Raw genomic sequence first — 57,671 nt, 5'->3', positions numbered from 1 at the left:
TAGTCTCTCAGCCCCAGGAGTCCGTCAATTATTAAAAACCCTCTTAGGCGGCTATTGGGGATTTAGCCTCAAAGATAAACAAGAAATCAAACCCCCCGAAACCCTAAGTCATAGCTGGGTAAACAATGGTGGAATTTTTGGTAATGTACATGGTGGTGTTCTCATACCCAGTAGTGGTGCTAGTCAAACTGTAGCTGTGTGGAATTCCAGAGAGAATCCCGCCGCCGTAGTCTCCACTGAACGTGCTACCTTTTTGGGCTGGCGCTGGGGAACAGATGCAGCTTCCACAGCAGAATTAGATAGTTCTTGGCTCAAAGCTGCTGTGACTCGTTATGTGTCAGGAAATAACACCAAAAAAATAACCGGAGGTGCGGCCAATTGTGCCACATCGGTAGCAACTGTTTCAGAGGAACAGAAGAGAACTAATAATATCGCCCCCCAAACCATCACTCCACCTAAACCAGTCTTACCAGTAACCAAACCACCGGCAACTGAAGAAGCGATTGATCAACTGGAACAACAGGTACATTGGGATGTTGCGCCTCATTCTAATGCACCAATAGGTAGTAGTGAAGCGATCGCTCTCCAACAAGAACTAGAAAACCTCATTGGACGAGTAGAAAGCGCCCATTTAGCCGCAATGGTAAATGATGGCAATAGCAATAACTCTCTGTCTGTGAAAGCTGAAACCCCACGAATTACCAGCACCTCTTTAACTCCCATTGCTAACAAAGAGCAAGTTTTGGCACAAGCCAGAGTAGTAGCCAAAAACTTACCTCAGTTAATCGCCAATAAAAATTATGCTCTGGCTCGTCAACAATGGCTCGTAACCAGAACAAACTTGTGGAAGCAGTTTCCCACAGACCGCAGATTAGCACCAGCCGAAATTCGCTCAGTATGGTTAGACAGAGGGACAATTGTCCGTGCAGGTAGCGAACAAGAATTAGCCAAAATTTTTGATCGTTTGGCGCAAGCAGGAATCAACACTATCTTTTTTGAAACAGTCAACGCTGGCTACACCATTTATCCCAGTAAAGTTGCACCCCAGCAAAACCCATTAATTCGCGGTTGGGACCCCTTAGCTTCTGGGGTGAAATTAGCACATGAGCGAGGGATGGAATTACACGCTTGGGTTTGGACATTCGCGGCTGGAAACCAGCGTCATAATGAATTACTGAATATTCCCACCAATTATCCAGGGCCAGTCCTAGCGGCTAACCCTGATTGGGCAAACTATGACCACCAAGGGCAAATGATTCCCCTTGGTCAAACCAAGCCCTTTTTCGATCCAGCCAATCCCGAATTACGCCAGTATTTGCTGAAACTTTACGAAGAGATTATTACTAAATATAAAGTCGATGGTCTACAGCTAGACTATATTCGCTACCCTTTCCAAGACCCAGCAGCCGGACGAAGTTACGGTTACGGTAAAGCAGCCAGAACCCAGTTTCAACAATTGACAGGTGTAGATCCGATGAAGATTTCCCCTAGTCAAACACAACTATGGCAGCAGTGGACAACATTCCGTACCCAGCAAGTTGATAGCTTCGTTGCCCAAGTCTCTCAAATGTTACGTCAGCAGCACCGCAACCTGATTTTGTCAGTTGCAGTCTTCCCCTTACCAGAATATGAACGTGTCCAAAAAATTCAACAGCATTGGGAAATTTGGGCGAGACAGGGAAATGTAGATTTAATTATTCCCATGACTTATGCCCAAGATACCGTGCGTTTCCAGACCTTAGCAAAACCTTGGATTACTTCGACACAATTAGGTTCTACTTTATTAATCCCTGGAATCAGATTACTTTCTCTACCAACATTAGGTGCATTTGATCAACTACAACTGGTGAGGGATTTACCAGTGAGTGGTTATGCACTGTTCGCCGCCGAAAATTTAAATAACGAGCTGCACAAGTTATTTAGTAATACTCAAGGAAAGCAACAATCGGCAATTAGTGAACCTTTACCTCATCGTGAACCATTCCAAAGTGCTGTGACCCGATATCTGAGTCTGAAACGCGAATGGCAATTAGTTCTACAGGACGAAAAACAACAGATAACAAATAAAAGCATTTCTGATTTTTATAGCCAGGCAGAATTACTGCAAAATGCTTTAAATCAACTAGCAACCGCACCTTCTGCTAGTAAATTAGTCACAGCCAAAGCTAATTTAACTCGCTTTCAATCACTATTTCGAGTCTGGATGCGTCAACAACAGATGGAAAATAGCTATCAAGTCAGAGCATGGGAAAACCGTCTGGCAATTATAGGCAGACTGTTACATTATGGCGAACGCCAATTAGATTCACATCCTAACCGTAGAGCGAATATGGTTTCTAGGTAGTGAAAAAATATCCAAAATGCAGGGGTTTAGGGGTGTAGGGATGTAGTGAGTCCTATGTAGGGTGGGCAATGCCCACCATATAAGGCAATACGGTTCAGTTAAGAAAATAAAACAGATCTATTTTTTGGAGGGGGCTTGGGGGACGCAACCGTCCCCCAATCGGGGGTTTGGGGGATTCTCCCCCAAGTCTTGGTTCTTCTGAAATCGATAAGCTGACAACGTTAACTGAACCGTATTGCCACATAAGGTTTTTGGTGGGCAATGCCCACCCTACAAATACTCTTCATTTTGAATTTTGAATTTTGAATTTTGAATTGGTATTCCCTAACCTCTAAAGCCAGGGATTAGACGCTTGAGAGCGCGACCAGCAACGCTGCTGTAAGACATTTCACCACAGAGGATTTTACCCATAACTTTGGGTGCAGTGGGACGCTTGACACCAACTTGATAACCAACGCTAGGAAAGCGATAGAATGCTCCGGCTAATTTTTGCGCCCAAGCCATTTCCGCACCCCAACTTTCCTGAATGATTTCGGTGTATTGTTCCAAAGCGTTGATATCACCAGAAAGTGCTTGGTCAACGGCTCCGGCGGCCATGACACCGCTATAAATTGAGGGACGAATCCCTTCGGCGGTCATGGGGTCAACTACACAAGCTGCTTCCCCTGCCAAAATAGCGTTTTGAGTGTGTAATTTTTGATTACCATCCCATAGAGCAATTGGATGACCATATTGCTTACTAGTTTTGACATCTATATTAAATAATTGGGAGTATTCAACCAAAATTTTCTTAAAATCTTGGGGTTGACCACCAATAAAGGTTCCTACTCCAATGGAATAACCTTCTTCTTTGGGGAAGTTCCAGATATAACCGTTTTTCACTAAACCAAACTCGAAGTGAATTGTCGATTTATCTTCTACTTGGGCGGGAACTTCTGCTTCTAATGCACCAGCTAAACGGCGTTTACGTTCTTTGAAGCCTAACCATTTTGCCATTGGGCCTTTCGCACCGTCAGCCGCTATTAAGTAGCGACCTGTAACGGGGCCGTTGGCGGTGTTAACTTGCCAGTAGTCGCTTTTAAACTCAATTCCTGTAACTTCTGTATTATCTCGCAGTTCAGCTCCTTGTTTCTGGGCTTGCTGCACTAGGAAATGATCAAAAATTTCCCGGCGTACCATCCACACTGGTTCTTTAGTCTCAATCTTCGCTTCTACAGGATCGCCTAAGTTCCAGGTAAAGCGAAATGAGTCTACTTTCAGGGAAATTGCTGGGCTAAAGTCAAAGTCAAACCATTCGGCAACTATTGGTGATACTCCCCCGCCACATGGTTTATATCTAGGTAAGGATTCTTTTTCTAAAACTAATACTGAACGCCCTTTTTTGGCTAGATGATATGCTGCTGCGCCACCCGCAGGCCCAGCACCAACGATGATGGTGTCGTACATAAAAAATTCAAAATTCAAAATTCAAAATTCAAAATTTCTGAAAGTTGTCAACAGTTAGGAATTACTGATAAAAAAGGCTGAGGAATATGAGATTCTTCAGCCTAAAAACTATTTAGACAGTGGTGATATCTTTTTCTTTTTCTGTCAACAGTTCATCGATTCTGGCAGTGTATTTGTTGGTTAGTTTTTGCAGTTTGTCTTGTTGGTCTTTGGCTTCATCTTCGGAAACCTCAGCGTTTTTCTCTTGTTTGCGAATTGAGTCTATGGCATCACGGCGGATGTTACGAATAGCAACACGCCCTTCTTCCGCGTACTTAGCAGCCAGTTTGACTAATTCTTTGCGGCGATCGCTTGTTAAGGGTGGTATATTCAAGCGAATGGCAGAACCATCATTACTGGGGGTTAGACCAACATCCGAGAGAGAAATTGCCTTTTCGATAATATTTAAACTGGTCTTATCGTAAGGCTGAATTTGTATTGTCGTTGCGTCTGGCGTGCTGATGTTTGCTAGGGATTTTAAGGGTGTAGGTGAACCGTAGTAGTCTACTAACACCTTATCTAACAAGCTGGCATTGGCGCGGCCAGTACGAATTGTATTAAATGCCCGTTGAGTCGCCTCAACAGTATGTTGCATTTTACTTTCAGCTTCAGCTAATTTCACAAGAACCTCCCACAAGGGTACCGATAGATTCTCCTAAAACGGCGCGGCGAATATTACCCCGCGTTGTTAGGTCAAATACAAGAATAGGGATATTATTTTCTTTACAAAGGGCGATAGCCGTACTGTCCATCACCCGCAAGTCCTGAGCGAGGACATGGGCGTAGGTGAGACTGTTATAACGTTTGGCATTAGGATAGACTTCGGGGTCTGCATCATAAACCCCATCTACCTTGGTGGCTTTAAAAATTACTTCTGCGTCGATTTCTGCGGCTCTTAATGCTGCTGTTGTATCTGTTGTAAAAAAGGGATTACCGGAACCAGCACCAAAAATAACCACCCGTCCCTTTTCTAGATGACGGATGGCTCGACGGCGAATATATGGTTCGGCTAATTCCTGCATAGCGATCGCAGTTTGTACCCGCGTTTGTACTCCTATGCGTTCCAGTGAATCTTGCAGCGTCATGGCATTCATTACCGTGGCAATCATCCCAATGTAGTCGGCGGTTGCCCTGTCCATCCCCGCCGACGCTGCCTTCACGCCACGAAAAATGTTACCACCGCCAACGACAATGGCAATCTGAACGCCAGTGGCTATCACCTCTGCTATTTCTTGGGCTATTTCCTTGACCACTTCTGGATCAATCCCATAGCCCATGTTGCCCATTAAGGCTTCACCGCTCAGTTTGAGTAAAACCCGTCGGTAATTCGTTCCCATGAAGTTCCGCTTTATCAAAAAAGTTGCAAGTGCCTCCAATTTAAGATAGCAGTACAATGACTATCTATGTCTATATATGCCAGATCAATGAAGTGCCTACTGGTTCCGTCTCAGGTACTGGGATTTCTTCGCCTTTAAACAGAGCAGCGATCGCATTTCGCAGGTAGTCTTCACCTACAGATGATGGCTCTTGAGGATGATTGTCAATCTGACCTCTATATCGCAATATACCATGACTGTCGATCAAGAAGGCGATCGGTGTTTTAGTAGCGCCAAAGCTCCTGCTAACTTCTTGGGTAGAATCCCACAGGTAAGGAAAGTTTAACTTGTGATTTTGGGCAAAGGCTTTCATTTTCTCTAAGCTTGACCAACTTGGCTCGGTAATATCACTAGCATTTATGCCAATTAAGATAAAGCCTTCCGCTCCAAATTCCCCTTGAATGCCTTTTAACCTGTCTAGATACAAATTTACATAAGGGCAGTGATTGCCCAAAGAAACTACGCCAACTGCGCGAAAATTATCTAAATAACGACTCAGATGATGGACGTGATTATCAATCCCTGGTAACTCAAAATCTGGCGCGTAACCACCAACAGGAGTGTTACTTGTTTCTAGTATGGTCATTTTCTTTAGCCAGCCTGCACTAGGAACAAAAATCTAGGTGAAATTTAACCTTACTGTTTAGGTTTAACTCACCTATTAATAGATGCCTTGTATCCAGTACATCTTATGGGCTAACTTCAAGTCCGTAAATTGTAAAACTACTGAATTTATCCGGATACTTATTTCAGTATCTTGTATTAACTTCCTAATCTTGTGTAAAGATATTTAAATAGTGTTATTAATGAGCCATGATAAAAATATGAAGTACAAAATTAAGTTCATCAAAAAAGAGTATTACATAATATCTATAAAGTAATGATATCAAGTTAATAATATCTCAATTTTTTTGAATCTTATTAGTCGAGCCTGCACTCGCCTATAAATAGGACAATCAATAATTCCCACGTTAAACGTACAAAGGTAGACTATTTCTACTGCCTTCTCCGTGATAATTTTTATTAATCTCTTGATTGCATCCATGCTCTGAGTTGAAAATAAGGTGTGGGTGATCAAGAATAAGAAATTGAGGAATAACAAATTTCACACTCTTGTTGTGGAATTTCTGTTTATTGATTTCTAACCTGACAAAAATCTCAGTGCTGTAGACATTGCTGCTCCCATTCTTTTGTACACAATACTAATACGTAGCTGAGTTTCTCTCAGGGTTATGAGTTGTTCCATAAGGAAGGAGTATCTCAGGGTTTGTTCAGTAAAATAACTAACCTCTAACTCTACAGGTAAAATCTTTTACTTTAATATCTTCAGCTATTTTTAAATTCTCATGAATACTTCTACTTCTACAAAAACCTGGATTTGGCGAGGCTTCTCCATCTGTTATCAAACTCAAGGAACTACCGGGCCATCCGTTGTACTAGTACATGGTTTTGGTGCTTCCTGGAGCCACTGGCGAAAAAATATACCCATCCTGGCGAAAAATTGCCGTGTTTATGCAATTGATTTAATTGGTTTTGGTGGTTCAGCCAAACCTCAACCAGATACGGAAATGGCTTATACATTAGAAACTTGGGGAGAACAAGTCGCTGATTTTTGCCGTGAGGTTGTCGGTGAACCAGCTTTTTTAGTGGGTAACTCTATTGGCTGTATTGTAGTCATGCAAGCAGCAGTCAGCAATCCAGAGATTAGTTTAAGTGTTGCCCTACTCAACTGTTCTCTACGATTACTGCACGATCGCAAACGAGAAACTCTACCTTGGTCACGTCGTTTTGGCGCGCCTATACTGCAACGTGTACTATCTATTAAAGCAATTGGTCAGTTCTTTTTCCGTCAAATCGCTCAACCAAAAACAGTGAGAAAGATTCTGCTACAAGCCTATGTTAATAGTGAGGCAGTGACAGAGGAACTGGTAGATATTTTGACAGTGCCAGCAAGTGATCCTGGTGCTGCGGCTGTATTCCTTGCCTTTACTTCTTATTCATCTGGCCCTCTACCAGAAGACCTTTTACCTTTGTTGCCTTGTCCAGCATTGATTGTGTGGGGAACAGATGACCCTTGGGAACCGATAGATTTAGGTCGAGAATTAGCCAACTATCCTCAAGTACTCAAGTTTATTCCCTTGGAAGGTGTAGGGCATTGTCCTCAAGATGAAGCTCCTGAATTAGTTAATCCGATTTTACAAGATTGGATATGGGAAAAAACTAGACTTTTAGAAGCCCAAGAAATTGAGCATAATTCCCAGACAATTGGGTAGTGATTTTTAATATAGATAGCAAAAAGACAAGTCTGATTTAAGATAAATCAAGACTTGTCATCATAATCAATAAGCTTCTATCGATGGGCTTCAGGCAATTATCTCCAGTAACCACCCCAGCCACCCCGGAAACCACCTGGTCTGAACCAAGAACGACCTCCCCAGAACCTGCCTGCTCTAAACCAAGAGCCACCCCGGAAACCACCGAAACCACCGAAACTACCCCAGCGACCTCCAGCTAGATTTTGCTGGTCTTCTGTAGATAGTTCGACGAGTAAATCAGATTGCGAAACTTGATTAGACATGATTCTTTTCCTCTGTTCTATCTATTATTTGTACACGCCTACAAGGCTTACACAAATATGGGCGAAAATCATAAATGTGTAATACCTTTGATTTTATTTATAGGAATAATTATGACAAATTAAACTCCCCTATAGGGGGAAATAAAAATACTAAGAATCTTGCTTAAGAAGTATGATATTTTTAATGGTATTCCTATATCTATTGCAGATATATATACAAATAATATTTCATCTATAACCTTATATTTTTATGTGGGAAACAGTATTTTTGTCCCTTATTATAAATAGGATATGGCTTAAAGTTTTCCTTATCTCCAAAATGTAATTTTTAAACTCAAAAAAGCCAGTTTCTCCGAGGAACTGGCTGTTGAGCAAACATCTTATATAGTTAGTGTTCTGATTGCACTAGTCAGCACAAGAAAGAAACAGAGCTTATAAATCAATACGGTTCAGTTAAGAGAATAGTAGGTTGGGTGGAGCGATAGCGGAACCCAACAAAGTCTTGAGAATGTTGGGTTCCGTTCCTCCACCCAACCTACACCAGTCTAAGTTGTTGCCTTAACTGAACTGTATTAGCTTATAAATACTGACTACAAGGTTTGAGAACATTTACCTTGAGAACAATAGTGTAAGTTTAATGGCAAATCAGATCCTACTTTTGAAATTTGCCAATTTATCTGAGATAGATGTAACCGGAAAGTTTTACTCGCAAGGGGCGACGGCGACCACTGAAACCACCTCCAGAGCCTCCTCCCTCCTGATCATAGCTATTTTGATCCCAGCTATCTTGATCAGTACCACTAGAACCCACACCACCGGAACAACCACCTTGACCTTGTGGTGGTTGAGTTGTTTGCTGACCACCTACTAGAAACTGCTGTTGTTCTGTGGATAAATCTGCTAGCAAATTAGATGCGATGATTTGATTAGACATAATTATTTACCTCACTTCATTACATAGGCGCTTAACACCTCATAATTTAATTGTTCAATATTCATACATATTTTAAATTACTCCTTAGTTAGATAATATATGATTAAATATCTAGCTTTTGGTTCATAGTAAATCATCTTTTAATTGAGGTTATTTTTTAAATAAGTATATTAATTATTTGGTTTTAATTAATGGGGATAATAAGTAAAAAATATGTGCATTTTCTCATGAAAAAAATACCCGTAGAAAAAGCTAGGTAATAAAAGTACCTAGCTTCATAAAATTTAGCAGAAAATAGGAGATGGTGCAGAAATGCTCAAATACAATTAGGCTTTGAGCCGATTATTTCAGTTCACTCCACTCACCACTAACTATGACAATTTACGGACACTAACGATGCTGACACTTCTAATTCTATAGCGGCGAGTTTCACCACTGCCAAGTCGTGTACTTCCGCCTTCGTCATCTCCATCATCAAAGGTTTGACCACCAGCCAAAGATTGCTGTTGATCTAAGGATAAATCTTCAAGTAAATTAGAAGCTAGCATTTGGTTTGACATGAACTTTTACCTCACTTACGTACAACATAGGTTTGTTATTACCTATGTTTTTATTATTCAATATTTCTTGTTAATTTAAATTATGCCGTAGTGGTATTTGTAAAAACAAATTTTACTACTTTTGATTCATGATATTCTGACGATAAAATATAATTTATATGTAAATTCAGGCTAAAAAAATATAGGGATGTAATTAATTATATCCCTATAATAAGTTTATTAAATTATTAGTTTTTAGCTATCAATACAATTTATTAAATGTCAAAATTTCTACCTTGTAAACTCTAGTGCGTGCTTAATAAATTTATTTAATTACTACTTTATAAATAAAATTTTAGTTTTGCTGTGTCTTTCTTGATAAATTAAGATTTGCTATCTTTTTTATAACGTAAAATAATATTTACAGTGATAAAAACTTTAGATGCTCTCCTTGTTGAGACAGGAAATCTTCTAAAGTACCTTGGAGTTGTATTTTTCCTTGATCGAGTAATACAATCCAATCAGCACGGTGGACTACGCTGGGACGATGGGTAATGAGGATTGTGGTTTTACCCTGGCGTGATTCTAGCAACCGATCAAGAACTTGAGTTTCACTAACTGGGTCTAGTCCGGCTGTTGCTTCATCTAAAATTAAGACTGGTGGATTATTAAGAATACCTCTGGCGATCGCTAGTCTTTGTTTTTGTCCTCCAGAAAGATTTGCCCCAAATTCACCTAACACCGTTTGATACTTATTTGGTAGTTGGCTAATAAAACTGTCAGCATCGGCAATTTGGCAAGCTGTGACGACTTCTTCAAAGGAAATATGGGGACTTCCTAAACGAAAGTTTTCTAAAATTGAACGACTCCAGAAATGAGGTTCTTGAGGTACATAAACTACTTGTTGCCGCAAACAATCAAGGGCAATATCTTGAATATTATAAAAGCCGATGCGGATATTACCAGAATTGGGCTGATATAATCCTGCCATGAGTTTGGCTAAGGAACTTTTACCACAGCCTGACTTGCCAATTAAAGCAATAATTTGTCCTCCTGGTAGCTTGAGAGAAAAATCTTCTAATAGGTCAACTCTACCAGGGTGGTGAAAGTTGATATGGGAAAAACGAATATCTGCATTACTAGAGATTTGGGCAAATGGTTTTTGAGAAGTGTTATCTACTTCGGGAGTAGCATCAATCACTTCCAAAAGCCGAGATATAGCAGTTTGGGAACGAAAATATTCATCTACTAAACCTACTAGTGAGCTAATTAATGTCAGCACATTAACTTGTAGTACATTAATCGCTAGCATTTGACCAATACTTAACTTTCCTTGGATGACTAAAATACTTCCTAGTCCTAATAAAACTACACCGCCGATAGCAGAAAGGAATTTTGCAATAGTATTGTTGATAATGCCAATTTGAATAGTACCAAATGTTAAATTTGCCAGACGACCAAAACGATTTTGTAATTCATCCCAAAATTGTGGTGCAGCGTTTGTGGTTTTAAGGACTTGTGCGCCTTTAAAAGTTTCTACTAATACACCTTGATTTTCTGAACCTAAAACTAAAAGACTACGAGTTTTTTGTTGCAGGACTGGTAAAAGCGGCAATGTAGCTAAACTCATCAATGCACCGATGAGGATGACCGCTAATGCTAACTGCCAACTATAAAAAAGCATTAAGCCGAAGGAAATTACAGCGATGAAAAATTGGCTAGGTAAAAGCACTACAACCTGTGAGACTAATTGATTAATTTCATTAATATCTCTAAGTCGGCTGGTAATCTCTCCACTGCGACGGGCTTCGTAATAAGTCAATGGTAATTGCAGAATTCTCCGTCCAAATTCCAAGACTAAACCTAATTGCAGGCGTTGGCTAAAATGAGCAATCATTGTAGATTCTAATACCTGCATACCACTACTAAATAAATTCATGATGATAACAGCGATCGCTATCACAGTTAGTAGTTGAGTATCGCCACGAACTAAGACATCATCTGTGAGGATTTGAATCAGGACTGGTGAGCCTAAAGCCAATACACCCAGGACGATATTGATCATGAAAACCTGGGACAATAGCCCATGATAGGGCAATATGCGCTGAAGAAAACGGGTAAAGCCTGGCTGTGGTTTGTCGTGGGGTTGTTGAGAAAAGCGTTGGTGATCTGGCTCCATTAAGAGCATGACCCCATTCCAAGCGGCTGTTAACTCTTCCCGGTGAATATAACGAATGCCTACGGCTGGATCAGCTATGACATATTTGCTTCCCTTTTTGCCATATAAAACTACCCAGTGATAACCCCGCCAATGAATAATTGCTGGTAGTTGAATTTCTTTAATTCTGTCTAAGATGGCGGGGGATGCTTTCACGGCTCTGGCATTAAAACCGAGATTTTCTGAGCCACGTTTTAGACCTAATAAGGTTGTACCTAGTTGTCCAGTTCCTACGGCTTCACGGCTTTTATTCATGCTTAAAAAGCGTCCGTGTTGCCGACAAATTGAAACTATACAAGCGGCTCCACAATCTTCTTCACTCAGTTGTAAAACACAGGGGTAATTTTTTCGGAGTTTGAAGAGATCAAGCATATTGATTTGTAATTTTGGTTGTTTTAAACGCAGAGGAATATGGAGGTTAGCGCAGAGGTACGCGGAGTTTTTTAAGAGTATTTATTAGGTGGGGAGTAGAGGAAAAATAATGACTAATGACCAATGACTAATTACAAATCTGCAATTAATCTGGCTTTGCGGAGGATGAACCTTAATACTGTTTCTCTGCGGGAAATGATATCTGCTTTACCCTGCATCCCGGTTTTAAGTTGACATTGCCGATCGCCTCTGCCAACGTATGGGGTTTGTGGTTCTACAATGACTTCATAGGCTGTGGTTTTAGCTGTGGTGGTCTGGGGGTTATTGTTAGCTACGGGTAGGGCATCTGGGGCAATTGTTTTGACTGTTCCTTTGAGAGTGCCGTAGTCTGGGTAGGGACAAGCAGAGACCTGCATTTGGACTTGTTGACCGGGTTTGACTTTGTTGATATCTTGTGCCTGGACGTTAGCTTTGATTTGTATTGGTGCATTTAAAGGTGCAATTTGAGCGATCGCCTCACTCGCTTGTACTACCTGTCCGGGGTTACGCAAATTCAATTGCAGGACTGTCCCGGCGATGGGTGCGCGGACTACACTCTGGTTTAGGTCATTTTCGGCTTGTTGTAGTTCTTTGCGGTTTCTGTCCAGTTGTTTTTGAAATTCTAAACGTTGTTGTAGCAAAGTCTCTCTTTCTTTTTTCAAGGCGGCTAAGGTTACTTCACCTCTGGCTTGTTCTTGTTTAATTCGTTCTGATGCTACAGTCACACTTGCATCATTGGGATTTATCCCAGTTCTGGCCTTGGCGAGATTGGTTTGCGCCACTGTTAAAGCTTGGTCTTTTTCTTCTTGGAGATTTTTGGCGTTAGCTTTGGCTTGTTCCAGCTTCGCCTCCGCCGCAATCACCGCTTGTTCTTTCTCCTCTAAAAGATTTTTGGCGTTGGCTTTGGCTTGTTCCAGTTTCGCCTCCGCCGTAATTACACCTTGGTCTTTTTCTTCCAAGAGATTTTTAGCGTTAGCTTTGGCTTGTTCCAGCTTCGCCTCCGCCGCAATCACCGCTTGTTCTTTCTCCTCTAAAAGATTTTTGGCGTTGGCTTTGGCTTGTTCCAGTTTCGCCTCCGCCGTAATTACACCTTGGTCTTTTTCTTCCAAGAGATTTTTAGCGTTAGCTTTGGCTTGTTCCAACCTCGCCTCAGCTGAAATCACGGCTTGGTCTTTTTCCTCGAAGAAACTACGGGCGATCGCTCCTGATGCTACTATCGGCTGTAATCTTTCTCGCTGTACTCTGGCTAAACTCAAGGCGGCTTCTGCTTCTTGGACAGTTGCAGTTAAAACTTTATCTTGTTGCAAGCGATCGCGTTGTACCCTGGCTAAGTTTAAAGCCGTTTCTGCTTCTTGCACAGTTTTGGCTAAGAGTTGTTCCCTCTGTAATCTTTCTTGTTGCGCCTTCGCCAAATTCAAGGCGGTTTCTGTTTCTTGGACAGTCGTCCTGAGAAGCCTATCCCGCCGTAAACGATCGCGTTGTTCCCTCGCCAATTTTAAGCCTGTTTCCGCTTCATCTACGGTAGTTTTTAGGAGCCTTTCCCGTTGTAGGCGATCGCTTTGCACCCTGGCTAAATTTAAAGCGGCTTCTGTTTCTCGCACCGTCGCCGTTAAGAGCTTTTCCCGTTGCAGGCGGTCTTTTTGTATCCTGGCTAAAGTTAAGGCTGATTGTGCTTGTGTCATATCCGCCGTAGCTTTCACTTGCTGATCTGCATAGTTGCGTTGTGTACCACTCAGTTCAGCTTGTGCGGCGATAGTGGTGCGATCGTTTAAATTTGTCTGTGCTGTAATTTGAGCATCGATTTCTCCCAACTGTGCATCAATTTTATTGAGTTGTAGTTGACTTTGCTGAATCAGGTTTTGTAATTGGCTCTTTTGGGTTTGCAGACGCGAATCATCAATGTAGGCGATCGCTTGTCCTTCATTCACCATCTGATTTTCTGCAACATCAATTTTGAGAATTTTGCCGCTAACCAATGACTGTACAAGCTTTAATTCTCCCACAGGGCGAATAGTCGCCGGCACTTTTACCGTCACGTTGTACTTGAGAACAGATGTTAGCGCCACTCCTACAACAAAGATACTAAAGACAACCACCCCACCGATACTTGTCCATTTCCCAATATGGGGTAGAAACTCGTTAGCTTCTAACGTAGGAAGTTCTTCGGGAATTGGCTGATGCGATCGATGCCAAAAATCATTTTCTTGGCGGCGTAAGGTGTTCACGATACTGCACCTTGGTAGATGAATATGATAGAAATTAGGCTATTAAATGATGTGTTTGTTTATTTTGCAGATTGATACAACCATTTTTATTTTGTAGCTTTAGCTTCCCGTAGAGTATTTTGAATTGATTCATCCTCTCCCCAATTTATGTTTCAGATTGGCTATAATAAAACATGGGGAATAAGAAAAGAATGTGCTTTGAGATGTGCTTGCTTTTCTTTAATCTCTAACGCGGATGACGTGTAGAGAAATATAGAGGAGAACGCTCAAACTCTCTCAAAAACCTCACTTACGTTGAGCGAGTTATTATCACCTCCTCTACCCCTTTTTCCACAATACAAACATCGGCAATTTTGTTTGCATTGCACGCAAGAATAATTTGCAGCATGAGCAAAGCTATATCCTTATTCAACAAAGGAAGCTGTAGAAAAACCAGACAGAAAAGTGGTCATCTGTTATATAGTCTGCTCAAAAAACTCTGTGTCAACGTGAGTTCAAAAAAGAATTTTTGAACTCTCCTCCAACCCCGACGCGGAGAGGGGAGTAAAGAGCATGATAGATATATCGAAAATAAATAATTTAAAAGCCTATTAGCTTAAAATCCCCAAATTTACGGTGCTATCTAGGGAATCTTAAAAAGCCAACTCTGGCATAAAGATTTATTCAGTGTGATAATTGCAATTGAACCAATCATTGATTGAGAAACAATGCAACTGTAAATATTTGAGTAACATGATTTTTCGCCTCACTTGCGTGACTAGGTTTAGCCTCACCTAAGAACTTAACTATAAGCACTGTCCGCTAATAATTCATAAATCTGGAGACAGAAATCAAACTTATATATTTACTACGCAGGATAGATGCAAAATCATCTGATATGACTATAGTTAATTTAGCAACACCAGAGAATAAATTATCGGAAATTAATGGTTTGGTAGAGTGCGTCAGGATGAATAATTTCTGAGTATAGTTAGGCTCTATCGAACTGATGTACCCTACATTTTGGATATGTTTTTATCTGTAATACCAATTTTATATGAGGTTGCACATAATATAAAATCCGTTGATTTATCCACGTTTTTCTGTCTTGAAAAGTTTCCTAGGTCGGGCTAACCCTCCTACAGAACTTTTCGCTGCGTGCATCTGCATTCAATTATTCTATACAGCTTCATCTTAATTTGGTATAACGCACTTTAGGATGAGATAGCTTTAACAGAATTACGCTGAAATCCCTGACCAACGCCGTAACGGATAGTTTTAAATTCTACGAAGTTTGTAGTGGGAGTATAGAGAGTGTATGTTGCTACACCTGGTGTTCTGCCTACATTACCCACTCCAATTATCTGGCGTGGAGAAATAGTCATAGTTTCAGGGGACTTTGGACTATCAAGAGTTGTGATACCTGTAGTGACTGAACCAGCTTGCAAGTGATATTGAAAAGCTAAACCAGAACGACCACAAAATAAATTATTTGCCTGTATTCTTGTCAGACGGTCAAGCATTTGAATTGGCGAAGTATCGGGGGTTAATGCTTCATCAATTGATACAGTCGTACCGTGAATTAATAAACAATCTAGTTCAAAAAAACCAAAATCTAAATTTCGTAACCATTGCACTGTCTGACGAGAAACAGAATCCCAAAGTAACTTAACTGTTTCTCCGCCGTACTGGGCTAACAAATCATCAGCCTCGCCAGTAGGGCCAAGACCATGCAAAATGCAGCACTGTTCTTCCCACCAACCTTTACAAACCAGAGGTTCTAACTCGCCATTTCGTGGGTTACGGACTCGTTCTACTACTTTTTCTACTTCCGGTCTTGGCCCCACCAAATCACCCAAAATATATAAAGCTTCTATTTCATCACCTTGGCGCTTAATATCGGCCATTACAGCCTCATAAGCTGCCAAATTACCCTCAATCCCGCTTAAAATTGCCCATTTATTCATAAAAATTCTTCGATTTCATAATTTATTTTTTGCAAAAAGCACTAGGGATGCAAGGAAACAAAAAACCATTGACTATTGACTATTGACTATTGACTATTGACCAATCCCCAATCCCCTTCATCGAGTACAAACATGAGTGGGGTCATCAGCCCTTTCTGCATATTCCAAACCTTGGGCTAAACGCCAAGCAAAGATGGGAGGTAAGCCTTGTTCGATGATGGCGGCGCAGGTTTTTTGATAGTCGTAAGGTACTTCTCTGAGATTTACTTCTTGAGTATCGGTATCATAAATAGCATAAGTGGCATTTGGTCGCCCGTGTCTCGGTTCTCCTACCGAACCTACATTGACAATTCGTTTTACTGAAGCAGAAAAGTTAATTGCTTTCTGTTCTATTCCCACACCCTTGACGGATACTTGTAAATTGCCTGCATCTAGAGTACGGACATAAGGTACATGAGTATGTCCACAAAATAGCACATCTGCATCTGTGGAAAACACTCTTTCTAAGGCGGCAAAAGCATCAAGTTCTGGTAACAAATACTCATGGTTACTCTGGGGACTACCATGAACGAAAACCAAGTTGTCTTGACGTAAGGTGTGGGGTAATTGGGCGAGAAATTCTTGGTTTTCTTGATGGAGTTCTTTATGTGTCCACTCATGGGCGAGTTTACCGCGTTTTTCCGCTAACAGTGAAGGATAACTACACTCACAGGAGTTTAAACCTTCCACAATATCTTCATCCCAACAGCCGACACAGGTGGGAATATCTAATGAGCGAATTTGTGCGACGACAGCATTAGGATATGGGCCATATCCTACTAAGTCGCCTAAACAATAGATTTGGTCGGCTTTTTGTTGGTCAATATCTAACAAAACTGCATCTAAGGCTTCATAGTTGCTATGAATGCAGGACATAACTGCTATTTTCACTCGCTACCTTCCTCTAGTAAAATTTGTGTTACCTGTTCTTGGTATTGTGCGATCGCTGCATCTGTTAAATAGCAATCTGCCAAAGTCTGTCTCATTGCCGACTCATCTAAGTTTTTTCCCAATACTTCTATACCACTAAACCTTTGCGGTCTGCCTGCTAAGTGGCGGGGTAAGTCTAATTCCAGAAAATCAGTCGTAGGTATACCTGCGACAAAATCTGCATAAAGTGACCTACCATCAGCAACATCAAAAATACCCTTGGCACGGTTAACTACACCATAAGCACCATAAGTAATTTCGTACCAAAACTCTTTTAAACTATCTTCGTCAATTACTTGACCGTTGCTGGGTACGCGCCACATTTGGGTGGGTATGATGGTGGCATTAATCTCTGCACCAATAATAATTTTTCTAGCCCAGGTATGGTATTCAGAGTCTGGGAGGTTTGCTGGTAAAACAGCTACGGCTTGATAAGGTAAATTATCTAATATTGTTTGGATAGCGCTTAATTCTAAATAAAACCCTATTTCTATATAAGCATTTCCGGCTGTTGCCAGTTCGGACAAAAACTCGATTTCTTGCCCATCACTAAAAACTTTGACTTTTGGGAATTCTGCTGCTATTCGTGTCTGGTCGATGGGAACTTTACCAGTCCCAGGACTAAAGTAAATGATGTTTTCATGGGAGGTGGTGTTTCGTATTTGTTGGCAAATCCAGGTAGTTTTGCCACTGCCAGTAGGGCCGGCAACGACAGTAATGATTGGTAAATTCATTTTTAAATGATAATCATTTTCATGCACTTTGCAAAGTGATATCTGAAATATACTTTAGTCAGATACCCGACTTTTTCAAAAAGTCGGGTATCTATGACCTATCATTTCCAAAATGTAGGGTGCGTCAGTATGAATAATTTCCTGGTACAGGTAGGTTTTATGGCACTGACGCACCCTACTAACCGTCAATTTGGAATAATTTATTGGTGTTCCCTAAGATGCCTTAGATTGCTGCCAGAGAATAAGTTGCAACGGAGAACAGTAGTAAGTCCCATCACTGGTGTCTGATTCTTGTTCAGCTATCCAATCATAAATTTTTGCAGCTTTTGCTAAGGCTAGTTTTTCTGAACGATAAAGCTGAGGAGTAGGGCAGTAAGCTTGACCATTGATGTGTATAGCGGCAATTTGCCAATAGTCGCTGCTTTCACCTTCTGGTAAGACTTCCAAAAATCCGTCACTGTAAGGCTCAATTATTCCTATATTCATCTACAACCATCAAACTTTTAACTAAGGCCACAACATTAGACACCAGTCGTTCAAGGGGAAAAAGCTGGAATCTTCAGGGAATACAGTAACAACCCCTGCTAATGATTTTGTGTTCGTAGTCAATGGAAATCTGAGTGATTGGTCACTTTTTCACTATAAATTCTTAATTGGTAATACCGTTTCTTGATGTAGCTTGCCTGGCGTAGCCATAGATGCACTTGATTCTGTACTGTAGAGACGTTGCATGCAACGTCTCTACATCCTTTATTTGGCACAGCTTCATATTAATTTGGTATAAGTTTTCTACGTTGAAATTATTTGTTGGGATACTCTCGTAGTGCATATCCTACACCACGGACTGTATGAATCAAACGCTTTTCGTTGTTTTCTTCTAACTTCAGCCGCAAATAACGGATGTAAACTTCGATGATGTTGGAATCACCCATAAAATCATAACCCCAAACTTTTTCGAGAATTTGATCTCTGGTAAAAACCTGACGGGGATGGGAAAGAAGATACTCTAATAAATCAAACTCCTTTGCTGTTAATTCAATTGCTCTGTTACCCCGAAACACTTCACGAGTGCGGCGATTTAAACTTAGGTCTTCAAACTGCAATAAATCTTCATCTGTTTCTTGGGTGCGGCGCAGATGAGCGCGAATTCTTGCCAATAATTCCTCAATGCTAAAAGGTTTGACTACATAATCATCAGCTCCTGCATCTAATCCTGCCACGCGATCGCTCACTTCATCTCTGGCAGTTAATAAAATTACAGGTATTGAATTACCCGTTGCTCGCAGACGGCGACAAATTTCTAAACCCGATAGTCCTGGTAACATCCAATCAAGAACTGCTAAATCGGGTGTTGACTCTCGCGCCAAGGTGAGTCCAGTAATTCCATCATGGGCGACACTGACTTTGTAACCTTCACTACTCAGTTCCAATTCGACAAATCGCGCTAATTTAACTTCATCTTCAACCAAAAGAATGTGTGCTGTCATATTTTTATGCCTATCATTGGTCATTGTCCAAGAAAATTGCGATTTTAAACTAACTCTGGGTTTATTAAGAAATAACTCGACACTCAAGTTTATCGGTCATCAGTGCTATACCTGCAACCGAGTCATTCAATATTATTGATTCATATCCTAAAGGCATTAAATATTTTTTTCAAATCTGGTTTATAAAATTAATTTCCGCCTCTGCATCAGCTTTTCAAAACATTAATGATAAAAGTGAGTTTTTCTTGAATGAATTTTAAGTTTTTGCTGAGAAAATCCTTAATTTTTCAATGTCATGCTGATTTTTATAAGATTATTGATCATCAAATTTCATACTGCTTTAATTTATATATCAGCTTGAACTCATCTTCATGAAGCAACCTGTTAATTACACTGCTTGATTAACACCAAGCAAGTAATTCACCTAAAAACGAAAATTGCATCATGAAAAGTCTAATTTACGGTAGCTTATCTGCTCTTATTCTTTCTACATCTGCTGTAGCTATAGCTACACCTGTAAGACATGAACAACCTGGTTCAAATATCAACAAACTATCTCAGGTGGCGCTAAATGTTAACGTTCCCCATATTACAAACTCTGGTGTCCGGAATGGTAATCACTTTATTCGACTGGCAGTAGTAGGTATGTCTTTGCAAGACCTCATGATTTCATTACCAAGTCAAATGGAACGTTTTAATGGAGTGAGAATTAGGGATGAATCAGGTAAAGCAATTTCCGCTAAAACAGAGATTAGTAAAGAAAATTTGTCAATCACTTTTGATGAACCTGTAACATCTGGTGCTTCTGTAGAAGTAGAACTAACAGGTGTACGAAGAAATGGCATAGGTCAAGACGTACTGCTTTACGGCGTGACGGCTAGAAGGGTTGGATTGACAGGAGATATTCCTGTTGGTACAGCCAGGATCGATATTTATGATAAGAATTAGTATATACGTGAGCAATTAGGAGTCAGGAATCAGAAGTCAAATTTATCTGATATCTGACTCTTGAATTAAAGAAATATACTTCATTAACTAATTATAGGAATCATATTTAAACATTGAACAAACGTAAGTATCTGTAGGGTGGGCAATGCCCACCATATCAGGGTTTTAGTGTGCATTGCCCACCTTACATATAATTGACAAATCAAATAGTAATCCTATAGTTAATAAATTCAATAATTAAATATAAAATTTTATATTTAATTTCTTTCTCAGAAAAAATTAAATTGAAAAACTCACTACTTGTGGGCGGCTATTTTGAATTTTGTAGCTTTAGCTTCCTGTAGGGTATTTTGAATTGATTCATACTTTGTCTATCTAGGCAGAACTATTGTAAATATACTCCCTTCTCCTAACTTTGATTGCACGCTGACACTACCTCCCATACCCTCTACCAGCGTTTTGACAATCGATAAGCCCAAACCACAGCCGCCAGTCGCCTGGGAGCGAGATTCATCTATACGATAAAATCGCTCAAAAATCCGGGCTTGGTGTTGTAAAGGAATACCATAACCTTGATCACAAACTTGAATAATTGCTGTGTCTTGAAGTTGATCTAACTTAAAGGTTATGGGTGTATCAGCTTCAGAATACTTAACAGCATTATCAATCAAATTCAGTAATACTTGTTTAAAGCGACTGTAATCTACTTTCACTTCAATAGGGGAAATTGTTGACTCGATAGTAATTAGGCGATCGCTATACTTTTCAGCCATGACTACAATTTCTGCAACTATGTCATTCAGCACATAAGTTTTCATCTGAAAGTATAAATAACCGCTATCTGCTCTTGCTAAATCTAGTAAATCTTGCAGCAGACGGATAGTTCTTTCCGCTTCTGATGCAGCAATTTCTAAAGCTTCTTGTTGAAGAGGGGTTAAATTATTTTGCCGCCGCAATACGCTTTGTAAATAACCATATACAATCGTTAAGGGTGTACGTAATTCGTGAGAAACATTACTGACAAATTCCCGCTCTTGTTCCCAGGATTGGGCGAGACGGGATAAAAGCATAGTTAAGGTTTGTGCTAGTTCCTTGACTTCGCTAGGAGCATTATCAAGATATAATTGGGCTTGCCCTAAATCTTCGGCAGAAATCACAGCAGTCATTTGACTGAGTTGGCGCAAAGGTTGTAGAGAGCGCCTGATATAAAATGCGATCGCTACAGTCAGAATAATAATTGCCAGAATACTAGTAATACCTAAATTACGCACCATTGCTACAAACATGGTTTGTTCGCGGGTAATATCCTTGACTACAAATAACTCACCCAACAACTTACCTTGGACTTTGATAGAAGTTCCACATACAACAAAATAGCTGGGATTAATTTGATAAACTTGCGCTTTAATCGGCATCTGAGTCAATTTCATTAACTTAGCTACCAAAGAGTCAGGTAATAAATCTAAATTTTCAGTTTTTGATAATATTTCATTGTTAGAATTTTTAAACCATATCAATGTGTTAGTATTCGCAAAATTATTAATAGCCTTTTGTAAACTCATCTCAGGTTGCATCATTCTGCTATAAATTTGCAGGTCTTGTGGTAAACGCTTGGCTATTTGTTCTACCTCATGTTTACGGCTATCAATTAAAATTTGCTGCATCTTCCAACTTGTCCAGGTAGCCAGGCTACCTAATACCAAAGCTGAAAAGGAAGCCATACCAACTGTTAGGCGTAACTGTAGGGAAAATGGGTCGATATTTATCCAATTTTTTTTAATGTTATTCACTGTTTTTGAGTAGCAAATAAGGCTTTGATAATAAAATCAAGCTGTTAAATTTAGCTTGACTGTTAACCCCTACATCTTTAGTTATAGCTGATTTACAATTACCGCTCTTGCAGACTAAAGTAAATAGGGTAGTTATTACCAATAAAATACCAAATATTTTCCTTGTGCTGCGCGTGTCAGTTGCCACTTGCTAGTGGTTTTATATCTGGAATACCATCCTTGTGGGCTTTTGTTCCTAAATTAAAATATGCAGGTTAAGTATCCGATATTTTATCTCTTTAATATTAATTAAAATATATTACTTAGTGATTAAATTAATTTAAGCTGAGAATTTCCTAAAAACTTCCATGATTCCGAAAGCCCTTATAGTAATACCTGCATTCTATCTCTACTGATAAACTTCACAAAAGATTAATAATCCCTTGGGCTTTATATTATCAGTAGTGTATTGTTAAAACCCAGCATTTAACAGTTTCAGTTTTAATTTAGTCTTGACACTGGGTTACTTCTTGTTTAATTAGTTAAAAAAATATAAATATCTCAGTACTTATATCTATAAAACTGATATCTTCTTGGGGAGATAATCAGAAGTTTCTCACCGTAATTTAACATAGATATTTCCAAAATAATTTCCCGAAGTTTGTTATAGGTATTTATGGTTAAAGCCATTGATGATGGAATTTTTTTGCAAAATCAAATGTGGCAACGTGAGCGTCTGGCGATCGCTCTTTTATCATCTTTAAACTATCGGACTGGAGAACTAAGCGGCTATCTGTTTAACATTGCTTGTGGAGTCAGCAAGTTACTCAATGTAGATTGGTCGGTAGTCACATTGTGTCAACAAGGATTTGAGAAAGTCCTAGCCAGTAATATTAATATGGGTGTAGGCGAACACGTTTATTCACTACATGGTTCCCTAACTAACACCGTTATAGAAACTGGTAACTCCTTAGTAGTAGAAGATACAAGTAAACATCCAGAATATGGTCAGCCTCCAGAAGGTTATCGAGCTTATTTAGGGATACCGTTACGGACTGCTGAAGGCGAAGTAATTGGTACTATTTGCTCATTTCATCACGAATCACGAGAGTTTAGTCCAGAAGAAATCCAGTTTACAGAATTATTTGCCGAACGTGCTGCTACAGCCATTGATAATTATCGCTTATATAAGGAGCAGTGCCAATTTAATCATATTTTGGAAGCGGAAGTAGAAAAACGTACAGCAGAATTAAAAGCAACACAAAGCAAGCTTGTAGAAAAGGAAAGACTAGCAGCTATTGGTGAATTTGCAGCCATGATTGTGCATGAAATTCGCAATCCTTTAACTACCATGATCATGGGATTAAAATATTCTCAAAAAACAATTTTGTCATCAGCTGCTCAAGAGAGATTATCCTTAGCAATTAGTGAAGCTTGTCGCTTAGATAATCTACTAAGTGAAATTTTGCTTTATGCAAAACCTCAAGTTTTACAAATATGTGAATTAGAGGTTAATAAATTTATTAGTGAGTTACTTGTATTAGTGCGTCAAATGCCAGAAGCACTCTCACGTAAAATTGAATTTATTCCCTCATCAACTTCAGTTAAAATATTAGCAGATAAAGATAAACTTAAACAGTTATTTATTAATACTATCCGCAATGCCTGTGAGGCAATTTCAGCCGGAGAGGTTGTTCAATGGGAAGTAAATATTTCATCGCCAGATGAAGTCTGTATAAATATTTGTAATCGTGGTGAACCAATTCCCCCAGAAATTTTATCAAAATTAACTCAGCCATTCTTTTCTACAAAACCTCACGGCACTGGCTTAGGACTTGCCATTGTCCAACGCATCGTCCATGCTCATTATGGGAAATTATCTATTGAATCTGATACGGCAAAAGGTACTATGGTGAGTGTGCGATTACCTATAGCTACTTTTAAGAGCCTGGGACATTTTGAAGTTTGCCAAGATTATATTTATAAGGTAACTTCATGAAAATTTAATAGAAAAACATATGAGGAAATAATTAAAGGGAAAAAGGATGATGCTTATTTCCATTTTTCCCTAATTCAGCAATAAGACTGTTGATTATTTTTTATGTACAGCCTATGATTACTTCACTTCATTAGGTTCAAATTTAGCTACCTTGCCTTTTTTAACTGCAACAACTACATCATAAGTTGAACAATAAGAGAATGTCACATTGTTGGCTTTGTTATAAAGGTTAACTACATGGCCTGCGCCACCTGGTTGAATTCCAATCGGTTCCAAATCTCCGAAAAAGAAACGACGCAACTGATCACCACCACCAATCTGACCCTTATTTTTAGTAACTAATGATATTTTCTGACTTACTGATAATTCTTGAGCTGATGCTTGAACTAATGCAGGATTGATTACTTTTAATGGTGCGTCCCAAACCGTTAAAAAACCAGTCAATGCAAAAGTTGTAATTAATGGCGCGAGTTTCATTGGTAACTCCTGGATGTTTGATTTATCTCGAACATCTAAACTATCCCACTGAGGACTGAGAGCTTATTGAAACCAATTCATGATTTTCCTGAGTTTATCTATTAATTCTATTAAGTTAATTCTCAGCGTTTTTTCAGAAACTCACATCATCCTCAAAGTCTCATCCTTTAGGACTTACGCATGAAAACAAAAGATGATTTGGAGAAGGGTATAGGGGAGCTATTTGCGTGGGGGGTTTCCCGACTTGTACCGCTAAAGCGGAACCCGCAGGGTACAAACTGGCGTGTATAAATGTTTGAAAACCTTACACCCGATATCAACAGAAAATCTGGGTGCGTCAGTCCTAATTCCTATTTAAGGTTATTCTCAGCAAAACCTAATTTTTAAATAGATTGAAGTAAATTACCATAGCGAATGATGCTTTTATTGCTGTGATGTGATTGTGATTAAATTTAGAGGACGAAGTCGCCTAATCCGCAGAGTTTCTGGACAAGTATATCTTTGGCTAGCCATCTTCATTTTTGGTGCATCTAGTGCAGTTACCCGGAAGCTCACGGAAATTGGCGCTCGTCACTTTATTGATGGACGCAATCCCATTTCTTTATGTAATGTTTTGTTTGTGGGGAACTTATGCGCCTTGATGGTGATGCTCCTCATCTATAACAGACAGTGGAACAAAGCTACTTTAGCCCAACTATCCAAGAAGGATTGGGCTGGTTTAACAGCAGTAGCCATCTTATCAGGAGCGCTAGCGCCTGGCTTAATTTTCCAAGCATTGTCACTCACAGGGGTGAATAATGTGATTTTGGTGGGACGCTTAGAACCAACTCTTGCTTTGGCTTTATCGGTTTGGTTGTTAAAAGAGCGGATCGGTTTTGGGGAATTTATCGGAGCGATCGCCGCATTTACTGGTGTTATCTTAACTATTATCCTTCAACCTCCGGGGTCAGACATGATGAATATGGGAGGTTGGCAATTGGGTTTAGGAGAATTTCTAGTAGCCTTAGGGTCTATCACTTTAGCTATTTCTACAATTATCGGTAAAAAATATTTAACTCATATCCCTTTAGGAATTTACAGCATCTTTCGGACTGCACTGGGAACCGTCATCTTTTTCTTTATTGCTCTATTACTCTATGGTAGAGATCATTTTGCTGATGTCCTATCACCATTTTTGTGGCAATGGATGTTTCTTTATGGTGGTGTAATTGTGGTTATAGGTCAGTCATTCTGGATTATAGGGTTGAAAAGTTCTACTGTCTCTACAGCATCCTTAGTCGCTTCATTTACACCAATTGCAGGTATTATGGCAGCTTATTTCATATTAGGTGAAGTCCCGACTATGGCTCAATATCTTGGTGGTAGCTTGATTATGTTAGGTATCTTTCTCAGCCAAGTTAGCAAAAGCCGTCAAACTTCTTATAAATCTCCAATTGCTTCAACTCCCACAGAACAAAAGGTAGAAATGGATATAGGATTTAAGGGTCTATAAAACCTGCGGTGTACACGCAAGTCTTAAAATTACCCTAGTACTTGGTTTCGTCATCTAGCTTGAGGTTGTGGGATAGTGTACCTGTCCGCCAGAGGCGATCGCTCTGGAAGCCTTGCTCAGATGGACGTACTAATTTCTCATAAAAAAACCCCTGGCAATTACAAGGGGTTACGCATATAAAATCTTAGAGCATATAAATGTAGATGAAAATTTATAGAGAGATAGAAGTATCTACACTGCCAATTTCAAACTCACACGCTCTGGAAACCAATTCTGATGGTAGTTTATCAAAGCTAATTAATGATAAATGAGAAGGATTTGCCATCAATTCCGCCGCCAATAAAAAGCCAGCTATTGTCCAGGTTTGATATTTTCTGGCTTGTTTACCGATGAGTCGTCCTTTTTTGCCATCGTAATACTCTGGCCACTCATCTTCTAAAAGGCGTGCTTGAGCAATTTCAATGGCTTTACCTGCTATATAAGGTTTCCCAGCTTTTACAGATGCTGCTGCTAGCATCCACATCAAAACTGGCCAACTTCCTGCATTATGATACGACCAAGGTATATTTTTCGGGTCGCACCCTGTGACAATTCTATATTCCTCATCTTCTAAAGCTGGGTAGCAGATTTTCATTGGCATATCTCCTACCAAATCTTCCCATCTATCTTCGATGAGAGTCATAATAGCTTGTGACTGTTCCTCTGTGGCTAAGTCAGAAATAATCGCCATCAAATTACCCAGGGCAAAAAAGCGAGTATCCAACTGGGAAGGGCCAACATTACCAGCTAAATAACCACCTTTTTTGGGCAACCATTTATCTAATTCGTAATAGGGAATAGAGTCTACATAAATGTTAAATAAATTGACTGCTGCTTTACCGTATTCTTCACTCTTGAAGCGATAAATTGCATTTAAGCGATTAATATCTATCCAATAATGTTGGCGGATGTGGGCGCATAAAAGCGGTAGGCGGTTATCAATTGCTTCCACAACATCTTGATTTCCTTGACAAATTAACATTTCACGGGCTGCACGTAACGCCGCATAAAATAAAACTTGTAGTTCCAAAGGATGACCATAAATACCTAATCGGCGGTCAATCATGCAGGCACCATCAGGAACCAATAATGTTGGATACATATCAAAACGATTTGCCAAGCATATTTCCATAATTAGCCGAATACCTGTTTGGAATTCTGGCTGATATGCTAGAGAAAAATCTTTGGTGGCTACTACATAAGCACGCAATAAGAGAATCCACCATAAACAAGAATCAACTGGTGTAACGCGTGCGATCGCGTGTTCACCAAAATCCGCTTCTAAATATTCTTCACCATTATCTGAGACTACTTTAAAGCTAGCTGGAATTAATCCCCGCCCCGGCTTATAAGCATCTAACTGTCTATCTTTAGGCTGTAATTTTAATGTTTCTTCTAGAAAGTTGCGGACAATATCTATTTTACCCTTAATCAAAAAAATTAATGCTGATGAAACAAAATCTCTCACAAAACATTGGTCGTAATTTAATGCTTCTACAGAAGCATCAAAGGCTGCAACCGTCCCTACCGGATGACCTTTATAATATAAAATCGACTTTTCTATAGCTTCCCATGCTGATTCTTCTATAATGTCATTTGTTAGCAGTCCGTTTAGCTTCTGCATCGCCAGATTAACTCCATTGGGGGTGTGAATTGTTGGTAGATGCGCTTTGGTAGTCTTACCTTCACATAAATAGCAAAGATAATTGTTTAAATAGCCTACATCAATTGAGATAACAACCGACTATAAATTTTAAAAGCCGTTGATTGTTATAATTCTGAATGCACAATTAATTTGCTAGCAATCACTGATGCTTGTGATAAGTTACAGCTATCACTGTAATTAATTACCTCAACTTATCAAGCAATTACTAAAAACCGTACTATAAAGATATATTTTTAGATTATCTGTCGTTCCATTATTATTGCTGGAACTATGCTTTACCAAATAAAAACATATCCCTGGGGCTGTTTAAGGTTTAGATGAAGTCTTAATAGTTCCTCATATCCTGAATAAATTAGGATTTGGTTTTAAAGACTCATTTTCCCCTACAGATTAATAATTTATAACTTTTTGTGAAAATATGCAATATGAATAATTACAATCTCCAAAAAGTCAATACTTCGCAAGGATTATATATTGTACACCACTGAAAGATTAAATGCTGTGCCTTAGAAAGCCAATTACCTATAAATTAATCACAGCAATACATCTAGCTATAAATTAATGCAATATAAGATAAGAAAACGGAGGCTAGCAAGTAATCTTTGAAACGCTAGCATAAACTCAGTAGCTTAATTTAAATAAGGGTGATTTTACTGAAAATAAATTGAGTATTTTTGCTAATTTCACCAATAATTAGTGATTATCAGCATATGCTCCTGTTATCCGCCATTTAATCAGCTATGAATGCAAGTTTCGCAGCGATTATGATGGGGTTTTCATGAAAATGTTAGGCTAAGTAGTTATAGAGCGTAGCAGGTAGTATGGCGTAGGCAATATCTACGATAGGTAATTAGGTATTCTCAGTGTGAGACGTAAAGACGAGGAAAAAGTTGCACAAAGGTTAAAACTTACCCGTGATAACGAACAATCAAGGGTTCGGACGTTTACATTATTACACTCAATCTCAATAGACAACCTGGGTGCGTAAGTCTTGATTATATCCAAGGACAGAGAGTAAAGAACTGGAATATATTTCCGGGGTTTCAATTAGAACAATCTACAAGTATGAGGCTTTTACTAAATTGTTCATCCAGAATCAATATAGGATGTTGAATTTATTTTTAAAAGTTGTAATACTGTTATGTTCTCCACAGGAGATTATGTACTTAATCAACAAACTGGGCATTTGGGAAAAGTTGTTGGTTACGGAAACTACCTGATTAACAATATAGATACGGTGACACTGAAAGTGCTGGTGGCGGAAACTGCTAATTCGCAAAAACGAGTGTTTGTAGTGGAAGACCAAGTTTCAGCTTGGATTAGGTGGTCAGTAGCGTCATAATTCCACCTTATAAGGAGATGAGAATGGTGCAAGATTGTATTTTTTGTCTACATGAAGCCGCCTTACAATTGCTATGCAAAAAGCATTTATTCCCCACAAATCCAAATGATTGTTTTGTTAATCCTCCTTGTGGATGTGCTAACCCTGGTAAAGAAATGCAGTGCGAAGACTGTCCACACCTAGAAGCTTGTCTGTCTAGTTTTAAAAGCAGGCACTAAGAGACCATTTATAAAGTAAATCTTAAGTAGGGGAGGCAAAAAGCGGTGTAGATTTTCTTCCCGCTTTATTGCCGTTGTGTTACGGCTATGAAAGAATTTGGGACTGAGAGACAAGAAAATTTAGTCGTAACGCACCTTCTATGAGGCGGTGCGTTAGGCGCGAGGATAGTTATTTTGTGAGCAATCATCAGGGAAATCAGCGCCTAACACACCCTTGATGTTTCGTTTTCATGGGTAAGTTCTATTACTCAGAATTTTCTTGTTCCCCTTCGACTCCGCTCAGATCAAACCTGCTCCTCTACCGAAACTGGATGCTTTTGCTGCTGTTGGGCAGCTTTTCTTGGGAAATTGAGAGGTTGTAATTATGCTGTCCTGGTAATATATTCCCTACTTTTAGCAAGTACCTTCCTGGCTGCCAATAACCTGATAGTTCAGCTTTACTGCCTGAGTAAGTATCTGCTAAAACACAGAAACGTCCACCAGGCCCATCAATCAATAATGTGGGTTTACCTTGACCTTCAACAGTCAATCGTAAATAAGGTAGTGCTTCTGTAACTTCGATAATTTGATTGGCTGTAGCAGCAACATTGCCACAATTGCTTTTGACTGTTCCACCAGACTGACCACTCAAGACCAATGGCTCTGAAGGCAATTTCCTATTGATCTGAATTGATGGTACTTGAGCTAAATTAGCTTGACTTGATGCTAAAATCATCGCTAAAGCTGCGGGAACAACTTTAAATAGGCTAAACTTCTTCATATGAATTAATGCTCCCGACTATTTTTAGAGCGATATATATAATAAATAGTCTGAGTTAAAAGACGTTGCTATTACGTCTATGTTCCAAAGTGGATTGTATAAAATTTTATCTACTAATTTAATGAATATATGGCTAAATGTTAAAGATTAGATAAAGTGTCTAATTAATAGGATAGCTGTATTGAAAAGAGGGAATGGGGAAGGTGGGGCCCCCTCTGGGGATAAGGGGTAATGGGGATGGGGAAGAAATAGGAATTGGGGCAAGGGGAAAATGTTTCAGTAACTTCTCCCTTCTACTACCTGTTACCCTGCTTCCTGCTCCTGGTTTGTGACATTTCTCTCATCCCAAATTCCATTGTTAAATATCTTAACTGAGGTAAAAAAAGATTCATGAGTCCTCAACCAGAAGATGATTTAGAGCGTCGTCTCCGACAGCTAGAGGCGGATATGAATGCCCAGTCTCCAGGGCCAGAAAAAAACTCGCCATTGAATTGGCTAAATCAGAACGCTAGTTTTCAGAAATTACAACTCTGGTTTAATGGCTTATCCGGGACAAAAAAGCTAATAGTTGTGGGTGTGTCGGTAGTATTAGGCATAGCGATCGCCCAAATGGTGTTAAAAGTCGTTGTATCGGCAATATCTTTGGCGCTGTTAGCTGGGTTAGTGTATCTTGGATACAAATTTTTTGTATCTGGCAATTCTCAAAATAAGCAATAGTCTTATGTTAACGATGCCGGAATGCGGCAAAAGAATAAACTTAAAGGGAATTATCTAAAAATGACGACTCCAATTGTTAAAAAAAGTAATAATCCACCAAGCAAAAATTTAGCAAAACCCAATTCATTACCCCTAGCTACAAGGCGCTTGGCCGCTTGGGCAACGGAAATTACCTTGTTGGCTACCACTGGCTTAGTTCCTTTTGGTCTAGGGGCATATATCAATTCCAGAAGTGATATTAATCGAGAACCCCTCAACCCAGGATTAGTAGTTGCAGAAAGAGCGATCGCCAGACCTTTAGCATTACCGGCAGACTATGGTATACGAAATGTAGCTTGGCCGACTAATTACCTATGGATGTTAGCTTTGTTAGCACCCACAGCTCTTTCCTGGTGGCAATTATACTTACTAGCGAAAACAGGTAGTACTTTGCCCAAGCGCTGGTTTGGCGTGAAGGTAGTCAACGAAGAAGGTACTCCCCCAGGTTTAGCCGCCGTTGTCGTCCGTGAAGGTATTGGTCGTTGGACTGTACCTATGTCCGTTGCTTACATTCTCTGGCGCTACAGTTTTGCCTTTCCCAACTTGGGCTTGTTTACATCATTGGCGGTGTTAATGGTCATAGGCGAGGCTTTAGCCTTACCCGCACGTCGGGGACGGAAAGCCTTACATGATTGGTTGGCGGGTACTTATGTAGCCGATGCCAATCGCCCTGTACCATCTCCAGATGTAGCCCCAAGTGGACGAAGTTTATCTGGTGTCAGTCCTCAACCAGAGGAAGGAAAGGCCGCCTTAGCCACAACTGCAATGGCTATGAGCTACCCCCAAGCAGAAGTCATCACCACAGACAACAGTAGCTTGATTTCCTTGTGGCGACGGATGCAGCAAAACCCCAGTCTCACCCTATTTGGTGTTGCCCTTACCAGTATGACGGCTGTACTGGCTACTTTAATTGGGACTCAAGTTTATATCCAAACTCAGCAAGGAAATCGGGAATCGCAGAAAATTAACAGTCAGCAGTTCTTGGAACTGGTGAAACAATTAAGTCCTGAGTCTGGAGCCAGCATTGAAGACCGTCAGAGGACAATTTTGGCTTTGGGTAGTCTCAAAGATTTCCAATCTATCCAATTTTTGACGGACATGATGGTGAAGGAAACTAACCCCATCCTCATAGATACCATTCAACAGGCACTCACAAGTGTAGGAACCGCCGCTATCCCCGAATTACAAAACAAAAATCAGTTTTTGGCAACAGAATTAGACTCTGTTGGTAGCACATCCCCAGAACGAGAAGTTCGCCAAAAACGCTTACAAACTAACCAGCAGACAATTAATAAAATTCTCAATGTCTATAGTGGTAAAACCTTAGGACTTGACCTGAGTCGGACTCAACTAGGCCAAAGCGGGACTGTGGGTGGTTCCTTTTTTAACTTGGTTTTAGACAATATTGATTTATCAGGCATTAAGTTCAAATCTGCCAATCTTAACCAAGCTAGTTTTAAGGGTAGCCGTTTTCGCAGTGTCGGTGATGATGGACGCTGGGATACCTACGATGATGCGATCGCTGATTTAACTCAAGCCCAGATGAAACAAGCCAATTTCACTGATGCTAACCTCAGTCGTGTCCTCATGACTCGTAGTGATTTAAGCCGCGCCACCCTCAACAGAGCTAATTTATCTAATGCACGCTTAATTGGTGCTAACCTCAGCAGCGCCCAATTAGTAGGAGCTGATCTGCGAGGTACAGTTTTAGAAAATGCCAGCTTGACAGGGGCTGATTTAGGTGATGCTAAATTGCAAGAAGCCAACCTCTACGGTGCGCGTCTTAGTCGAGTCATCGCCATAGGCGCTCAATTATCATTTGCCAACTTAACTAAAACCGATTGGCAAAGTTCCGACCTCTCCGGCGCTGATTTAGAACGGGCAAATCTCAGCAATGCTGACCTCAGCGCTACTCGCATGACAGGCGCAATTTTACGCTCTGCTCAACTAGAAAACGCTAACCTGCGAAATGCTGATTTAAGTTTGGTCGATTTGCGGGGAGCTAATGTAGCCGGTGCTGATTTTAAAGACACAATTCTTACACCCAACAGACAAGACCCAGCAGACCAATTCGTACAAACCCCAGAATTAGGTTCTGTATCTGCGGTAGTTAAAGGGGTAGATTTTTCTCAAGCTAAAAATCTGGATGGCAAACAACTAGCTTACATTTGCACTCAAGGCGGTGTTCATCCACGTTGCCCGTAGGGTAGGGGTGTAATATCAAGTTTGGCTAGGGAGTTTCTTGGTTAACGTGAGTTCAATAAATTCGGAAGAACCCCTCTCCATAGCTTGCTTCCCGCAGGGTACCTCTCCCCGACGCGGGGAGAGGCTTAAAACACTTATTATTTGGTACTCAGTTATAGATTATTTTCAGCCCCTTCCCTTGTAGGGAAGGGGTTGGGGTTAGGTTCCGTCGAATTCACGTTTGGTTAAGGCAAGCTGTTTTTGATACCAATTTGAAAAAAGAAAGCGACAAATAAACCAACTGTAGAGACGCGATAAATCGCGTCTTTTTCACCCAATCAAGCCTCTATCAGGGGGTGATAGTCGTCTGGGTTGTTAAAACCAGCCACCCAGGCTGCTGCTTGATGACAACTCTGCATCTGGGGAGGGACACGGAGGATGTGAATGTGTCCTGTGGAGGGACAAGTAACCTTTAAGACCATGAGAGCTTCGTCATCTTCAAAGGGGATGTACACTAGTTGACGTTCCCCACCGACATCTTTGTCGCGATCGCGTACTAGTCCCCCCACTTGCTGTAAAAATGTTTCGTATCCCAGGCGCTCAATTAGTACCCGCCGTAATTCAACGTTCTCTATTTTTAGGATATCTTGCCCGGTAATGGACTGAGATTCAAAGGCTATATAATCGCTTACCTCGACACCTCGCCAGCGCAACACGAAACCGTGTCCCACGCCTAAACTTGTAATTCCACTTCCAGCCAACTCAATCCAACGGGTGACATGAAGACCTTGAGGTAGGTGAGTCAGATTCACACAGCCACTAATATCTAGACTTTCACAGGTGAGATTTTCTGGTAAATTGCAAAGCTCTGTCGCACCGCTTAAATCCAGATGTCCCAAAACGCGTATCCCCTCCCATGCACGGTGTTCAAGGATGAGTTTTCGCCCCATTTGAGGCGATACAGGCTGATGATTTTCCTGGGGAGGTTGTGGCGATCGCTTCTTCGGGATACGCCCCCCTGACATCATGTTCAGCATTAATCTTCTACCTCCACGTAAGCGTCAGGACGGTATTCCCGTTGTCTCCAAACGCGGTATAGCCCTTGGGGTAATTCAATGGCTCGGTGTTCTTCATGAATTAGGGTAGCACTGGCTTGTTTAACTTCTAGAAACATCTCGCTACCATGTACCCACAACTGCACACCATGAGATTCCCGTATGCGATGGCTGTGTCCTGTCACTTCACCATGAGCCAGAGTTGTACCTACTCGTTTTTGAGCAGCATTGGGAATGCTATTAATCCGCCTCAGCAAAACGTCACCATGTCGATAAAGAGCGTTAGCTTGGTTTATTGGGGATTTTTTGCCGTCATTCACCATACAGTAGTTCGATAGAAAACTTGTATTTCAGATTTTGAATACCAGTATATTATAGTACATAATTACTAAAAAACTCCCAAATTAAAAGCTTACTCGGCACAGTTAATAATGAGATGGGTCAAAGCATCGATGAGGCGATCGCTCTCCATTGGCATAATATCTTTACCGTGCATAATCTCTTGTGTCATCACAAAATGCACTAGTGAGCCAATCAAAATCCTGGCTGTGGCTTCTGGATCGGGGATGTTGAGTTCAGGACGGGAAGCTATATATTTACTAATGGTTTCTATAGCCGGTTTGGCGATGCTACCGATAAAAATTTGCGCTAACCCTGGAAAACGTGCCGACTCACCAATCAACAAGCGCTCAAATGACTGATATTCTGGGTCGTCTATCATCTGATGTAAGGCGGTTTTCGCTAACCTTCTCAGCACTATATAAGGTTCCCCCTGTAAGGCTTGAGTTCCCAAAATTTTCTGAAAGCGTTTTTTGGCTAGTTTCTCTATTAATGCTTTAAATAAACCTTCTTTATCTTGAAAGTGGCTATATACTGTTGCTTTGGAAACCCCAGCCGCTTCCGCTACTTTATCCATACTAGTGGCAGCATAGCCGTGGGCCAAAAATTCCTGCATCGCACCTTGCAGAATCTTCTCAACTTTATCGGTAGAATTTGAACGATCTGTTTCCCCAATTTTTGGGCGTGCCATTTTTCAATAATCCGTAGAAGTATTAATTGAGTCTGTAGTCCAAATCAATGACTAAAATAACTATTGACTAAACTAATCGGTTTAGTATAATCATATTATATAACTATACAGTTTAGTTTTGTATATCTCAGTTCAGATATCGAGTAGATGTATCAGTTATGAAATTGGAGAGAGACGGGGTTTAGGGGTGTAGGGGTGTAAGGGTGTAGGGGTGTAGAAGAAAATAACTCTTGACAACTGACAACTGACAACTGACAACTGACAAACTTAATAAAATTCGATTTGAGTCAGCGAAGTTGAAATTGCTACAAAGGTAAGCGATTGTGCAGAATTCAAAGCTCGACCGTTCAATTTCTCCTCAATCGATTTTACGTCCAGCGATTTTTTTAGCTTGTTTTGCATCGTTTGTTGCCATAGGAATCAGTTTTTATATAGGTTTAAATTTTCGGGAAGCATCTAACCAAAAGGTACAAGCACCGGGGGCATTGTTACCAGAGCTAAAAACGGTTACAGCTTTAGGACGAATTGAACCAAAGGGGAAAGTAATTAAACTCTCGGCGACTACATCTAGTGAAGGTAGTCGGGTAGAACAATTGTTAGTCAAAGAGGGGGATAGGGTAAAACCGGGACAGTTAATTGCGATTTTAGATAGCCGCGATCGCTTAGAAGCGGCTTTAAAAGAAGCCCAAGAACAAGTAAAAGTAGCCCAAGCCAACCTCAACCGTACCCAAGCTGGAGCGAAAGGCGGAGAAATTGCGGCTCAAATGGCCACAATTGCCAAGTTAGAGGCGGAAGGTAGAGGTAATATTGCGGCACAACTAGCTACTGTAGCGCGATTGCAAGCCGAAGTCAGAAACGCCACAGCCGAAAACCAACGCTATCAAGCACTGTATCAACAAGGAGCCGTTTCCGCTTCCGAGGGCGATCGCAAGCGCTTAAACTTAGAAACTGCCCAAAAAACCCTCCAAGAAGCCCAAGCGGACTTGCAGCGCATCCAAACCACCAGCCAACAACAACTGCAACAAGCCAAAGCCACGTTAACACAAATCACCGAAGTTCGTGGCGTAGATGTAGAAGCTGCTAAAGCCGAAGTTAATCGCGCCATAGCCGCCGTGAACCAAGCAAAAGTGCATTTACAACAAGCCTACGTGCGATGGCCAAAAGAGTTGGGAGGGTCATCACCTCAAGATGCTCAAGTGTTTGAGATTCACACCCACCCAGGGGAATTAGTCTCTACTGATGGCATTGTTGATATTGGACAAACAAACCAAATGTACGTAGTCGCCGAAGTCTACGAAAGCGATATCAGCAGAGTCAAATCAGGGCAAAAAGTACGCATTATCGGTGATTACTTACCTGTAGAAATGCAGGGAACCGTCGAACGCAAAGGCTTACAGATACGGCGGCAAAATGTAGTAAACACTGACCCTGCGAGCAATATTGATAACCGAGTAGTAGAAGTCCACATTCGTTTAGATCCTACCTCTAGCCAAAAAGCTGCTGATTTAACAAATATGCAGGTTAAAGCGGTCATTGAACTGTGATATCAATTCAACCCAATTTTTTATGTTTCAACAATTGCGGCGACGAACTCCTTTAGGATGGCTGCAACTGAGCCATGAAAGAAGTAGGCTTTTAGTAGCATTGTCAGGTATTGCTTTTGCTGACTTGCTAATGTTTATGCAGCTTGGGTTTCAAGCTGCGCTGTATGACAGTAACACTACATTACATCGCAGTTTGCAGGCTGATATTATCGTCATCGGTTCTCAAACGCGGAACTTACAACGCATTTCTATGTTTTCACGTCGGCGACTTTACCAAGCAATGGATGTCCCAGGGGTGAAGTCAGCAGAGGCGATGTATGTGAGTAATATGCTGTGGAAAAATCCCCAGACACGCCGTGATACGGAAATTTTGGTCATTGGGATTAATCCCGATAGACCTGCTGTGGACTTTCCGGAAGTTAATCAAAAACTATCAGAAATTAAGTTACCGGATACCGTTATATTTGACCGTGCGTCTAGAGGTGATTACCAAGAAACCATCGCCCAACTAGAACAAGGACAAACTGTCAAAACTGAACTAGAACGACGTACAGTCACTATTACTGGTTTATTTAAATTAGGGGCTTCTTTCAGCGCTGATGGTACTTTGATTACCAGCGATCAAAACTTCTTGCGCTTGTTTCCTCGACAACCAGCTTCTAGTGTCAGTGTTGGTTTGATTCAGTTGGAATCCAAAGCGAATCGCCAACAGGTAGCAGCAGCCTTAAAGTCTCGTCTCTCACAAGATGTAAAAGTGCTGACACATGACGAATTTATCGAATTTGAAAATAACTTTTGGCGCACTAACTCCCCCATAGGATTTATTTTCAGCATCGGGGTGTCAATGGGCTTTGTAGTTGGTGTGATTATTGTGTATCAAGTTTTGTCTACTGATGTTAATACTCACTTGCGAGAGTACGCCACCTTCAAAGCCATCGGCTATCGCCATTATTACTTACTAGGTGTGATCTTTGAAGAAGCCGTAATTTTAGCATTATTGGGCTTTCTTCCCGGCTTATCAGTCTCCTTGGGACTTTACCACCTCACTCGCACTGCCACAAACTTACCCATGTACATGACAGTCATCCGGGCATTGCAAGTATTAATCCTCACAATCATTATGTGTGCAATTTCAGGAGCGATCGCCACCCGTAAACTTCAAGCCGCCGATCCAGCTGAGATGTTTTAAATTCTGTTGGCGGTAGCAGGGAGTTCAACCCTTGTTGAGTGCTGAGTAGTAAGTAGGCTCCCTCTCACGGCGGAAACCCCATCCTTAGTACCCAGTAACCAATCCCCAATCCCCAGTACCCATTTATGCTGAAAGTCATTTCCGTTCGGAATCTTGATCACTACTTTGGTAATGGTTCACTGCGTAAGCAAGTTTTATTTAATATCAACTTAGAAATTAGTGCTGGTGAAATCGTCATTTTGACTGGGCCTTCTGGTTCCGGTAAAACTACCTTACTTAATTTAGTGGGGGGATTGCGATCACCTTTGGTGGAGCGTACATCATCCCAGTCAGCTAGTTTACGAGTTCTGGGACAAGAATTGTACGGTGCTAGTGCGGAAAGATTGGTACAGGCGCGACGGCGTAACGGTTATATTTTTCAAGGGCATAATTTGCATGGTAGTTTAACCGCCCTGCAAAATGTCAAAATGGGGTTAGAACTACACCAATACATTGAATTAGCAGAATTAGAAACTCGTGCAATCCAAATTTTGGAACAGGTGGGACTAGGAAAGCATCTGCATTACTACCCAGATCAACTATCTGGGGGACAAAAACAAAGGGTAGCGATCGCCCGTGCTTTAGTCAGTCATCCCCAGCTTGTATTAGCAGATGAACCGACAGCATCCCTAGACAGCCAATCGGGACGAGATGTGGTTAACTTAATGCAAAAACTCGCTCACGTAAAAGGCAGTACAATCCTTATGGTTACTCATGATCACCGTATTCTCAATATTGCTGATCGAATTGTCCAGATGGAAGATGGTAGACTCATGAGTCCCACTCCTGCCGTAATTAGCTAAAACTGTTCATCACCTCGTCGTAGTTTTGTAATATAGCTGCCACAACTGTGTGCCATATTTATTCTTGTATTTGGTTACAAAATGCTTTTTGGGTTTAAAGGTAGGGCTTCCTGCCTTTTTTTTATGTCGCTGCGCGTTTCAGTAACCCATGTCCTTGAACTTTTAAGGGTTGTGATGCGTAAAGTCCCCGTATTTTTAATCGGGGTGTAAATTCTAAAAAACCCGGCTTGTCCAACAAACCGGGTTTTTAATAATAGTTTGAATCCAAATTTAAAAGGCTAAACTAATCCTGGCCCTCTACCACGACTATCACCTTTTTCTGTTAACTCTCCTTCCTTATCTTCGTTAACTTCTGCCAATTCTTGAACCCGTGATGCTGTATCCTCTTCTGCTTCTTTTCTAGCATCACCTGGTACTTCATAGTACATTTCTGGTTCAACAGCGTAGTTGTTTAATAAACCCTCTTTATCTACTGTGTAACCATCTGTGGTACGAATACTTTGGGTATCTGTTTGGTCATCGGTGGGTGCGTCAGCTTCCCTTTCTTCTGTAGGAAGTGTTTTATATAATGCCCCTTCTCTTTCTTTACGTGCGGCGGTTTCGGCAGGTACAATTCCTCTATCGTACATATCGACCTCTGCCCGTTCGGATGAATCGATCGCTCTTTTAACTGGTTCATTAGTCATAAATCTGTCCTCGTTAAAAAATCTGTTAAAACTTCGAGAACTAGATTATGCTTTTTAAAGATCACAAATCGACTATCTTTAGAAGTGATTTAATAGAATATTCGGAAAAATCCTCTTTCTTTAGATATATACAATTCCCAAGCATACCAAATACCCGACTTAATTTCATAAATCGGGTTTCTATTTGTTTACAGATGATTTCTGATAGCTATCGGGGTGAAATTTATTCCCCAAAAACTTGAGATTTCAGTGTCCTAATTTCGGCGGTTAATTCTTGGCGAGTTGAGGACTTGATTAGATAACGGAAAGTAAACCATGTTGAGTAACTAAGGCCAATCAACTCAAATAAGGGCGCTAGCAAGGGAATACCATTGATTGCACCTAACAAAGCTAGTACTACTTTTAAGGTGACGAGTGCCGCTAAGATGAGCAAAACGGTGAGAATTGAGCGGCTGTATTGTTGATAGAAACTACCTAAATATTCGGGAAGTTCTGCCAAAAAGTCCGTTACTTGATTGGTAATTTGCTGCCACTCAGGAGTAGTCGCTGTAGCTGGTGGTAATAGAGGTAGGTTGCTCTGTCCTGCACTAGACAGTGCTATTGTTCCCTGAGATACTTCGGTATTTAAGGATTCCGGTTGCTTTTGTTCGGTTTCCATAGTTTTTATATGTTGGTAATTACAACAGCTTTTTTAATTTACTAGACGTAAATAAACATAAACATTCCCATTGCCAGTTGTCAACGAAAATTCTCAGTAGTTAGTACACCTAACTACTGATACAAAGAGGACTTACGCATGAAAGCGAAAAATCAAGGGTTTGGATAAGGGTGTAGGGGTTAGTGAAATGATGATTCTCTCGTTAGTCTGAAAGTCATGACTTACTGCTTGGTAAAAAACATACACTTGTGAACCCCCTGCTTCCCCTGCTTACCAAAGCGATTGGATATTTTTTAGCTGGAAGTCCCTTAACTGTTTGGGGGAGCGACAGTTGCTTTGACAACTACGTTGGTGACACCTTTAATTTCTTTAGCTAAAGGTTCGATTTTAGCCAACTGGTCTTGGTTGTTGACGGTTCCGCCGACAGTAACAGTACCATTATCTTCTGCTTGGACTGTTAATGCACCATTAGGTATATTTGCCTCTAATTTAGAACGAACTTCGCTAGCTAAATCACCTTCAGCTCTTTGTGCATCGCCGCCAGTAGCATTGTTGCGTTGTTCGCGGGCGCGGATGTCAGAGTTGAGTTGGTCTCTACGAACCTCGCTCTGAGCGTCTTGTTGAGCAGCTTGGGTTGCTTCCGCCGAGGGTGCTTGTACATTTTCTGCGGGAGTATCGGGTGCAGATTGACTGGTTCTTGCGCCATCTTGACAAGCCGCAGCACCAAAAACTAGTAAAGAACTAATTAAAAGAGGAGTAAGCTTTTTCATGTCTTTATTTCCGGGTATCAATAATTTAGAGAGGATAGATTTTGTCTAGTTTCTTGAGAGACGCGATACATCGCGTCCCTCAATGAATAAGTGGGATTAGATTCTTTCTTCGCGGTGATCAATAATCACTACGCTTGGTTCTGTGTCGTGGCCTACAGCAGAGGAAACACGATCGCCTACAGTAGAGGAAGTGCGATCGCCTGTGATTGTGCTATCAACATTTCGGCGGTGTGTATCATGTAAATCAGTGGCATCAAAAACTGAGTATTCTTGAATACCACGACGTTTGAGGATAGCCTCAGCGTGTTGAATTTCGGTTTCTGTACCATCAACAATGATGAGGTAGTCACCTCGTTGGAAGCGATCGCTATAAACTCGCGCTTTGTCTTCAGGGATTCCCAAGCCCACTAGTCCGCCAACAATTCCACCTGCGGCTGCACCGAGAGCGCCACCTGCTAAAGTTGTAGCGATCGCGGTAGCAGCTGCACCACCTGCAATGACTGGCCCAACTCCGGGGATTGCCAAAGCACCCAATCCTACTAATAGACCGCCTAAAGCGCCTAAACCTCCACCTGTAGCGGCTCCAGCCTTGGCTCCTTCGTCGGCTTTATTACCATGAGCGAGGTTCGCACCAGTGGTTTTGCTATCACTGCTATCTTTGGCGATGAGGGAAACTTGATTCATGGAGAAACCTGCATCCCGCAATTCTGTTAATGCGGCTTCTGCATCTCGACGGTGAGGGAATACACCAATTGCTCTTCTACTTCTTTGTCTGGTTGTTGCGGGAGCCACATCTCGATGAGTAACGCCAGTGGCTGCTGCTGCGGTTCCAGGGGCATCATAAATATCGTAGTCTTCTATGCCACGACGACGCAGGACTGCTTCTGCTTGGGCGATTTCCGCATCTGTCCCGTCTACTATGACTAAATAGTGACCACGGCGTACACGGTCTTCATAACCTCTAGCTCGTTCTTCTGGGATTCCTAAACCGATTAACCCACCCAATAGACCACCAGCCACGGCACCAAGTCCAGCACCAGCAAGGGTTGTAGCCAATGTGGTTGCAGTTGCGCCTGCTAACATGATAGGTCCAATTCCAGGAATTGCCAGAGTGCCAAGACCAACTAATAAACCACCCAAGCCGCCTAAAGCACCGCCAGTAATAGCCCCTGTTTTAGCACCCTCGTCAGACTTATCGCCTACTTTCTCTCGCACAGGGCTACCAGCAATCTCTTCATTCCGGTCTGCATCCTGAGCAATGATAGAAATTCTATCCATTGCAAAACCAGATTGTTTCAATTCGTGGAGGGCTTGTTCAGCATCTCGGCGATGAGAAAATACGCCTACAGCACGTCTATGTACACCTACTACCATTGTTTAATTTCTCCCAACAACAAAAGACAAGATTAGGTAATTAATTTTTTAGAAAATAATTGATTTCATTACTTTCTATTTATCTCTGGCTTCTCAATTATTTTCATCAATCTGTTGGCTGAATTCATGGATCTGTCATTAGATATAGATGCTTTTTTGAGGTTAAAATGATAACAAAATTAAGAATTAATTGCTTATGAAACCAGCCATTTTGTAGATAGAAAAATTATTTATAGCGTCTTCTGGAATAATTATGTTTTCTGGTTGTAATTAAGTTAAAAAAATAAATCGTTCTATTGTCAAATTGTTTGTGGGTTGGAAAATACCCAGTTTACTATTTTGATTTTTGTAGAAATCAAATCTGACTTTTATAGTCTTAGCCCATATTTATAAGTGCAAAAATAATTATCTTCATTGTCTAAATAGCTAAACGAAAGATATAACCTTTGATAAATGTGGTTATTACCTGCGAAAGTGTAGAGCATTACCAACAATAACTAAGCTAAGAGATAAGCCCTTTATAAAGTAATGGGTATTTCATCTATCGGACGTAAGGTATAAGAATCCTATGTTCTACAATTTGGATAGTTTTTTAATTTATTCCTGGTTATCCTTGGGAATAGCAGGCACAAATAAATTGCCGGAAGTAATAGCTCCTACAGCAGTCCCTATTAGTTTTTCTGGGACGAAAATCTTAGTGGCTTTATTGGCTGGTACTCTGATGGCGATCGCCTTCCATTTACTATTAACTAATCTTTCTGTCGCCGTTGGCATTTCCACTTACGGCAAAAATCCCTATAGTGATGATGACGACGACTCAGAAAGTCTTGGTAAGCAAGTTAGAGAAGTAGAAGCAAAAGTTGGTAGTTGGGCAATAGTCACAGCCAGTATTGCTTTATTCGCTGCTACTTTCTTAGCAGTAAAATTGAGCTTAATCGCCAATACAACCTTAGGGGTAATTAGTGGTGTGGTCATTTGGTCTACCTACTTCTTTTTAATCATTTGGTTGGGTTCTTCCGCTTTAGGTTCATTTCTCGGTTCTATTATCAGCACAGTTAGCTCAGGGTTACAAGCTCTAACAGGGACGGCTACTAGCGCTATTGGTGCAGCAACAACTAGAAGCCAAATGGTATCCACAGCAGAAGATATTACAGCCGCAGTCCGGCGCGAATTAACCGCAGGTTTTGACCAGGATACGATTAAAAATACCCTACAAAGTTCTTTATCGTCACTACAATTACCACCACTAAACTTAAACGAAATCCGCAGTCAGTTTGACAAAATATTAGCTGATGTAGATTGGCAATCCCTCGGTGATAGTGATTTACTACAAGATGTGAATCGCCAAACATTTGTCGATTTAATTAGCGATCGCACCAATTTATCCCCAGCTAATATCAACCAAATTGCTGATCAACTACAAGCAGCTTGGCAGCAAGTTTCCCATCGCAGAAATCCCACAGAACAAGTAATTAATTTACTGCAATCTGCCACACCAGAAGAGTTAAAGTCGGAAGATTTAGGTGAACGTTTACAACAACTCGTGACATCTAGGAAAAATGGTAATGGTAGAAATGGGATGATGCAGCAAGCGGTGAAATATGGCATCAGCGCCGCCGTACCAGCAGTACTAGATCGGGTAGATGTTTCTGATATCGATGTAGACAGAATTACCAATCAACTGCAACAGTTACGAGATAAAGTTCAAGATATCGATGTCGAGAGAATCACCAAACAATTGCAACAGATTCGAGAGAAAACTACTGAGCAAATTAGTCACAGATTCTCACCCCCAAGTGATAACACGATCAAAACAGACGTAGAAGACTATATCCGCAATTCTTTCCCTTGGCATTTCAACCGCCTCACTATTAGAAATGAATTTCCGGATGTCATCTACGACCCACAGGCAGATCCTACAAATATCCGCCAGCAAATTGAACAATTAAACTCAAATGATTTTACTAACTGGCTGACACAACGAGGCGACCTGACAGAAGCCAAGGTGAAAGAAATTGCTCAAGACATGGAGAGTATCCGTCAGCAAGTTTTAGAAACAGTCCAGCAATCGGAGAAAGTCGAAAAAGGTCGAGAAATCCGCAGCCGTATCGAAAATTATCTCCGTGCTACTGGTAAACCAGAACTGAATTCTGAGGCAATTAACCGAGATTTTGGTAATTTGTTAACAGAAGCAGGACAGGAGTTTGCAGATATCAATACTCGCTTGCAAGGATTTGACCGAGAAGCCTTTGTACAAGTATTGTTGCAACGCCAAGATTTCAGTGAAGCAGAGGCTAATAATATTGTTAGTCAACTCGAAGGCATCCGCGATAATTTTCTCAATCAAGCCAGAGAAACCCAAGAACAAGCAACCACCAAAGCCAATGAACTATGGCAAAAGGTAGAGGAATATCTGCGTCACACCAAGAAAGAAGAGTTAAATCCTGACGCAATTAAGCGAGATTTGCGAGTGTTATTAGAAGACCCCCAAGTGGGCATTAATCTTTTACGATCGCGCTTATCTCAATTTGACCGTGATACCTTAGTACAGTTGCTCAATCAGCGTCAAGACTTAAGCGAGGAACAAATTAATCAAATTATCGATCAGGTAGAAGCTGTCAGAGATAGCGTTCTACAAGCACCCCAAGCCGTGGTGAACCAAGCTAAAGCACAATACGAAAAAACTACCACAGCGATCGCCAACTATCTCCGCAATACTAACCTAGAAGAACTCAACCCTGGAGGTATCAGGCAAGATTTGGCAACTTTACTCAGTGACCCCAAAGAAGGTGCGGTGGCGTTGAGACATCGGTTATCTCAAATTGACAGAGAAACCTTAGTCAAAATCCTCAGCCAACAGCAAAACTTGAGCGAAGACCAAGTTAATGGGATTATTGATCAACTACAAGACGCTATTAGGGATATTATCAGAGCGCCCCGCCGTTTTGCTAAACGTGCTACTCAAAGGGTTGCAGACTTTGAAGCCGGTTTAGAAGATTATTTACGTCAAACCAACAAAGAGGAACTGAACCCAGAAGGAATCAAACGTGATTTACAATTACTCTTGCGAGATCCACGCTTGGGAATTGGTAGTTTAGGCGATCGCGTTTCTAAGTTCGACCGTGCAACAATCGTGGCTTTACTCTCCCAACGGGAAGACATCTCAGAGGAAGAAGCCAACCGCATCGCCGATCAAATAGAGTCAGTCCGCAACACTATTACCGAACAAGTGCAGCAGATTCAGCATCAGTTACAGTCAGCAATTGACCAAGTCTTTGACAAGATTCGCAACTATCTCAACTCCCTGGATCGTCCAGAACTCAACTATGAAGGTATCCGTCAGGACTTTGCTAAATTATTTGATGACCCACAAGCTGGATTTGAAGCCTTACGCGATCGCCTCAGTCAATTTGACCGTGATACCCTAGTTGCAGTTCTCAGTTCCCGTGAGGATATCGCCAGAGAAGATGTTAACCGCATCATCGACCAAATCGAAGCCGCACGGGATAGCGTCCTACAACGCGCCGGACGCATCCAACAAGAAGCACAAAAACGCATCAAAGCCGTAAGACAGCAAGCCAGAAAACAAGTAGAAGAAACCAGAAAAACCGTTGCTAGCGCCGCCTGGTGGCTATTCGGTACAGCTTTCTCCTCTCTAGTCGCTAGTGCGATCGCTGGTGCATTAGCCGTTATGAATTAGGGGTGTAAGGGTGTAAGGGTTTAGGGGTTTAGGGGTTTTTAACCCAATCCCCAATCCCCAGTCCCCAATCCCCAGTCCCCAATCCCCAGTCCCCAATCCCCAATCCCCAATCCCCAATCCCCAGTCCCCAATCCCCCGTCCCCAATCCCCAATCCGCAGTCTTTTGAGTTCTAAATGATGAGAGAATATTAAATTGGCATCATAAAACTTTAAATACATACATCATGGCAAAAATCCAGTTTTCTAGAGGACTAGATGAAGAAGTAATTCCAGAAGTGCGTTTGACGCGATCGCGCACAGGTGACACTGGTACAGCAACTTTTATTTTTACAAATCCTAAAATTTTAGACCAAGGTACTACTGAAGATATTACCGGGATGTATTTAATTGACGAAGAAGGAGAAATTATCACCCGTGAGGTTAAGGGTAAATTTGTCAACGGTAGACCTGAAGGAGTAGAGGCTGTTTATGTGATGAAATCAGCCCAAGAATGGGAGCGTTTCATCAGATTTATGGAACGTTACGCCCAAGAAAACGATTTAGGATTCAGTAAATCTTAAAAGTCAACGGTCAACAGTGAGATAGTGCGTTCCTGTCGCCTTGCGTCGGAAAGCAACTATCGAACCCGTAAGGGTCAACGGTCAACGGTCAAGAGAGTTTTGGACTATTGACTATTGACTCTTGACTTATCCTCCCTACACATAATGGAAAAACCTCATCCAGATACACCAGGAATAACGGTAAATTGTGCGGTCGTGACTGTGAGCGATACACGTACCCCAGAGACAGATAAAAGCGGTCTTCTCATTCAACAGTTACTAATCGATGCAAATTATACTGTAGAAGCTTACGCAATTATTCCCGATGAACCAGCACTAATCCAAGCACAGTTGGCATTATTGAGTCAGAATTCTAATTTAGATGCGGTAATTTTTAATGGTGGTACAGGTATTGCACCGAGAGATACTACTTATGATGCTATTGAAAAACTATTAGAGAAAACCTTACCCGGATTTGGGGAAATATTTAGATATTTAAGTTATCAGGAAATTGGTTCACGAGCGATCGCCTCTCGTGCTATTGCAGGCGTATATCAAAATCAATTAATCTTCTCTCTTCCCGGTTCCAGCAACGCTGTGCGCTTAGGTATGGAAAAACTGATATTACCAGAACTCATTCACCTAGTTAGCCAAGTACGTAAATAAAACTACTCAGTGGGTAGGGTGTGTTGTCCCGCACAGAAGGCTGTTCAAAATCTATAACTAACTACCAAATAATCAAGGTTTTAAGCCTCTCCCCGCGTCGGGGAGAGGTATGGAGAGGGATTCTGTCAAATGTATTGAACTCCCACTACATTTGTACATGATTAGGGTTTTGAATCCCTTTTTCCCAAAATACTAAGAAGCTAAAGCAACTTCCACTAATTGCTGTAACTCACCTTTTTGGTAAAGTTCAATCAAAATATCGGAACCACCGATAAATTCACCATTGATATAAACTTGGGGAATTGTCGGCCAGTTGGAATATTCTTTAATACCCTGACGAATTTCTTGGTCTTCTAAAACGTTGATAGTCTCAAAAGGAACACCCAAAGTATTGAGAATCTGCACAACATTGTTAGAGAAGCCGCACTGAGGCATCAATTTGGTTCCCTTCATGAAAACCATAATTTTATTTTGTGTTATTAAATTACTAATTTTTTCGCTGGTTTCCTGTGTCATGGCTTTTGTATGTCCTAGTTTTGTGATTAGTTATTAGTCATTAGTCATTAGTTAGTTAGTCATTAGCCATTAGTCATTGATTTCTTACTGTTGACTATGGACTATTGACTGTGGACTATTGACTGGTTTCGGGAGTGTATGTTTTCAATGCTAAGGCGTGGATGGCTTCAGTTGACATAGCTTGCCGCAATGCACCATAAACTAACTGATGTTGTTGCACAAGTCTCTTACCTGCAAACTGCGATGAGACTACTGTCACCTGATAATGGTCGCCGCCACCGGTCAAGTCTTGCACCTGAACCTGCGCGTCTGGCAGTTCCGCCTTGATCATTGCTTCAACCTGCTGCGGAGTAATCATCGCAATTCCTGAAAAAACTTACTTTTCTATTATTAACAGATATATGGCTAGATGCTTCTAGTTTGGAAATAGGGACTGGGGATTGGGGATTGGGGATAATTACTTCTTAATTTTACTCCTCATAACCCTGCTTCCTTCGCATTTCCCATTACTAAAATATATAGATAGCATAAATGTCAAGAAACTTCTTTGCTCAAGATTACGAAAAAAAAGTACAAGCACAAAGATTAATTTTTACGGAAACTCTAGGTACAATACATAAGCCGCTTCCTTTTTCCTCAAGATCATGGGCAATACTTTTGGACATCTGTTTCGGATCACTACTTTTGGCGAGTCACATGGCGGAGGTGTGGGGGTTGTGATTGACGGCTGTCCCCCGCTACTCGAAATTTCTCCTGAGGAAATTCAACTGGAGTTAGACCGCAGACGACCTGGACAGAGTAAGATTACAACACCTCGTAAGGAAGCAGACACCTGTGAGATTTTGTCTGGGGTATATGAAGGCAAAACTCTGGGAACGCCAATATCAATTTTGGTGCGAAATAAAGATACTCGTCCCCAAGATTATGATGAGATGGCGCAAAAGTATCGTCCTTCCCATGCTGATGCAACTTATGATGCTAAATATGGGATTCGGAATTGGCAAGGTGGCGGTAGATCCTCAGCGCGGGAGACAATTGGTAGAGTAGCCGCAGGTGCGATCGCTAAAAAAATCCTCCGCCAAGTTGCTAATGTAGAAGTTATAGGCTACGTCAAGCGCATCAAAGATTTGGAAGGTGTTGTAGACCCGAATACCGTCACCCTAGACCAAGTAGAAAGCAACATTGTTCGTTGTCCTGATGGCGAATTAGCAGACCGCATGATTGAATTAATCGAACAAACAGGTAGACAAGGGGATTCTATCGGCGGTGTAGTGGAATGCGTAGCGCGGAATGTTCCTAAAGGCTTGGGTGAACCTGTATTCGATAAATTGGAAGCAGATATCGCCAAAGCTGTGATGTCTTTACCTGCTAGCAAAGGTTTTGAAATTGGTTCAGGTTTTGCTGGTACTCTACTCACAGGATTTGAGCATAATGACGAATATTATATTGATGAAAACGGTGAGATTCGCACAGTAACCAACCGTTCTGGTGGCATTCAAGGCGGTATTGCCAACGGCGAGAATATCATTTTGCGAGTTGCTTTTAAACCCACAGCCACAATTAGAAAAGAGCAAAAAACCGTCACTCGTGAAGGCGAAGAAACCCTATTAGCCGCCAAAGGTAGACATGATCCCTGCGTTCTACCCCGCGCAGTCCCGATGGTGGAAGCAATGGTAGCGTTGGTATTGTGCGATCATTTGTTACGCCATCACGGTCAGTGTAAGGTGCTATAACAATTCCTTTGCAATTTTAAATAGTACTTTTTTACTGGGTGGGTGTCTGACTCGCCCTTTTTTCTGGGTAAATTAATAGTATTAAAAAATACGCATAAGCAATTGCGTTACTACGTACTATAAAAATGAAACCAGATTCTCAAAATCGCTTAAAACACTTTGCTGCACTAAAATCTAAATACGCAGCGACTGAATATCAAGATTCGTCTTCCTGTAGCCCATTGTATTGTATCTTACGAAAAACTGACTTGGGTATTGAACTCAGTGATTTAGAATTTAATTGGTTGAGGGAATCTAAGTTAGATACAACGTTAAAATTTATCCAGAAAGAACAGCAACGTAGACAACAAGAATTGATAAATTTAGAGGTTGAATTTTCTCAGCTAAAGTCTAAATACAAAGCTAAAAAACATAATCTTCCTTGGCAATCTAGTAATCTATATTGTATAGTTTTAAAACTGGAATCAGGAAATCTGCTTACTGATTCAGAAAGTCAATGGTTGAGAGTAAATGGTCTCTCCGATACAGACACCATTGCTCAAGAAATAAAACAATTTACCCATCTTAAATATAAATACAAAGCCCATCAATATCAAAACGCATATCCTCATGACACATTATATAAAATACTCAAAAAATTAGATTTATCTGAAAGGTTAAATGATGATGAGTATAATTGGCTAATCAATCACCAGCTTTGGGAGACAGTAGAAATTTTTAAACAACAAGAGTCAGCAAAAGAAGCTGAATTTTCTGCACTCAAATCTAAGTATCAAGCTAGTAAATATCAAGATAAATCTCTATCCGATACTCTATATAAAATTCTCCTGAAAATTGAGGCTCAGGGTAAGCTAATTGATCAAGAAATTAAGTGGTTAAAACAGCAAGGATTCATCGAAACAATTGCCATTCTTCAAAAGTTGGAACAAGCACAAGAATTTGCTATCTTGAAAGTTAAATATAAAGCCAATCAATATAGTGATTCCTCGCCTAAAAGTCATCTGTATAAAGTCTTAAAAATAATTGAGGGAGGGAACTATCTATCTGATCAGGATATCAACTTCCTGAAAAAACGCAAGCTGACTGAGACTATACAAATTGCAGATGAAAAATATATCTATACTCTAAAATTAAAAATAAATTTGGGAGCGTTACTTAATGATTTAGAAATTATATGGCTGAAGAGTCATGGGCGTGACGATATCATTAATTTGGCTCAACAACAACACTTTGCAGAACTGAAAAGAACATATGGATTAGTAGATCCCTTGCTGCCAATTGAACCATTTTATACAATTATGCTCAAACTAGAGAAAGGAGGAAGATTAGATCCTTTGTTAGTAATTAAGCTGCAAGAAGAAGAAAAGTTATCTCGTCATGGAAAAATAGCTATTGCGCATTATAAGCTTGAAGCAGAGTTTTATGAACAAGAATTACAACATACTGGAAATAAATGGCATATTCCCACAGCTAGCAGTTATTGGCGCAAAGCAGATGAGCCAAAACAGTCTTTAAAAGTGACTGATTTGAGTTTAGACAAAATCAAAGAAAGCAAACTAAAGTCAGCAATTTTAGTTACTAGGGGTGGTGCATTTCGAGATATGAGCCAATTGGGCGATGCTGAAAATTGTGCCAGAAAAGCTATGGAGTATCATCCTGATAGTTATCAACCCTATACTTTAATGGGAGCAATTTTTTATGATCGTCACGATTATTCCCAAGGTGATTATTGGTTTGAACAAGCCATACAACGTGGTGCTAAAACTGAAGATATCGATGATGAAATAAAACGAGTATTACGCGGTACAAGAGATGAGATAAAACGGCATGAAGCCGCAGAATATTTACTACGGAAAGATGCAAGACGCTATTCTTGGGCTAAATCTTATCTCATCAAAGTCTCACGGTAATTGTAAAGAACCTGGGTTGCATTGCTATACTGTCTATCTGCATAGGTTACTAGATTTATTCACGACACTTTAAAAGTTTCCATTGTATACAGGTTTTGGTGGGCAATGCCCACCCTACGTTAGGGGGGGTTTTTCTTGCCTTATTACCCACGTTATATGAGGCGATCGCCTGCAAAAATTGTAATTTTGTGGTCTCCTAATGTAGGATGGTTGAGAATAAGGGCAAATTTGCCTAGAATAAAGCACTATTTTATCGAGTTATATTACATGGATTTTGTGACAGTCCTGGGTTTCGCTGCCGCTTTATTAACTACTTTTTCTTTTTTGCCACAGATGATTAAAACATGGCAAAGTAAATCAGCTAAAGATGTATCCTTTATTATGCTGATATTCTTTAATACTGGTATTTTCTTATGGCTAATCTATGGAATTATTTTGCAACAATTACCTGTGATCTTTGCTAATGCCACTACATTAGTTTTTAACATGATAATTCTATGGCTTAAAATTAAATATAGATAGATATACTTTGATCAAACTCCTGTGACATCTTCTTTATTTAACGCTGAACGCCTGTTATTTACCCCTGCTACACCAGAAACCAACGCCATACCACTGATATTTGCTTTCCCCAATGAGTACACAGTGGGTATCACTAGTTTGGGCTATCAGGTAGTATGGGCGACTTTGGCAATGCGTAGCGATGTGCAGGTGAGTCGTTTATTTACTGATACTTACGAACCACTTCCTAGAGAACCGGAAATTGTCGGCTTTTCTATTTCTTGGGAGTTGGATTATGTCAATATTTTAAATCTCCTGGAATCTTTACAAATTCCTATTCGCGCCAGTTTGCGTGATGATTCCCATCCCATCGTTTTTGGTGGTGGCCCTGTTCTCACTGCGAACCCCGAACCTTTTGCCGAATTTTTTGATGTAATTTTGCTGGGTGATGGGGAAAATCTGCTGGGTAATTTGATTGAGGCTTATAAGGAAGTCAGGAATGCTTCTAGGCAAACTCAACTGCAAGCACTCTCACAAGTACCGGGAATTTATGTTCCGAGTTTGTATGTGGTTGAGTATGAAGCAGCAGATGGGGTCATAAGTTCGATTCAGCCTATTTCCTCGGAAATTCCCCCAGTGGTGCAGAAGCAGACTTACCGAGGAAATACCCTGTCGGCTTCGACTGTAGTCACAGAAAAGGCGGCTTGGGAAAATATCTTCATGGTGGAGGTGGTGCGGAGTTGTCCAGAAATGTGCCGCTTTTGTATGGCAAGTTATCTAACCTTACCTTTTAGGACTGCTAGTTTGACAGATTCCTTAATTCCAGCGATTGAGAAAGGTTTACAAGTTACAAATCGGTTGGGGTTATTGGGTGCATCTGTAACTCAGCATCCAGAATTTGAGACGTTGCTAGATTATATCAGTCAGCCAAAGTATGACGATGTACGGCTGAGTATCGCTTCGGTGCGGACGAATACGGTAACAGAACAGTTAGCCAAAACTTTAGCCAAACGAGACACGCGATCGCTTACTATTGCAGTAGAAAGTGGTTCGGAAAAAGTCCGCCAAATTATCAACAAAAAACTACATAACGACGAAATCATCCAAGCCGCCATCAATGCTAAAGCCGGCGGTTTGACGGCTTTGAAACTCTACGGCATGGTGGGACTACCAGGGGAAACACCAGAAGACTTAGAGGCAACTGTAACCATGATGCGTAGTATAAAAAAAGCTGCCCCAGGACTGCGCTTAACACTGGGTTGTAGTACATTCGTGCCGAAAGCCCATACACCATTTCAATGGTATGGGGTCAATCGGCAAGCAGAAAAGCGGTTACAATCCTTGCAGAAACAGTTAAAACCCCAAGGGATAGATTTTCGCCCAGAAAGCTATAACTGGTCTATCATACAGGCTTTGATCTCCAGAGGCGATCGCCGCATCTCCCAACTTCTGGAACTCACCCGCGACTTTGGCGACTCTTTGGGTAGTTACAAACGTGCATTTAAGCAACTCAAAGGGCAAATCCCCGACTTAGAATTTTACGTCCATAGTGATTGGTCAACCGAGCAAATATTACCTTGGAGCCACTTGCAAGGGCCTTTGCCACAGTCTACACTACTAAAGCATCTGGCTGAAGCCACAAGTCATTTTCACAAAGAACTACAGCCATTAAATTAGTTTTGGTCAGTGGTCACTGGTTGGTAGTCAGTAGTAAGAATATTTGCACATTATTATTTGCTGCACTTTGAAAAAGCAAGGTAGTAACTTCACAAGGAAGGTATGAAATCCAATCCAAAAGCCACTGACAACTGTACAGACGCGATTAATCGCGTCTCTGACAACTGACAAGCGACTGATAAATTAATGCAAAATACAGCTGAATTTTACTGTGCTTATTGTGGGGAACCAAACTTAACCTTTATTGACTTGAGTGCTGGCGGACAGCAATCTTATATTGAAGATTGTCAGGTTTGTTGTCGCCCCAATATCTTATATGTGCGGGTTGACGAAGATACCCTAGACATCGAAATTGATACAGAATACGAAGGTTGAATATTAGGTTTTTCTTTCCATGCTGCACTTTCAACATACCTCAGTCATTAATGCGCCACCAGAAGTAGTTTGGAAATTCCATGAAAGACCGGATATTTTGCAACTGCTGACTCCACCTTGGCAACCAGTACGAGTCGTTCGCCGAGAGGGAGGATTAGAAGTAGGCGCAATCACAGAATTTAAATTATTTCTTGGCCCTGTACCCTTAACTTGGTTAGCGCGTCACACTGAATGCGAAAAATATCGCTTGTTTACTGATACACAAATATCAGGGCCTTTTGAATCTTGGGTTCATCGCCATAAATTTGAGCCAGAAAATGGGAAAACCAAGCTGATTGATGATGTTTCCTACGTTATGCCCGGTGGCGAGACAATAGAATTTATCGGCGGTTGGCTAATACAAGCACAACTTGAAGCCATGTTCCGCTACCGCCACTATGTCACAAAACGGGAGTGTGAATAGAGAAGTTTGCCAAAAATTAGGAGGGCTGTTAACCCTCCTAACCGCAAATAAAAGAAAATTTAACTAATACTCACTTATGGGCGTGGATTACCAAAATCCAAAATCACGAAATCACTAGCAGTCAGACTAGGCCTGCCGGAGAGAGTAGCAAAATGAGCGCCAGAACCCAAACCCGCAACATTACCATTTTGGTTATAGAACAAGCGACCACTACCAATACTGTAAACAATCAAAGCACTACTAATCGCTGCATCCATATCAGTATTAACACTGGCAAACTCACCACCAACATCCAGACTTTCACCAACCTCGGTAGTTAGGGCAGTGAAACTTGCCTTATCTAACATAATGGTATCTATTCCTACGGCAAAATCAGCAATGGTATCTATGCCAAAATCACCACTGCTAAAGGGATTACCCGTATCACCAAAAGTAAAGGTATCAGTACCACTACCACCGAACAACCTATCATTGCCCGCACCACCAAACAGCCAATCATCACCAGTGCCACCGTTGAGAGTGTCATTGCCATTACCACCAAGCAAGACATCATCGCCAACACCACCGTTGAGGTTGTCATTACCATCTAGCCCATAGAGGAAATTGTCCTCGTTATTCCCACGGATGTTATTATTACCCCTATTGCCTCTACCTTCTACAGCAGTACCTCTAAGGGTGAGAGCTTCGACGTTATCTGCTAAAAAGTAGTCCACCGTGGTAAACACTTCATCTTGACCACCATTGATAGCTTCTGTGATCACATCGTTGGAGTTATCTATATAGTAACGGTCATTACCTGCACCACCAGTCAGAGTGTTTGTACCACTACCACCTGTGAGGATATCATTACCATCACCACCGATGAGGGTATCATCACCAGCACCACCATTGAGGTTATCATCACCAGCGCCACCATTGAGGTTATCGTTACCAGCGCCACCATTGAGGTTATCGTTGCCACTACCACCTGTAAAAGTGACTGTGCCGACAAAGCTTCTCAGGTCAAAGGTTTCAACATTAGTGATAGTTGTGCCAGGGATGCTGGCTAGTTGATTGTTGACATTATTTAAGTCAAAGCTGATGGTGTCTGTATTTACGCCACCTTGAATAATTATTGTGTCTTGTCCATTTCCACCATTGAGGGTGTCATTTTGGCTGAGGTTGGCGATGTTGGTAATGAAGATATCACCTCCATCTCCACCATCAAATATATCTTTGGCACTGGTGGCTATGATTGTATTATTGTTGGCGGTGCCGTTGATGATATTGTCTGGCCGTCTGATTTCTAGGTTAAATATAGTGTTAACACTGAGGTTAGTTGTATCTGTGGCAGTAACTCTCAGGCTAAGGCTACCTAAATTATTCGTGGTAGGAGTACCAGTAAATCTGCGCATATCAGCATCAAAAGATAACCAACTGGGTAGAGGGCTACCATCGCTGCGGGTGGCTGAATACGTGAGTGTGTCGCCTGAGTCTGCATCAGCAAATGTGTTAGGGGCGATTTGAAAGTTAAATGCTGTGCCTGTTATGGCTGTTTGGTTAGAAATACTATTGGCTACTATCGGTGCATCATTAACAGAATTAATAGTAATGCCAACAGTCTGAGTATTACTACTAAAGGCTGTGGCATTGCCATTAACTGAAGCGTTCACTCCTGTAGTACCACTGGCTACACCATTAGAACCATCCCAGGCGCGGAAGGTGAGATTAGCTTGGCCATTGTAGTCAGCATTGGGGACAAAGCGAACTCTCGTATTTGTTTGTAGTTCCACCCGTGTAAGGTCACTAGAAGCTCTGGCAGAGGAGGTATTGTCACCAAGAAAAAGGAAATTGGGTGTTTCGTAAGGATCAAAAGGTAAAGAATTGATTGGGGAAGGTGCAGCAGTGGTGTGGTTGAATGCCGTATAATCACGCAGATTGCCACTTAAAATCGGCGTAGATAAACCCGTAGCAAACAGCTTGTAAGTGTTATTTTCAACAACCAGATTATAACGGGTGACTTCCGTGGTTGTGTTTCTGAAAGCTCGTTCTGTGGTGCTGTGGGTAAACAATGGACTAGCAGTCTGCGCCCAAATTTCATCCATCCAGAAGCCTAGTTCAATTGCTTTGGTTTTGTCACTTGTGACAACAATGACGCTAAAACCAGCACGGTCTTGAATGCCATCACCGTTATCGTCACTAGTGTGGGTTTCACTGTTAATTTTCACATCAAAACTGATCGTGAAGCCTTTAACAGGATCAAGCACAGGAAATGATTGATTAAATAAAACTGGGGCGTAACTATTGTAATTACTGTAACCTGATGACCCAGTTGAAGGTGTAAATCCCAATGATGACGAAGCAGGCGTAGTATTACTATTTAATTGAGTACCACCACTAATCTGAGACTGAGTACCACCAAAACCAAGCACATTCCCTACTATAGGAAGAGTAATAGCAGGAGATGCACCAAACTTGAGCCAGCCTTGGGAAGTGGGTAAACTACCTAATGAGCCATCATATAGTCTGATGCTAGGAAGTAGTAATGTAGCTGAGTTATCAGAAACAGTACCAAAGTTGATCCAATTAACACCGCCATCAAGAGAATATTGCCAACTACCGTTGTTGTTATCTGCTCCGGTGACAGCAATTCCTTGGGGGTCTGGGTCACCGTCGCTAATTAAGCCTCTTACTAGGTCAGCAAGTAAGCTACCCCTGTTACTGATGAGGGGTGCATCCTCATTAATATTTGGTAGAGTGGGGGTTCCGGCGTTGATGGTTGGTGCTGTGTCGTTAACAGAGGTAACAGTAATGGAGGCTCCTTCATAGTCTGTACTGAAGGCAGTTGTTCCACCTTTACCAGCCAAAATACTCGCTGTGTTACCTGACGTACCTGTTGTTTGATCCCAAGCGTAGAAGTTAATATCGGCAGTACCGCTAAAGTTAGTGTTGGGGCGAAAGCGGATTTTAGTATTGGTATTTGATGGTAGTAACCGTGCTGCATTTAGCAATGGTGTTCCAAAGGCATTCCAATTAGTTCCATTATTCAAGGTATATTCCCAAACACCGTTACTGTTATCAACGAAGGTAACGGCAATGCCTTTTAACGCATTAACGTCAGGGTCACTTATGGAGTTACCGATGATTTCAGAGACTAGAGTACCAGTGTTACTGGCAATAACAATATCTTCAGTAATAGAAATTAGTGTAGGATTACCCGTATTGTTCAGCGTAGGCGCGGTATTAGCCATAATTTTTGTGATTCTTATGTTTTGAGAACAATAATTGATCTAACGCAGATATTTAAGGAGGGCTTTTAACCCTCCTCATCGCAAACAAAAGAAAATAATGCTGACTTAACGTGAGTTTGATGAACCTATCCGGGCCGGGGGTCGGGGAGAGGGGCAAAAATCTTCTTCGTTTTCAAGGTAAAAAATCAGGTTTTCAAAGCCTCACTAACCCTGTGGTTGATTACCAGACTCAAAAATTACAAAATTACTAGCACTCAGGGTGGGAGCGCCGGAGAGAGTAGCAAAGTGAGCGCCAGAACCCAAACCCGCAGCACTAC

Annotated in this window: 49 protein-coding genes (1 of these 49 running past the window's edge); 20 read left to right on the top strand and 29 right to left on the bottom strand. The window is 41.0% G+C overall.

The features are described from left to right. Positions 1–2,344, top strand: the 3' portion of a protein-coding gene (locus tag ACM5QX_RS08930; RefSeq protein WP_414753232.1) for a glycoside hydrolase family 10 protein. The gene continues 377 nt to the left of window position 1, outside the view; only the last 2,344 of its 2,721 coding nucleotides appear in the window; the start codon falls outside the window, past its left edge; it ends in the stop codon at positions 2,342–2,344. Positions 2,345–2,668: 324 nt separating this feature from the next. Here the strand turns inward: ACM5QX_RS08930 and ACM5QX_RS08925 are convergent, their stop codons facing one another. The 4 genes from ACM5QX_RS08925 to ACM5QX_RS08910 form a co-directional block, all read right to left on the bottom strand. Then, on the bottom strand, positions 2,669–3,790 hold the full coding sequence (locus ACM5QX_RS08925; RefSeq protein WP_414753231.1) for a geranylgeranyl reductase family protein: 1,122 nt from the start codon (positions 3,788–3,790) through the stop codon (positions 2,669–2,671). A 112-nt stretch (positions 3,791–3,902) separates the two neighbouring features. After that, positions 3,903–4,451 (bottom strand): ribosome recycling factor, encoded by a 549-nt coding sequence (frr, locus tag ACM5QX_RS08920; RefSeq protein ID WP_414753230.1) that lies wholly within the window; start codon positions 4,449–4,451, stop codon positions 3,903–3,905. Next, entirely contained in the window at positions 4,438–5,166 is a 729-nt protein-coding gene (pyrH, locus tag ACM5QX_RS08915) for a UMP kinase (protein ID WP_011317499.1), read from the bottom strand. The genes frr and pyrH overlap by 14 nt, the downstream gene beginning before the upstream one ends. A 70-nt stretch (positions 5,167–5,236) precedes the next feature. Continuing rightward, positions 5,237–5,791: a thioredoxin family protein gene (locus ACM5QX_RS08910; protein ID WP_414753229.1), complete on the bottom strand. Its 555-nt coding sequence runs from the start codon at positions 5,789–5,791 to the stop codon at positions 5,237–5,239. Positions 5,792–6,551: 760 nt separating this feature from the next. Here ACM5QX_RS08910 and ACM5QX_RS08905 point away from each other — a divergent pair. After that, positions 6,552–7,478, top strand: coding sequence for an alpha/beta fold hydrolase (locus ACM5QX_RS08905; RefSeq protein ID WP_414753228.1), 927 nt, complete (start codon positions 6,552–6,554; stop codon positions 7,476–7,478). A 98-nt stretch (positions 7,479–7,576) separates the two neighbouring features. Here ACM5QX_RS08905 and ACM5QX_RS08900 read toward each other — a convergent pair whose 3' ends face one another. The 10 genes from ACM5QX_RS08900 to ACM5QX_RS08855 all read right to left on the bottom strand — a co-directional run bounded on the left by ACM5QX_RS08900 (position 7,577) and on the right by ACM5QX_RS08855 (position 19,246). After that, positions 7,577–7,783 (bottom strand): hypothetical protein, encoded by a 207-nt coding sequence (locus ACM5QX_RS08900; RefSeq protein WP_414753227.1) that lies wholly within the window; start codon positions 7,781–7,783, stop codon positions 7,577–7,579. Positions 7,784–8,456: 673 nt separating this feature from the next. Continuing rightward, positions 8,457–8,717 carry a hypothetical protein gene (locus tag ACM5QX_RS08895; RefSeq protein ID WP_414753226.1) on the bottom strand — a complete coding sequence of 87 codons (261 nt, stop codon included), beginning with the start codon at positions 8,715–8,717 and terminating at the stop codon, positions 8,457–8,459. A 371-nt stretch (positions 8,718–9,088) separates the two neighbouring features. Further along, the gene (locus ACM5QX_RS08890; RefSeq protein WP_011317494.1) at positions 9,089–9,277 is read right to left on the bottom strand and encodes a hypothetical protein; all 189 of its coding nucleotides are present in this window, start codon (positions 9,275–9,277) and stop codon (positions 9,089–9,091) included. A gap of 400 nt (positions 9,278–9,677) precedes the next feature. Continuing rightward, the gene (locus ACM5QX_RS08885) at positions 9,678–11,846 is read right to left on the bottom strand and encodes a peptidase domain-containing ABC transporter (protein ID WP_414753225.1); all 2,169 of its coding nucleotides are present in this window, start codon (positions 11,844–11,846) and stop codon (positions 9,678–9,680) included. Between the two features lie 131 nt (positions 11,847–11,977). Further along, positions 11,978–14,110 carry an HlyD family efflux transporter periplasmic adaptor subunit gene (locus ACM5QX_RS08880; RefSeq protein ID WP_414753224.1) on the bottom strand — a complete coding sequence of 711 codons (2,133 nt, stop codon included), beginning with the start codon at positions 14,108–14,110 and terminating at the stop codon, positions 11,978–11,980. A gap of 1,193 nt (positions 14,111–15,303) precedes the next feature. After that, positions 15,304–16,056, bottom strand: a complete 753-nt coding sequence (locus tag ACM5QX_RS08875) for a metallophosphoesterase family protein (protein WP_414753223.1) — start codon at positions 16,054–16,056, stop codon at positions 15,304–15,306. 117 nt (positions 16,057–16,173) lie between these two features. Next, complete coding sequence (locus tag ACM5QX_RS08870; RefSeq protein WP_041455977.1) at positions 16,174–16,986, bottom strand: metallophosphoesterase family protein; 813 nt, start codon at positions 16,984–16,986, stop codon at positions 16,174–16,176. Next, on the bottom strand, positions 16,983–17,759 hold the full coding sequence (locus ACM5QX_RS08865) for a GTP-binding protein (protein WP_414753222.1): 777 nt from the start codon (positions 17,757–17,759) through the stop codon (positions 16,983–16,985). Before ACM5QX_RS08865 ends, ACM5QX_RS08870 begins: the two co-directional genes overlap by 4 nt. Positions 17,760–17,972: 213 nt before the next feature. Further along, on the bottom strand, positions 17,973–18,245 hold the full coding sequence (locus tag ACM5QX_RS08860; protein WP_414753221.1) for a hypothetical protein: 273 nt from the start codon (positions 18,243–18,245) through the stop codon (positions 17,973–17,975). Positions 18,246–18,559: 314 nt separating this feature from the next. Next, positions 18,560–19,246, bottom strand: coding sequence for a response regulator transcription factor (locus ACM5QX_RS08855; protein WP_414753220.1), 687 nt, complete (start codon positions 19,244–19,246; stop codon positions 18,560–18,562). Positions 19,247–19,690: 444 nt separating this feature from the next. Between ACM5QX_RS08855 and ACM5QX_RS08850 the strand changes: the two genes are divergently transcribed. Beyond that, positions 19,691–20,194, top strand: coding sequence for a hypothetical protein (locus ACM5QX_RS08850; protein ID WP_414753219.1), 504 nt, complete (start codon positions 19,691–19,693; stop codon positions 20,192–20,194). 371 nt (positions 20,195–20,565) lie between these two features. On the opposite strand, the gene ACM5QX_RS08845 is transcribed toward ACM5QX_RS08850, so the two are convergent. Then, positions 20,566–21,984, bottom strand: a complete 1,419-nt coding sequence (locus ACM5QX_RS08845) for a sensor histidine kinase (RefSeq protein ID WP_414753218.1) — start codon at positions 21,982–21,984, stop codon at positions 20,566–20,568. A 655-nt stretch (positions 21,985–22,639) separates the two neighbouring features. Between ACM5QX_RS08845 and ACM5QX_RS08840 the strand changes: the two genes are divergently transcribed. Continuing rightward, positions 22,640–23,962, top strand: coding sequence for an ATP-binding protein (locus tag ACM5QX_RS08840; protein ID WP_414753217.1), 1,323 nt, complete (start codon positions 22,640–22,642; stop codon positions 23,960–23,962). Between the two features lie 117 nt (positions 23,963–24,079). On the opposite strand, the gene ACM5QX_RS08835 is transcribed toward ACM5QX_RS08840, so the two are convergent. Continuing rightward, positions 24,080–24,439 (bottom strand): hypothetical protein, encoded by a 360-nt coding sequence (locus ACM5QX_RS08835; protein WP_414753216.1) that lies wholly within the window; start codon positions 24,437–24,439, stop codon positions 24,080–24,082. A gap of 436 nt (positions 24,440–24,875) precedes the next feature. Between ACM5QX_RS08835 and ACM5QX_RS08830 the strand changes: the two genes are divergently transcribed. Beyond that, on the top strand, positions 24,876–25,931 hold the full coding sequence (locus ACM5QX_RS08830; RefSeq protein WP_414753215.1) for a DMT family transporter: 1,056 nt from the start codon (positions 24,876–24,878) through the stop codon (positions 25,929–25,931). A gap of 211 nt (positions 25,932–26,142) precedes the next feature. On the opposite strand, the gene ACM5QX_RS08825 is transcribed toward ACM5QX_RS08830, so the two are convergent. After that, positions 26,143–27,594, bottom strand: a complete 1,452-nt coding sequence (locus tag ACM5QX_RS08825) for a glycoside hydrolase 100 family protein (RefSeq protein WP_414753214.1) — start codon at positions 27,592–27,594, stop codon at positions 26,143–26,145. Positions 27,595–28,777: 1,183 nt separating this feature from the next. Between ACM5QX_RS08825 and ACM5QX_RS08820 the strand changes: the two genes are divergently transcribed. Then, positions 28,778–28,978, top strand: coding sequence for a hypothetical protein (locus tag ACM5QX_RS08820; protein WP_011317479.1), 201 nt, complete (start codon positions 28,778–28,780; stop codon positions 28,976–28,978). 516 nt (positions 28,979–29,494) lie between these two features. On the opposite strand, the gene ACM5QX_RS08815 is transcribed toward ACM5QX_RS08820, so the two are convergent. Beyond that, a complete protein-coding gene (locus ACM5QX_RS08815) occupies positions 29,495–29,956 on the bottom strand; it encodes a hypothetical protein (RefSeq protein WP_414753213.1) in 462 nt (153 codons plus the stop codon). Positions 29,957–30,346: 390 nt separating this feature from the next. Between ACM5QX_RS08815 and ACM5QX_RS08810 the strand changes: the two genes are divergently transcribed. Then, a complete protein-coding gene (locus ACM5QX_RS08810) occupies positions 30,347–30,673 on the top strand; it encodes a hypothetical protein (RefSeq protein WP_414753212.1) in 327 nt (108 codons plus the stop codon). Positions 30,674–30,733: 60 nt separating this feature from the next. Further along, positions 30,734–32,917 carry a heterocyst-specific glycolipids-directing protein HglK gene (hglK, locus tag ACM5QX_RS08805; protein WP_414753211.1) on the top strand — a complete coding sequence of 728 codons (2,184 nt, stop codon included), beginning with the start codon at positions 30,734–30,736 and terminating at the stop codon, positions 32,915–32,917. Between the two features lie 317 nt (positions 32,918–33,234). Here the strand turns inward: hglK and ACM5QX_RS08800 are convergent, their stop codons facing one another. The 3 genes from ACM5QX_RS08800 to ACM5QX_RS08790 form a co-directional block, all read right to left on the bottom strand. Further along, positions 33,235–33,933: a DUF6745 domain-containing protein gene (locus ACM5QX_RS08800; RefSeq protein ID WP_414753210.1), complete on the bottom strand. Its 699-nt coding sequence runs from the start codon at positions 33,931–33,933 to the stop codon at positions 33,235–33,237. Beyond that, positions 33,933–34,274 carry a hypothetical protein gene (locus ACM5QX_RS08795; RefSeq protein WP_414753209.1) on the bottom strand — a complete coding sequence of 114 codons (342 nt, stop codon included), beginning with the start codon at positions 34,272–34,274 and terminating at the stop codon, positions 33,933–33,935. The genes ACM5QX_RS08800 and ACM5QX_RS08795 overlap by 1 nt, the downstream gene beginning before the upstream one ends. Before the next feature lie 89 nt (positions 34,275–34,363). Beyond that, a complete protein-coding gene (locus ACM5QX_RS08790) occupies positions 34,364–34,981 on the bottom strand; it encodes a TetR/AcrR family transcriptional regulator (RefSeq protein ID WP_011317473.1) in 618 nt (205 codons plus the stop codon). 323 nt (positions 34,982–35,304) lie between these two features. Here ACM5QX_RS08790 and ACM5QX_RS08785 point away from each other — a divergent pair, with 323 nt between their 5' ends. The 3 genes from ACM5QX_RS08785 (at position 35,305) to ACM5QX_RS08775 (ending at position 38,556) form a co-directional block, all read left to right on the top strand. Further along, positions 35,305–36,525, top strand: coding sequence for an ABC exporter membrane fusion protein (locus ACM5QX_RS08785; protein WP_414753208.1), 1,221 nt, complete (start codon positions 35,305–35,307; stop codon positions 36,523–36,525). 22 nt (positions 36,526–36,547) lie between these two features. Beyond that, a complete protein-coding gene (gene devC / locus ACM5QX_RS08780; protein WP_414753207.1) occupies positions 36,548–37,714 on the top strand; it encodes an ABC transporter permease DevC in 1,167 nt (388 codons plus the stop codon). 125 nt (positions 37,715–37,839) lie between these two features. After that, on the top strand, positions 37,840–38,556 hold the full coding sequence (locus ACM5QX_RS08775) for a DevA family ABC transporter ATP-binding protein (protein WP_414753206.1): 717 nt from the start codon (positions 37,840–37,842) through the stop codon (positions 38,554–38,556). A gap of 278 nt (positions 38,557–38,834) precedes the next feature. On the opposite strand, the gene ACM5QX_RS08770 is transcribed toward ACM5QX_RS08775, so the two are convergent. The 4 genes from ACM5QX_RS08770 to ACM5QX_RS08755 form a co-directional block, all read right to left on the bottom strand. Further along, a complete protein-coding gene (locus tag ACM5QX_RS08770) occupies positions 38,835–39,242 on the bottom strand; it encodes a hypothetical protein (RefSeq protein ID WP_011317469.1) in 408 nt (135 codons plus the stop codon). 223 nt (positions 39,243–39,465) lie between these two features. Further along, positions 39,466–39,900: a CAAD domain-containing protein gene (locus ACM5QX_RS08765; protein ID WP_011317468.1), complete on the bottom strand. Its 435-nt coding sequence runs from the start codon at positions 39,898–39,900 to the stop codon at positions 39,466–39,468. Positions 39,901–40,208: 308 nt separating this feature from the next. Continuing rightward, positions 40,209–40,670, bottom strand: coding sequence for a BON domain-containing protein (locus tag ACM5QX_RS08760; RefSeq protein ID WP_011317467.1), 462 nt, complete (start codon positions 40,668–40,670; stop codon positions 40,209–40,211). 96 nt (positions 40,671–40,766) lie between these two features. Further along, on the bottom strand, positions 40,767–42,044 hold the full coding sequence (locus tag ACM5QX_RS08755; protein ID WP_414753205.1) for a general stress protein: 1,278 nt from the start codon (positions 42,042–42,044) through the stop codon (positions 40,767–40,769). A gap of 568 nt (positions 42,045–42,612) precedes the next feature. Here ACM5QX_RS08755 and ACM5QX_RS08750 point away from each other — a divergent pair. After that, a complete protein-coding gene (locus tag ACM5QX_RS08750; RefSeq protein WP_414753204.1) occupies positions 42,613–45,744 on the top strand; it encodes an MFS transporter in 3,132 nt (1,043 codons plus the stop codon). Here the strand turns inward: ACM5QX_RS08750 and ACM5QX_RS08745 are convergent. Then, positions 45,727–45,963: a hypothetical protein gene (locus ACM5QX_RS08745; protein ID WP_414753202.1), complete on the bottom strand. Its 237-nt coding sequence runs from the start codon at positions 45,961–45,963 to the stop codon at positions 45,727–45,729. The genes ACM5QX_RS08750 and ACM5QX_RS08745 overlap by 18 nt on opposite strands. Positions 45,964–45,968: 5 nt before the next feature. Between ACM5QX_RS08745 and psb28 the strand changes: the two genes are divergently transcribed. Together psb28 and ACM5QX_RS08735 are read left to right on the top strand one after the other, a co-directional pair. After that, a complete protein-coding gene (gene psb28 / locus ACM5QX_RS08740; protein WP_011317464.1) occupies positions 45,969–46,304 on the top strand; it encodes a photosystem II reaction center protein Psb28 in 336 nt (111 codons plus the stop codon). A gap of 141 nt (positions 46,305–46,445) precedes the next feature. Further along, positions 46,446–46,949 (top strand): MogA/MoaB family molybdenum cofactor biosynthesis protein, encoded by a 504-nt coding sequence (locus tag ACM5QX_RS08735; RefSeq protein ID WP_414753296.1) that lies wholly within the window; start codon positions 46,446–46,448, stop codon positions 46,947–46,949. Between the two features lie 192 nt (positions 46,950–47,141). On the opposite strand, the gene grxD is transcribed toward ACM5QX_RS08735, so the two are convergent. Together grxD and ACM5QX_RS08725 are read right to left on the bottom strand one after the other, a co-directional pair. Further along, the gene (gene grxD / locus ACM5QX_RS08730) at positions 47,142–47,465 is read right to left on the bottom strand and encodes a Grx4 family monothiol glutaredoxin (protein ID WP_011317462.1); all 324 of its coding nucleotides are present in this window, start codon (positions 47,463–47,465) and stop codon (positions 47,142–47,144) included. Positions 47,466–47,580: 115 nt separating this feature from the next. Further along, on the bottom strand, positions 47,581–47,823 hold the full coding sequence (locus tag ACM5QX_RS08725; RefSeq protein ID WP_011317461.1) for a BolA family protein: 243 nt from the start codon (positions 47,821–47,823) through the stop codon (positions 47,581–47,583). A gap of 286 nt (positions 47,824–48,109) precedes the next feature. On the opposite strand from ACM5QX_RS08725, the gene aroC reads away from it, so the two are divergent. The 6 genes from aroC to ACM5QX_RS08695 all read left to right on the top strand — a co-directional run bounded on the left by aroC (position 48,110) and on the right by ACM5QX_RS08695 (position 54,124). Beyond that, positions 48,110–49,198 (top strand): chorismate synthase, encoded by a 1,089-nt coding sequence (aroC, locus tag ACM5QX_RS08720; RefSeq protein ID WP_010994971.1) that lies wholly within the window; start codon positions 48,110–48,112, stop codon positions 49,196–49,198. Positions 49,199–49,323: 125 nt separating this feature from the next. Further along, complete coding sequence (locus ACM5QX_RS08715) at positions 49,324–51,108, top strand: hypothetical protein (RefSeq protein ID WP_414753201.1); 1,785 nt, start codon at positions 49,324–49,326, stop codon at positions 51,106–51,108. A 267-nt stretch (positions 51,109–51,375) separates the two neighbouring features. Then, positions 51,376–51,630, top strand: a complete 255-nt coding sequence (locus ACM5QX_RS08710; RefSeq protein WP_010994969.1) for a SemiSWEET family sugar transporter — start codon at positions 51,376–51,378, stop codon at positions 51,628–51,630. A 21-nt stretch (positions 51,631–51,651) separates the two neighbouring features. Further along, the gene (locus ACM5QX_RS08705) at positions 51,652–53,286 is read left to right on the top strand and encodes a B12-binding domain-containing radical SAM protein (protein WP_414753200.1); all 1,635 of its coding nucleotides are present in this window, start codon (positions 51,652–51,654) and stop codon (positions 53,284–53,286) included. Between the two features lie 186 nt (positions 53,287–53,472). Next, a complete protein-coding gene (locus ACM5QX_RS08700) occupies positions 53,473–53,661 on the top strand; it encodes a CPXCG motif-containing cysteine-rich protein (protein ID WP_010994967.1) in 189 nt (62 codons plus the stop codon). Between the two features lie 19 nt (positions 53,662–53,680). Further along, complete coding sequence (locus ACM5QX_RS08695) at positions 53,681–54,124, top strand: SRPBCC family protein (RefSeq protein WP_414753199.1); 444 nt, start codon at positions 53,681–53,683, stop codon at positions 54,122–54,124. 74 nt (positions 54,125–54,198) lie between these two features. Here the strand turns inward: ACM5QX_RS08695 and ACM5QX_RS08690 are convergent, their stop codons facing one another. After that, complete coding sequence (locus tag ACM5QX_RS08690) at positions 54,199–57,354, bottom strand: putative Ig domain-containing protein (protein WP_414753198.1); 3,156 nt, start codon at positions 57,352–57,354, stop codon at positions 54,199–54,201. Between the last annotated feature and the right edge of the window lie 317 nt (positions 57,355–57,671).

The organism is Anabaena sp. CCY 9910, from assembly GCF_963920875.1.
Lineage (GTDB): Bacteria > Cyanobacteriota > Cyanobacteriia > Cyanobacteriales > Nostocaceae > Trichormus > Trichormus variabilis.
This window is presented reverse-complemented; position numbering and strand designations above follow the sequence as displayed.

What these genes read in the sequence shown, in the direction of transcription:
- ACM5QX_RS08925 (WP_414753231.1), bottom strand. Translation starts at nt 3,790, where the DNA reads ATGTACGACACCATCATCGTTGGTGCTGGGCCTGCGGGTGGCGCAGCA.
- pyrH (WP_011317499.1), bottom strand. Translation starts at nt 5,166, where the DNA reads ATGGGAACGAATTACCGACGGGTTTTACTCAAACTGAGCGGTGAAGCC.
- ACM5QX_RS08910 (WP_414753229.1), bottom strand. Translation starts at nt 5,791, where the DNA reads ATGACCATACTAGAAACAAGTAACACTCCTGTTGGTGGTTACGCGCCA.
- ACM5QX_RS08905 (WP_414753228.1), top strand. Translation starts at nt 6,552, where the DNA reads ATGAATACTTCTACTTCTACAAAAACCTGGATTTGGCGAGGCTTCTCC.
- ACM5QX_RS08900 (WP_414753227.1), bottom strand. Translation starts at nt 7,783, where the DNA reads ATGTCTAATCAAGTTTCGCAATCTGATTTACTCGTCGAACTATCTACA.
- ACM5QX_RS08895 (WP_414753226.1), bottom strand. Translation starts at nt 8,717, where the DNA reads ATGTCTAATCAAATCATCGCATCTAATTTGCTAGCAGATTTATCCACA.
- ACM5QX_RS08890 (WP_011317494.1), bottom strand. Translation starts at nt 9,277, where the DNA reads ATGTCAAACCAAATGCTAGCTTCTAATTTACTTGAAGATTTATCCTTA.
- ACM5QX_RS08885 (WP_414753225.1), bottom strand. Translation starts at nt 11,846, where the DNA reads ATGCTTGATCTCTTCAAACTCCGAAAAAATTACCCCTGTGTTTTACAA.
- ACM5QX_RS08875 (WP_414753223.1), bottom strand. Translation starts at nt 16,056, where the DNA reads ATGAATAAATGGGCAATTTTAAGCGGGATTGAGGGTAATTTGGCAGCT.
- ACM5QX_RS08865 (WP_414753222.1), bottom strand. Translation starts at nt 17,759, where the DNA reads ATGAATTTACCAATCATTACTGTCGTTGCCGGCCCTACTGGCAGTGGC.
- ACM5QX_RS08860 (WP_414753221.1), bottom strand. Translation starts at nt 18,245, where the DNA reads ATGAATATAGGAATAATTGAGCCTTACAGTGACGGATTTTTGGAAGTC.
- ACM5QX_RS08855 (WP_414753220.1), bottom strand. Translation starts at nt 19,246, where the DNA reads ATGACAGCACACATTCTTTTGGTTGAAGATGAAGTTAAATTAGCGCGA.
- ACM5QX_RS08850 (WP_414753219.1), top strand. Translation starts at nt 19,691, where the DNA reads ATGAAAAGTCTAATTTACGGTAGCTTATCTGCTCTTATTCTTTCTACA.
- ACM5QX_RS08840 (WP_414753217.1), top strand. Translation starts at nt 22,640, where the DNA reads ATGGTTAAAGCCATTGATGATGGAATTTTTTTGCAAAATCAAATGTGG.
- ACM5QX_RS08835 (WP_414753216.1), bottom strand. Translation starts at nt 24,439, where the DNA reads ATGAAACTCGCGCCATTAATTACAACTTTTGCATTGACTGGTTTTTTA.
- ACM5QX_RS08825 (WP_414753214.1), bottom strand. Translation starts at nt 27,594, where the DNA reads ATGCAGAAGCTAAACGGACTGCTAACAAATGACATTATAGAAGAATCA.
- ACM5QX_RS08820 (WP_011317479.1), top strand. Translation starts at nt 28,778, where the DNA reads ATGTTCTCCACAGGAGATTATGTACTTAATCAACAAACTGGGCATTTG.
- ACM5QX_RS08815 (WP_414753213.1), bottom strand. Translation starts at nt 29,956, where the DNA reads ATGAAGAAGTTTAGCCTATTTAAAGTTGTTCCCGCAGCTTTAGCGATG.
- ACM5QX_RS08810 (WP_414753212.1), top strand. Translation starts at nt 30,347, where the DNA reads ATGAGTCCTCAACCAGAAGATGATTTAGAGCGTCGTCTCCGACAGCTA.
- hglK (WP_414753211.1), top strand. Translation starts at nt 30,734, where the DNA reads ATGACGACTCCAATTGTTAAAAAAAGTAATAATCCACCAAGCAAAAAT.
- ACM5QX_RS08800 (WP_414753210.1), bottom strand. Translation starts at nt 33,933, where the DNA reads ATGCTGAACATGATGTCAGGGGGGCGTATCCCGAAGAAGCGATCGCCA.
- ACM5QX_RS08795 (WP_414753209.1), bottom strand. Translation starts at nt 34,274, where the DNA reads ATGGTGAATGACGGCAAAAAATCCCCAATAAACCAAGCTAACGCTCTT.
- ACM5QX_RS08790 (WP_011317473.1), bottom strand. Translation starts at nt 34,981, where the DNA reads ATGGCACGCCCAAAAATTGGGGAAACAGATCGTTCAAATTCTACCGAT.
- devC (WP_414753207.1), top strand. Translation starts at nt 36,548, where the DNA reads ATGTTTCAACAATTGCGGCGACGAACTCCTTTAGGATGGCTGCAACTG.
- ACM5QX_RS08775 (WP_414753206.1), top strand. Translation starts at nt 37,840, where the DNA reads ATGCTGAAAGTCATTTCCGTTCGGAATCTTGATCACTACTTTGGTAAT.
- ACM5QX_RS08770 (WP_011317469.1), bottom strand. Translation starts at nt 39,242, where the DNA reads ATGACTAATGAACCAGTTAAAAGAGCGATCGATTCATCCGAACGGGCA.
- ACM5QX_RS08765 (WP_011317468.1), bottom strand. Translation starts at nt 39,900, where the DNA reads ATGGAAACCGAACAAAAGCAACCGGAATCCTTAAATACCGAAGTATCT.
- ACM5QX_RS08760 (WP_011317467.1), bottom strand. Translation starts at nt 40,670, where the DNA reads ATGAAAAAGCTTACTCCTCTTTTAATTAGTTCTTTACTAGTTTTTGGT.
- ACM5QX_RS08755 (WP_414753205.1), bottom strand. Translation starts at nt 42,044, where the DNA reads ATGGTAGTAGGTGTACATAGACGTGCTGTAGGCGTATTTTCTCATCGC.
- ACM5QX_RS08750 (WP_414753204.1), top strand. Translation starts at nt 42,613, where the DNA reads ATGTTCTACAATTTGGATAGTTTTTTAATTTATTCCTGGTTATCCTTG.
- ACM5QX_RS08745 (WP_414753202.1), bottom strand. Translation starts at nt 45,963, where the DNA reads ATGTATTTAAAGTTTTATGATGCCAATTTAATATTCTCTCATCATTTA.
- psb28 (WP_011317464.1), top strand. Translation starts at nt 45,969, where the DNA reads ATGGCAAAAATCCAGTTTTCTAGAGGACTAGATGAAGAAGTAATTCCA.
- grxD (WP_011317462.1), bottom strand. Translation starts at nt 47,465, where the DNA reads ATGACACAGGAAACCAGCGAAAAAATTAGTAATTTAATAACACAAAAT.
- ACM5QX_RS08725 (WP_011317461.1), bottom strand. Translation starts at nt 47,823, where the DNA reads ATGATTACTCCGCAGCAGGTTGAAGCAATGATCAAGGCGGAACTGCCA.
- aroC (WP_010994971.1), top strand. Translation starts at nt 48,110, where the DNA reads ATGGGCAATACTTTTGGACATCTGTTTCGGATCACTACTTTTGGCGAG.
- ACM5QX_RS08715 (WP_414753201.1), top strand. Translation starts at nt 49,324, where the DNA reads ATGAAACCAGATTCTCAAAATCGCTTAAAACACTTTGCTGCACTAAAA.
- ACM5QX_RS08710 (WP_010994969.1), top strand. Translation starts at nt 51,376, where the DNA reads ATGGATTTTGTGACAGTCCTGGGTTTCGCTGCCGCTTTATTAACTACT.
- ACM5QX_RS08700 (WP_010994967.1), top strand. Translation starts at nt 53,473, where the DNA reads ATGCAAAATACAGCTGAATTTTACTGTGCTTATTGTGGGGAACCAAAC.
- ACM5QX_RS08695 (WP_414753199.1), top strand. Translation starts at nt 53,681, where the DNA reads ATGCTGCACTTTCAACATACCTCAGTCATTAATGCGCCACCAGAAGTA.
- ACM5QX_RS08690 (WP_414753198.1), bottom strand. Translation starts at nt 57,354, where the DNA reads ATGGCTAATACCGCGCCTACGCTGAACAATACGGGTAATCCTACACTA.